This window comes from Streptosporangium sp. H16, from assembly GCF_051918855.1.
Taxonomy (GTDB): domain Bacteria; phylum Actinomycetota; class Actinomycetes; order Streptosporangiales; family Streptosporangiaceae; genus Streptosporangium.
Genome location: NZ_JBPXMD010000023.1, coordinates 57,373 through 115,043, shown reverse-complemented (window position 1 = coordinate 115,043; position 57,671 = coordinate 57,373). Strand labels below are relative to the sequence as shown.

Genomic DNA, 57,671 nt, shown 5'->3' with positions numbered 1-57,671 from the left:
TGCCCAGGTCGACGCGGCCGCGGATCAGCGGGCGACGGCCCGTCTGGTCGTCGATGAGGAAGACGCTGCCGCCGATCTGCGCGTCGCCCAGGTCCAGGGCCAGCCCGCGGTCGGGGCGGGTCAGCCGGGCACCGGTCAGGTCCAGCGAGCCCGCCACCTGAACCCCCAGCAGCCGCATCCCGCCGCGTGCCTCGAAGCCATGCAGCAACCGGATCGTCCCGCCGACCCGCATCCGGTCGGCCTGGACCGCCCGCATCGCGGAGTCGATGACCGTGTCCAGGCAGATCAGGCGCCCGCCGATCTCCGACTCGCACAGCCAGACGGCCGCGCTGCGGGAGGTGCTGGCCGAGGTCCACAGGTCGCCGGTGACGTGCGACCTGGACAGGTCCAGGTCGCGGCGGACCCGCAGCCCGTTGGCCAGGACTCCCGGCACCGCGCAGCCGTCCAGCACCAGCAGGTGCAGGTCGGCCCCCTCCAGCAGAACGGGCCGGTCGAACACGCAGCCGGTGAAGCGCAGGGGGAAGGGCACCTCCATCCCGCTCAGGTCGAGGTCGCCGCCGATTCTCGCGCCCTGGATCGCCAGCCCGCGCGGGTCTATCTCCTCGCGGCCGCGCCGGCACAGCTCACGGACCAGGCGGCCCTCGACGACGAGCTCCTCGCCGTCCCGCGCCCGCAGGACCCGGCCCGCCACGCAGGCCCGCAACAGGGTCACCTCGTCGATCACGGTCATGCCGCGCGGCCTCCCGTCGGTCCAGGAGAAACAGGGGGAAGCCGGCTCCTCGGCGGGAACCGGCCCGGCCACCCTACCCAGGGGCTCGCGGTGTGGCCTCGACGCGGCGACGGGGACGCGGGCCGCCCCGGCCGCCGTCGCGCCCGCTGCGGCGGGCGTCCCGGTCGCCGCGCGCTGCGGCCGCCGCCGTCCAGGCCGCTGTCCGGGCCGCTGCCTAGGCCGGTGACGCGAGCCGTTTCACCTGGTCGCGGGCGTTCGCGTTGAGGTTCGCCTGGAGCAGCCCGTTGTTGACACCGGGGTCGCAGGCGGTCAGGACCCGGACGGCCGCGGGCGGTCCTTCCGGGTAGCCGAACAGGAGCAGGAGGGTGTCGTCCTGTGCGCCTCCGCCTCCGCCTCCGCGGCACACGTTCTCGCTCGGCAGGGTGTCCAGGGAGTTCAGCGTCGCCGCCAGGGCCGCGGCCGTCGGCCCGCCGTGTTCCAGCCGGGGAGACGGCCTGTCGTACGTGGCCCGCCCGCAGATCAGGACCGAGACGGGTTCGCCGGGCACCATCCGCTCGTTCTGTCCCCGGCGCCCGGGAAACCCTCGGCAGGGGTCGTCCGGCGGCGTGGGGCTCCACGTGCCGGTCCGGTAGGCGGCGGTGATGTCCCGCCCGACGTACGAGCGGCTGCCGACGGTGCCGTTCGTCGTCGTCACGCAGGAGTTGACCTCCTCGGCGCTGCCCACCCACAGGGCCTCCCCGCGGGGATAGGCGAACCTGTTGACATCTTCCCCCTCCTGAAGGAGGGGGATTCCCACGGTCGCCCGTGAGGGTTCCTGCTTCAGTGCCGGTTGCCTGCCCGAGAGGACTCTCGTTGAGGTCTTGCACCAGCTCCACAGGCGTTTCACCTCTCCGCCAGCCCGGCGGCGAGCACGTTCTTGGCCGCGTTCACGTCCCGGTCATGGATCGCGCCGCAGGCGCACACCCACTCGCGGACGTGCAACGGCATCGTGTCCTGCAGCGCCCCGCACGCCGAGCACAGCTTCGAACTGGGAAAGAAACGGTCGACGACCAGCAGTTCCCGCCCGTACCACTGCGTTTTGTACTCCAGCATCTGGCGCATCCGGCGCCAGGAGGCATCGGAGATGGCGCGGGCCAGCTTCCGGTTTTTCACCAGGTTGCGCACGGTGAGGTCTTCGATCACGACCGTTTGGTTTTCACGGACGAGCCGAGTGGTGAGCTGGTGCAGGTGATCTCGGCGCCGGTCGGTGATGCGGGCATGCACCCGGGCCACCTTGAGTTTCGCCTTCCGCCGGTTGGCCGAACCCTTCTGCGTGCGGGCCAGGCGCCGCTGCGCCTTGGCCAGCTTGCGCCGGTCGGCCCGCTCATGCCGGGGGTTGACGATCTTCTCTCCGGTGGAGAGCGTCGCCAGCGCCGTGATCCCCGCGTCCACCCCGACCCTGTTTTCGGTCGGCGCCAGCGCCCGGATCGTCTCCTCCACCAGGAGGGACACGAACCAGCGTCCGGCGGCGTCCTTGGACACGGTCACGGTGGACGGCTGCGCCCCCTCGGGCAGGGGGCGCGACCACACGATCGCCAGCGGCGCGTCCATCTTCGCCAGCGTCAACCGGCCCTCGCGCCAGCGGAACGCCGAGCGGGTGTACTCGGCCGAGGCCCGCGACTTCTTGCGGGACTTGAAGGTCGGGTACCTGGCGCGTTTGGTGAAGAAGTTCACGAACGCGGCCTGCAGATGGCGAAGCGCCTGCTGCAGCGGGACCGACGACACCTCGTGCAGGAACGCGAGGGTGTCGGTTTTCTTCCACTCCGTCAGCGCGGCCGACGACTCCACATAGGAGAGGCGACGGCCTTCCAGCGTGTAGGCGCGGGTCCGTTCTTCCAGGGCTTTGTTGTAGACCAGCCTTCCAGGGCTTTGTTGTAGACCAGGCGGGCGCAGCCGAACGTCCGGGCAAGCTCGGAAGCTTGCTCGGGGGTCGGGTGGAAGCGGTACTTGAACGCCCGCTTCACGGTCTGCGCCATGCCTCACACAATACTGCAAGATCAGCTAAGAACCGTGTGTGTTCTCTACGGCGGTCCGCCTGACGGCGAATCGCCTTCTCCTGCCCTGCTCCGCAGAAGTCCGATTCCTCCCCCGCCTGAAGGCGGGGGCCTCCTCGGAGGTATCCGATGAGGTAGTTGGTCATCGCCCCGCCCCCCTGCGTGCACGGGCCGCCGGGATCGGCCGTGGTCACCGGGAGGTAGTCCAGGTCGCGGGCCATGGCCCCGGCCTCGGCGGTCAGGATCCGGGATCCGGCGAGCCGCTCTCCTCCCGGGCGCGCGTTGTGCCCCGGGTAGGCGCAGATCATCGCCGTGACCGGCTCTCCGGGGACGAGCGACTCCTCGACCCCGTCGAGGTCGGCGGCCGCGGGCACCCATCCGCCGGGCCTGTCGCCGTCCCAGCGCTCCGGGCACGAAGCCGGCACGGACGACGGCGCGCGCACCGCCTGCGAGATCAGCGCGGACGCCGCGCACACCGCCGTCACGGCCAGGGCGATGCGGACACTGTGGAGAATCCTCACGATGCTGGAACGTCAATCCCCTGAGAAAGGTTCGGACGGTGGTGGGAAGGAGCCGTACGTCTCGCCGGCTCGGGGATCTTCCGCGAGATTTCCGCGTACGCGTCAGGTGTCGGGCGGCGCTCCGTCTTCCGGTGGGAAGTGGGCGGGAACGTCGGGCGGTTCTTCACGCCTGCCTCCTGGTCACTTCCTGGGGGCGAATCCGTGCCTGACCTCGCCCTTGGTGCAGCGCGGGCAGGGGCGGTACTGGCGAGGGAAGAAGGTGGCTTTCAGCGTGCCAGATCCGCTGCATTTGCGGCATTTCGATAGATAGTTACGGATCCAATCGGAAATAACCCATATGGCGAGAACGGCGATGATGAGCAGCGCGGTTTCCACGGTGAACTCCACCTGGTGAGGGTTCCATGAGGCCTTCCCTCATAACACCCCGTGTTCACGCCGACGCGTTACGTTTCGATGGGCGGTATATCGCCTGCTCATATCAGTTGCGGCGCACCCGGAATTATGATTACCCCTCTTGCGGGGTTTTGGGGTGGGGCGGCGGGCGGTGCAGACCGATCGGCACCGGAGAAACCGGACGGCACGCCTTCATCCCCGCGCCCGTCCCCGGCTCCCCCCGTGGGAGCCGGGACCGGGACGCTCAGCCGGTCGCGAGGTGCTCGGCCTCGTGGTGCAGTACCTCGACCAGGATCAGCTCCAGACGGAGGTCCGGATCCGTGAGGTCGTCGGACGGTGTCATCGAATACCTCCAGCCTCGCCGGTGGGGACGCCCCGCCTACCTCTGGGGTGTATCCGCCATACCAGGCCGGTATGAACGTGAGGGCCCCGCCCGGCGTCCCGCGCGGTCCCGCCCTCCGGCCCCCGGCGCCCTCAGGGGCGGCCGGGGAGCACGTCAATCGATTCCGGGTTCGGCCCAGAAGACCGTTCCCGAGCCGTGCAACCCGACGGGCCCGTGGGCGGCGGGGACGAAGACAGACTCGCCGGGACGCAGGGTGTGCTCGCCGGTCTCGACCTCGCCCTCGGTGCACAGCAGGATGCGCGGCACCCCGCCCTCCAGAGTGAGGCCGGAACCCGGGACGGCCGTCCCGAGGCGGAACTCGGGGACGGGGGTCCGGTAGAGGTTGCCGACCGGCTCGACCCGCAGGGCCGGGACCGAGGGGTCGGTGACCCGCAGCAGCTCCTCCACGTCCATCGGCTTGCCGGTCAGCCCGGCGCGCAGCACGTTGTCGGAGCCGCCCATGATCTCCACGCCGAACCCGCTCAGGTAGCAATGCAGGACCCCGGCGCCCAGGAAGAGCGCCTCGCCCGGCCGCAGCTCGTGGCGCCGCAGGAACAGCGGTGCCAGGCAGGCGGGGTCCTCCGGGTGGATTCCCGCCAGGCGTACGACCAGCTCGTTGTCGGGGCCGCCGGCGGCCGAGGCGGCCCGCGTGACGGCGGCCACGAGGTCCGCCCTGCCGTCCTTCGGCCACTCCACCAGGGCACGGAGCGCGGCGGAGGCGTCTCCGGCGGCCAGCGGCGCGACGACGGGCTCCAGCTCCGCGACGCCCAGCCCGCCGATGAGGGCCGCCGCCTCCCGGGGAGGACGGAATCCGGCCAGCGCGGTGAACGGGGTCAGCGCGCAGATCAGCTCGGGCTTGGGGAACGGGTCGACGTAGGTGCCCCGGGCGAACCCCTCCCGCGCCTGCTCCTGCGAGGGGTGGACCTGGAGCGAGAGCGGCAGGTCCACGGCGATCAGCTTCAGCAGGTACGGCAACCGCGAGCCGAACCGCTCGACGGTCTCCTCGCCCAGCTCGGACACCGGGTCGGCGGCCACCGTCTCGGCGAGGGAGTGCCACGTCCCTGCGCGCAGCACCGACGAGGAGCCGGACGGGTGGGTGCCGAACCACATCTCCGCCTCGGGCAGCTCCGCGGGGGAGGGGCGCCCGGCCAGCGTGGCGATCGCCGTGCGCGAACCCCAGTCGTAGTTCTTCACCGGGTTGCGCAGGAGGTCCGTCATGACGCCTCCGCCGATGCGGGCGCGGCGGTGCCGGGCCGCCCGCGGCCGTTCTCCGGCCGGGAGGACCGTCGCGCGCGCGTGCCGCCGGGCCCGGCCTTGCCTGCCGCCGCGCGGGCGGCGGGGATGAAGGAGTCGTTCATGGTCCCCTGTGTCCGTGTGAGTCCGTGAGCGGGAATCGGAATGCCGCAGAACGCCGATGTTACGCGTCCTCGATGTCGTACGGCCGCCGGGGCGTGCCAAGACACCGTACGGCCGGCAGGGCGTGCGCCAGGATCTGGTGCCCGGGAGCCGGGGACGGTCGCGTACCGGCGGGAGCGTGACACTCCCCGCCGTCTCCGCTGGCCGGAAGTGGCCAGATCGGCCGGTCGCCGGCCTGACGGGTGCCCACCTGGGACAACCCGGTCACGGCGCCCCGGAACGGTCCCGCGGAAGGCCGTGCGCGCCTTCACGACGTACGGCGGCGGGTTCACAGCGGGCCGGTGGTCCTGGAGACTCCGCTGGGGAGCACCCGCCACGCGTGCCGTTCCTCCGGGAGCCGCCCCCGGACGGGGCGGGATCACGGAAGGAGAGGTGAGCATGCGTTCGCTCGGTATCGAGGGTGCGTGGGTGTTCGAACCGAGGATTTTCCTCGACGACCGGGGCGGTTTCCACGAGTGGTTCCGCCTGGAGGCCTTCCGCGAGACCACCGGCCAGACCCTGGTCCTCTCGCAGGCGAACTACTCGGTCTCACGCCGGGGGGCACTGCGCGGCGTGCATTTCGCCGATGTCCCACCCAGTCAGGCCAAATACATCAAATGCGTCAAAGGTGCGGTTTTCGATGTGGTCGTCGACATCCGCGTCGGATCGCCCACCTTCGGGCAGTGGGAATCGGTGATCCTGGACGACGAGGACCACCGGGCCGTCTACGTCTCCGAGGGGCTCGGGCACGCCTTCATGGCGCTGACCGACGACGCGATCGTGGTGTATCTCTGCTCCGAGGGATACGCGCCGGGGCGCGAGCACGGGATCGATCCGCTCGACCCGGAGCTGGGGATCGAGTGGCCCTCGGGGGTGGCGCCGCTGCTGTCGGACAAGGACGCGAAGGCCCCCACCCTCGCCGAGGCCCGGCGGCAGGGCCTGCTCCCCGCGTACGAGGAGTGCAGCCGGCTCTACGCCAGGCTCCGGGCCTGAGGCGGCGTCTGGCTGTCATGGGGATTCGGCGGCCGAGGCTTCCGGCCCCACCGCCGCGGCCTTTCCGCCGCCTCGGGACGTCGCGCCCGCGGGCTTGACGTCGTGCCCCGGCTCTCCGCCGTGTGCCGGCCGGTCAACCCCCGGCCGGTCGGCCCCCGGCCTCGTCAGCCCCCGGCCCCGTCCGATGGCCCTCTATCAGGACGGCGAGACCGTCGAGAAGGCGCCGCAGCCCGAACTCGAACCACTCGTCGAGGTCGATCGCGTCGCCCCGCTCCTGGTGGAGCCTGGACAGCATCGGGAACCGGCCGGACTCCAGGATCTCCTGGAGCATCGGGGCCTTCAGGGCGCGCCACTGCCTCGCGGTGACACCGGTGCGCCGCTCGCTCTCCACCTCGTTGACGAGCAGCAGGGCCCAGCCCTGCACGTGGGCGCTCACCATGATGGCCACCCGGTGCATCGTCATCAGGTCCAGTCCGAGACCGTCGACGGCCCGCATCGACCGTTCGACGTCGGCCAGCACGTTCGGCCCGAGCGGCGGCTGGGGCGTGGCGATGACCCGCAGCACCCACGGATGCCTGGAGTACATCGCCCACTCCCGCCTCGCGGCGAGCTCGAGCCCCGCGCGCCAGTCCCCGGCAACGGGGTCGCAGGGCGCGTTCTCGCCGAAGACGGCCTCGACCATCAGCTCGATCAGGGTGTCCTTGCCCGGCACGTAGCGGTACAGCGACATCGTGCCCGCCCCCAGTTCGGCCGCGACGCGGCGCATCGACAGTGCGTCCAGTCCCTCGGCGTCGGCGACGCGGATCGCGGTGCGGACGATCCGCCCGGTGCTCAGCCCGTCCTGAGGCTCACGGCGCTCCGGCCCGGTCTCCGCCGTCGGCTCGGTCTCCGCCGTCCGGTCGCCCCCTTCGGCGGGCTTCGCCCGCTCGGTCCGTGCGAGCGTGCCGGAGGCGTCGCGGGCAGGCGTGAGGGAGGGCCCGGGAGGGGTGGCGGCCCGCTCGGCCGCCCTGGTCCGGTACGCCCGCGCCTGGCACGCCCGCGAGCAGTAGCGGGGACGCCGCCCCCGGCGCGCCGCGTTCAGGGGTTCCCCGCACTGTACGCACGTCGACATGCGTTGCCCTCGCTCGATTACGTCACTTCCAGCTGTCGGTGACGAAATTCTAGCACGCGTTTTTGTGACGTAATAACTGCGGCCAGGTAAGGTCGGCGTGATGAAATTTCCAGCAGGACGAAAAAATAAGCCCTATTTCGCAGGAAAAAAGCGGTAATCTTGCACGCCGATTGGATCATTGATGATTCCCGACCCTTGTGCGTACGATGTATGCGTCCAGGTGCGTACGCTGTACTCGCGAAAGGTCGGGATTCATGATGAAAGGTGCGGCGGGGAAAAGGGAGTGGCTCGGCCTCGCGGTGCTGGTGCTGCCTGTGCTGCTCGTCTCGGTGACGGTGACGGTGCTGTACTTCGCGCTGCCCTTCCTGAGCGCGGACCTCGCGCCCACCGGATCCCAGCTGTTGTGGATCGTCGACGTCTACGCGTTCCTGCTGGCGGGTCTGCTGGTCGCGATGGGCGCCCTGGGCGACAGGATCGGCCGCCGCAGGCTGCTGCTGATCGGCGCGGCCGTCTTCGGCGTCACGTCCGTCGCCGCCGCGTACGCTCCCAGTGCCGAGCTGCTCATCGCGGCCCGCGCCCTGCAGGGGGCCGCGGCGGCGAGCCTGATGCCGCCGACCCTGGCGCTGATCCGCGACATGTTCCGCGACCCGCGGCAGCGCCGGACGGCCGTCGCGCTGTGGGCCGCGAGCTTCGCCGGGGGAAGCGTGCTCGGACCGATCGTGGGCGGGTGGCTGCTGGAGCGCTTCTGGTGGGGTTCGGTCTTCCTGATCAGCGTTCCGGTCATGGTCCTGCTGCTGGTCCTGGGGCCCTTCCTGCTGCCCGAGCACCGAGCCCCGGCCTCGGGAGGGTTCGACCTGCCCGGTGCCGCGCTGTCGCTGGCGGCGGTGCTGCCGGTCGTGTACGGGATCAAGCAGCTCGCCACCGGCGGCCCGGCTCCGGTGGCGGTGCTCGCGGTCGCCGCGGGGCCGGCGCTCGGCGCCGCGTTCCTGCGCAGGCAGCGCGGCCTGGCCGACCCCATGCTCGACACGCGCCTGTTCGCCGACCGGGACTTCACCCTGCCGCTGGTCACGAGCACGCTCGCCGTCTTCGCGCTGGTGGGCCTGTTCTATTTCGTCGCGCAGTACCTGCAACTGGTGCTCGGGCTGGGGCCGCTGGTGGCCGGACTGCTGACGCTGCCCGCGGCCGGCATGGCGCTCGTCGGCTCGCTCCTGGCCGCGGGGATCTCGCGCCGGGTCCGCCCCGGGCACATCCTGGGCGCGGGCATGGCGCTCGCCGCCGCGGGGTTCCTGGTGGTGAGCACGCTCGACGCGGACTCCGGCCGGTGGCTGCTCGTCACCGGACTGCTCCTGCCGGGAGCGGGGATCGGCGCGGTGCAGGCTCTGGCCTCCGGGATGATCGTCGACGCCGCCCCGCCGGAGCGCGCGGGCTCGGCCTCGGCGGTCCTGGAGGCCGCCACCGAGCTCGGCGGGGCGCTCGGCGTCGCGACACTGGGCAGCGTGGGCCTGGCCGTCTACCGAGACCGGTTCGCCGCCATGGCCCCCGAGGACCTGCGCCCCGACGACTCGGGGGCGGCCGGGGAGGGACTGGGCGGGGCGGCCGGGGTGGCCGCCCGGCTGCCGGAACAGGCCGCGGCGGAGCTGCTCGACGTCGCCCGCACCGCCTTCACCGGCGGGATGCAGGTCGCCGCGCTCCTGTGCGCCGCCCTCATGGCGACGGCGGCGGCGTCGGCCGCGATCCTGCTCCGGACGGTGCCGGCAGATCCCGGCGGATCGACGCCTCGACGCCTTCGACAGCGGTGATCGCGCCGTACGCGAGCAGCCGTACCAGGTCGGCGTCGTCCGGATGGCCGGCACGCCAGGCCGCGACGTCGGCGTCGGTGACGCGGTACGGCGCCAGCGCGGCGAGCAGGGCGAGCCGCGCCCCCGGCCGGTCGGCGCCGGGCAGGTCCGCCAGCGGCCCGTCCAGCCACCCGCCGCCCATCGCGGGATGCTCGCCGTCCCACCCGCCGACGGTCTCCAGTACGGCCGCGCGGGCCCGCTCGCCGAGCAGCGCCCGGCCCGCGCCCGCCGCCTCCCGCAGCGCGGCGAAGGCGGTGCCCACCGGCGTGCCCGCCGCCCAGGCGGGCTCCGGGGTCGTGACCGGCCCCGCCAGCAGGGGAAGGCTCTCACCGGCCGGCCGCCGCCTGCGTACGGTACGGGCCAGCACCCTGCCACCCAGGCTGCGGACCAGCCGGGAGTCCTGCAGCCTGCCGGGCAGCATGCTGTCGGTCAGCAGGGCCGAGGCGATGCGGTTGACGAAGTGGAAGGTCAGGGCGGTGCCGACGTACTCGGCGGTGTGCTCCGCAGGGAACGGCGCCACCGGCGGCCGCGCAGTGCCCGCAGTGCCTGCAGTGCGGGTGGCCGTGGCCCAGCCGAGGAGCGCGGCGTGCCCGGGGTCGGCGGGCGTGCCGCTGCGCGCGATGACCTCGGCCAGTTCGTGGTCGCCGGTGGCGTGCAGGAGGGTGGTGTGCGCGGCCACGCAGTACGGGCACCGGTTGGCCACGGACACGCCGAGCGCGACCACCTCCCTGCCCGTCCTGGAGGCGGGCCCGGCCACGAGCGACTCGCGCAGCAGCGCCCAGGTGGCGGTGAGCAGGTCGGGCGCGGGGGAGAGCGTCATGAGGACGGGCATCCTCGCGAGGCCGAAGTCGGTGGCCGCCTGGCCGTAGACGTCGGCGATCCGGCCGGTCGCGGCCTCGGGCGTGACGGGAGTCACGTATCGGAAGGTGTTCGCCATCTACCGTCGTTTCCATCGTGGTGGGTGGTCGGAATGCCGCCGACCGATCCGGTGAGCCGATGGTCGCCGATCCGCCCGTCGCCGGGCGTCGCGCCGGCGGATGCTCTCGGACCCGGCACCGGGGGCGTAGCGGTCCCGGGGCTACTCCACCGGCAGTAGCCCCGGTCCCCTCTCCGCGGAGGAGGCGGCGAACACGGCGCCCGGTCTACTGTTCGAACATGAGTCGCATGTGCGGATGGCGCCGTCACGTGCGCGGGTTGCGGGGGCGCGCGTACGGATGGCGCGATCGGGTGCGCGGATGGGGTGGCAGGGTGCGCGGGCGGGGCGGTCGCGGGCAGGTGCCGGACGCGGCGCTCGCCGGGGGGATCGCCCTGCTGCTGGTGGCGGGCACGCTCGCCGGGCCCGCGCAGGGCGCCCCGCACGGGCCGGCCGAGTACGCGCTGCTGCTCGCCGGCGCCCTGTCGCTCGCGGTCCGGCGCCGCTTCCCGGCCGTGGTCGCGCTGGTCGCCGCGGTGTGCATGACGGCCTACTTCGTGCGGGCCGGCACCGGCCCCCCGGCGGCCTTCCCGGTGCTGGTGGCCGTCTACACCGCGGTCCTGGCCGGTCGCCGCGCCGCCGCCGTGGCCGCGAGCGCCGTGTTCCTGGGCGGCGACCTGGCGGCCGGCCTGTCGTCCGGGTCCGGAGGGGTCTCGCAGAACTCCACCGGCCTGCTGGTCGGCTGGTTCGTCGCCGCGGGCGTCATGGGCGTGGTCTCCCGCCACCGCGGGGACGACCTGAGACGGGCGGAGGAGCGCGCCGCCGAGGCGGAACGCACCCGCGAGGAGACGGCCCGCCGCCGCGCGGACGAGGAACGGCTGCGGATCGCCAGGGAACTGCACGACTCGCTCACCCACAGCATCTCCGTGATCAAGGTGCAGGCCGGGGTCGCGGTCCACCTCGCCCGCAAGCGGGGTGAGGAGGTGCCCGGACCGCTGCTCGCCATCCAGGAGGCCAGCGGGGAGGCCATGCGGGAACTGCGCGCCACCCTGGAGGTGCTGCGTGACGACGGGCCGCCCGGCAGCGGGCTCGACCGCCTCGCCGAGCTGGTCGAGCGGTCGCGGGCGACGGGCCTGCCCGCGACCGTGGTCGTGGACGGGGAGCGGCGGGCGCTCTCGGCGGACGTCGACCGCACCGCGTACCGGATCGTCCAGGAGGCGCTCACCAACGCCGCCAGGCACGCCGGTCCCGCGGTGGCGTCGGTGCGCATCACCTACGGTACGAAGGAGCTGACCGTGCAGATCGACGACGACGGCAGGGCGGCGCCCGGTGCCGACCCGGTGCCCGGGGTCGGGCTGAGCGGCATGCGCGAGAGGGTCACCGCGCTCGGCGGGCGGCTGCGCGCCGGTCCCCGCTCCGAGGGCGGTTTCCGCGTCCGCGCCGAGCTGCCCGTGGACGGTCCCGCGTGACGCGCGCCCGCGCCGGGCTCTCGCCGGAGGGCGCCCCGTGATCCGCATGCTGCTCGTCGACGACCAGGCGCTCATCCGCGCGGGATTTCGCGCCCTGCTCGACGCCGAGGACGACATCGAGGTGGTGGCCGAGGCGGCCGACGGGCTGCGGGGCGTCGCGCTGGCCGTCCGGCACGTCCCCGACGTCGTGCTCCTCGACATCCAGATGCCCGTCCTCGACGGTATCGAGGCGACCCGGCGGATCGCCGCCGACCCGGGCCTGGCCGGGGTGCACGTCGTGATCCTGACCAACTACGGGCTCGACGAGTACGTCTTCGACGCCCTGCGCGCGGGCGCGGCCGGATTCCTGGTCAAGGACACCGAACCCGAGGACCTGCTGCACGGTGTCCGGGTGGCCGCGCGGGGAGACGCCCTGCTCTCGCCCGCCATCACCCGCAAGCTGATCGACCAGTACGTCTCCCGTCCGCCCGACGTGGACACGGAGGACGTGCTGAAGGTCCTCACCAGGCGCGAGCGGGAGGTCGTGGCGCTGGTCGCCCGGGGCCTCAGCAACGACGAGATCGCCGCGCACATGGTGATCAGCCCGTTCACCGCCAAGACCCACGTCAGCCGCGCCATGATCAAAACCGGTGCCCGCGACCGTGCCCAGCTCGTCGTCCTCGCCTACGAGTCGGGCCTGGTCGCGCCCCGATCGGCGGGCGGCCCTTAGCCGGCAGGCCGGACCGGGCGGCGCGGGTGTTCACCGGGTGAAGTCGGCGGCCCGTTCCGCGACGAACTCCTCCACCGTCGTCGCGGGCCTTCCCGTGACCGCCTCGACGTCCCTGGTCGCCCGGTCGTAACGGTTCAGGCGGTGCAGGCGCGCCATGGTGATGACGTGCTCCTCGGTGTGCGCGGGGAGCCCGGCGGGGGAGAGGACCTCCTCGACCCAGGTGTCGAGCGGGACGTCCACGTAGGTGATCTTCCTTCCCAGCGCCCGGGAGTACTCCTCGGCGACACCGGTCATCTCCTGGGACCGTGGTCCGGTCAGCTCGTAGACGTTCCCGATGTGCGGTCGCGGGTCCTCCAGGATCGTGGCGACGACGGCCGCGACGTCGCCGGCCGCGACCGGTGACGTGCGGCCGGTGCCGAAGGGAAGCCGGATGGTCCCGCTGTCGGCGATGGAGCGCTCGGCCAGCGTCGTGAACATCGGGTTCTCCAGGAAGGAGGTGGGCCGGACGTGCACGACCGGAAGCCCGGACCAGTCGAGCACCTGCTCCGACAGCCAGTGCAGCCGCTGCTGGTGGGACTCCTCGGTGCTCAGCGCGCTCATCTGGGACACGGTCATCTGCGAGATGCCGACCAGGGCCTCCAGGGCGCCCACCGCGCGGGCGACCGTCGCGACGGTCGCGGTGGCCTCCAGGTACGACGGTGACACGCTCATGCCGAAGAACATCCGGGAACAACCGTCGAGGGCCTCGGCCACGTCGCCGGGCCGGGTGAGGTCGCCGATCACCACCTGGGCCCCGAGGGCGCGCAGCGCGTCCGCGCGCTCGTCGTCGCGGTGGGCCATCGCCCGAACGGGCAGGCCGTGTCCGCGCAGCAGCCCGGCCACGGTGCGGCCGACGCCCCCGATGGCCCCGCCGGCGCCGGTGACGAGGATGGGATCGTCGTCGGCCATCGCCGTGCCTCCTCACTGTCTCCTCACTGCCTCGCCACTGTCTCGCCACTGCCTCGCTCCCGAGCCCCGGCCGATCGCCCCTCACGGCTCACCCGGCGCTCCGACGTACCGTATTCGAGACGTTACTCCAGGCCACGGCGCCGCCGGGCCGCGGGGTCACCGGCCTGGACGCCAAGGCCGCCGGCCCGGTTCACCACACCGCGCCGGCGGCCCCGGACGCCGTCAGACGGGCAGTACCCGCAGGGCGGGGTAGCGGACCGAGTTCAGGTACAGCTTGTCGGTGCCGTGTTCCTTCTCCAGCTCCAGGACGAACCGATAGCGGTAGAGCCCCGGCCGGGCCTCGCTCATCACCGCCCCGGCCCAGTAGTAGTAGACGGCGGTGTACTGGTCGCGCATCCGGTCGGGAGCGCCGTAGACCTTGAGCTCGGTCATGATCCGGCGTTCGGCGACGTCGTCCTCGTCGCCCTTCTCGATGTCGAGGAAAACGATGTTGTTGATCTTCGGCATCGGGGGCCAGGTGCCGTCCGCGCCGCGGTGCATGTGGATCGGGCGGATGATCCAGTTGATCACCTGGCCCTGCTTGCAGATGGTCTCCAGATGGTCGCTGCCCTGCCCGATCCCGCCGACGCTGTTGTCCATCATGTAGAGGCAGCCTTCGAGGGACTTCGTCGCGGCGGCCCGCTCCATGTCGACGAGGGTCACCACGTTCAGCTGGACGGAGTTGAGCTGGCCGCGATCGGCGAAGTCCGTGGCCGCGTACGCCTGGGTCATCGGCCTTCCTTTCCCTCGTTGGCGGGACCGGCCAGGGCCGGCCGGGCGGTGGGGGTGAACGGCGTGCTGACGGTGCCGAGCAGGAACGAGAGCCGGTACGGGACCGGTTCGGTGAGGTCCTGCTTGACCTCGGCGGTCCAGAACACGATGTCGGTGCCGGGATACACCTTCTGCATGGGCTCGGCGATCCGCGGGTCGATCTCGATGTCGCTGAGGGACACGTAGGTCTCGCACTCCAGCGGGATCACGTTCCACAGCAGGGTGTCGCCCTTGCGTACCCGGCTGTGGAGCGCGGGGGTGCCGAAACCGGTGGACCCCGCGGCCTTGTTGGTGTCGTAGAAATAGAGGTTGTCGTCCAGGCTCTCCGACGCCAGCGCGGCCACGGGGTCGACCACCGCGGTGATCGTCACGGGCCGGGCGGGCTGGCGTTCTGGCTGCTTGTTCCTCGGGGGCATGCGGCTCCTCCGCTCGAAAACGCTCCGGATCTGGTCAGCGGACGGCCGGGACGGCCGGGAGGGGGAGCGCACCCACTCCGGCACCGGTGAACCCGTTTCGCTTCGGGTCGTTGATGATCTTGAGGCTGGACGTGCAGGTCATGTCCACGGACTGCCAGACCATCTCGTCGTTCTGCTCGACCAGCTCGTGCAGCTGGACGTGCACCGTGTACGGGTAGACCCCGGGCCGGCTCGTGTCCACGGTCGCGGCCCAGTACCAGCCGTCGTAGATCATGTCGGGCGACCCGTACTGGGCCGGGTACATGATCTTCTCCGTGACGGCCTCGCCGGTGATGTCGGTGATCACCGGAGCCGGGTAGTTGTACGCGGCGGAGCTGCTCGTGGTCTTGCCGGTGACGTCCAGCAGCTTGGCCGCGGTGAGGCCGCGCCCGCCGCCCTGCTTGCCGGCGCGCTTGCCGACCCGCCGCTGCAGCCGCTTGAGATCGGTGTCGCTCACGCCGTCCTCGGTGTTGAGCGAGGCCAGCTCGTTCAGCGTGCGCCGGTCGTCGGCGCGTTCCTGCTCGGCCAGGTAGTTGCGGGGCACTGTCGGGGGGATCGACCCCAGCGCCGCGGGCAGCCAGTTCAGCACCTGCTCGGTCGCCTGCGACCCGTCGAGGAAGTGGGTACCGGGCACGATCGTCACCAGCTGCTCGGTGCCCACCCCGGACGAGCCGAACAACTTCATGTTGTCGAACCAGTACGTGTTGCCGTCGAGCGACCGCGTCCGGAGCGCGTTCTCGACGTCGAAGAGCACGATGATCCCGTGTTGCTGGGCCATGAAACCGCCTTTCGCAGAACGTGGCTCACACGCGCAGCAGCGCGGGCGAGTCGATGTGCAGCACGCTGTTGGGGCCTTCGTGGAGCCTGAGGGAGAGCCGGTACCGGTACGGGACGCCGGGCGTCATGTCGTAGGGCACGACGCCCTCCCACACCAGCAGGTCGTAGTTCTCGTATCCGTTGGAACCCGTGGCGTCGGCCCTCGCCCCGGGCACGGCACCGGGCGCCGCGACGCCGGAGGGCGCGGCCTGGCCGGCCGGGGACGGGACGGCCGCGCCGGACAGGAACTCGATGGCCTGGATCTCGACCGGGGTCTGCACGTCCACGTGGATGGGGGTCCACTGGACGACCTGCCCCGGGGCCACCGCCGTGACGAGCTCGGGGGTCCCCTGGTGCCGGCTCCCCGCCGAGCTGTCGTCGACCAGCGAGAGATTGCCGTTGTGCAGCGTCCGGTCGGACAACGCCCCGACGGCGTCGACCATCACGACGATGCTGATTTTCTGTTTCATCGATCCTCCCTTGTCGGATGTCATGTGGGCGTACGGGCCACCACGTGCTCAGCCCCGGTCCCTGACCAGCGGCGTCTTGCCGACGGTGGTCCGTTCGATCTGCGGTGAGGAGGGGGGAACGAACACCAGCCGGAACCCGTATCCGGTCTGCTCGATGGCCGCCGCGTTGGCCTCCCGGTCGTTGAAGAGCGACAGGGAGCTCGGCAGCGCCTGGGTGAACAGCTGCCGCGTCCCGCTCGGGCCGAGCGCGTGCTCGACGGCCGCGGTCATGCCCTCGGCGTCGTCCACCGCCACCAGCAGGGTGAGGGTCCGGTCCTCACGGTGGTTGTGGAACTGGACCTCGTGCGCGACCAGGTCCAGGTCGACGCCGGTCGTCGAGCGCAGCCGCCCGCGCAGGGCCGCGTAGGCCAGCGTCGCCGAGTACTGGCTGTCGTTGAGGTGCAGCACGTCGGCGGTGCGCCCGGCGAACTCGAATCGCTCGGTGCGCAGCCCCGGCCCGTTCAGGGCGGGGCGGCGGATCATCCGGTCGCCGAGCTTGAGTCGGAGCAGCGGCGTCTCGTCGGCGTGCAGCCGGGTGACGACCAGCTCGCCCTCCTCGCCCTCGGCGACGGCTCGGCCGTGCTCGTCCACGATCTCCACCAGGTGCAGCCCCGGCACGGCCGAGAGCGCCGGCGAGGCGTGGTCGAGCTGGAGCCCGACGCACTCGGCCTGGGTGGCGGCGAAGTAGCTGAGGATCGACACGTTGGGGAAGAACGCCTGCAGCTCGTCGCGCTTGCGCTGCGGCAGGGAGCCGCTGCCGTACATGGCGACCCGGAAGCTCGCCCTGGCGTGCGGGGGCAGGCCCGCGCCCAGCTCCGGCAGGAGCGCGATGCCGGCGGTGATGCCCATCAGCGCCTTGTGGCCCGGGTAGGAGAACATGTGCTCCAGCACCGGCGCGCTCACCGGCCCCGCGCCGATGTAGTTGACCTCCGGGACGTGGGACAGGACGCCGCCGACCATGGTGCCGCTGCTCCACATCTGGTAGTCGGCCAGGGTGGTGAACAGCCAGCGCGGCGCGGGGCCGCGCAGGTAGCGGCCGAGCTGGTAGGCGCCCATGAACGCCCCGGCGATGCGGTAGGTGTCGCGCAGCTCCCGCAGGGAGTACACGATCTCCAGGGGCATGCCGTCACCGGTGCCGCCGCTGGCCACCACCTCGAACCCGCCGTGGTCGAGCGGCACGACCATCCCGGCCCGCGCGCCCATGAACATGTCCCGCTGCACGGTCTTGTCCGAGAGGGGGATCCGCTCCCACTCGGACATGTCGGCGGGCGCGTCGCGGATCCCGAAGTAGTGCAGCCGCTCGCGCCACAGCGGGTTGAGCAGCGCGATGCCGACGAGCTGCTGGAGCCGGCGGAACACCAGCGCGTTCTGGAGGTCGAGCGGGGACTCGCAGTACGGGACTCCGGCGAGCCGCCCGCACTCCTCCAGCTTCCCCGCGAACGACGGCAGCCGGGTGACGTCGTCCACCGAGCGGGGCCGCAGCTCCTCCTCGGGGATCAGCCGTGCCGCCAGCTCCGCCGAGGTGGTGATGTCCAGATCCGTCATGGTCATGAGTGACTCCCGTTTCGCTGGTCGTGCCGGGTCGTGGCGCTCGCGCGCAGCACCCGTTGCCCGATGTCCCTGATCTCGGCGATGAGCATCGCCAGGTGGTCGGCGTCGATCAGGTGGTTCATCACCACCACGCGCAGCGCCGCCACCCCGTCGATGTCGACCTTGGAGATGAAGAAGCGCCCGCCGCCCCGGATCCGGTTGCGGATCTCCAGCTGCAGCCGGTGCACGGTCGCCGGTTCCAGGCCGTCCGGCCGGTACCGGAAGCACAGGATGTTGGACTCCGGCTCGTGCGCCACGGCGAAGTCCGGCTCGGCGGCGAGCATCCGGTACGCCTGCCGGGTCATCGCGCACAGCCGGTCGATCCGCTGCGCGAACAGCGCCGGGCCGTAGACCGACCAGACCGTCCAGAGCGGCATGATCATCGGGCGTTTCGTGCACTCGAAGTTCTTGTCCGCGCTGTCGTAGGCGCTGTAGACGTCCGGTTCCTCGTCGAAGACGTAGCTGGCGCGCTGCCGGAACGCGCCGCGCGCCGACGTGCCGTCGCGGTAGAAGAGCAGCGTGCACGGCGCCGGCATGAACAGCATCTTGTGGGCGTCCCAGGTCAGCGAGTCGGCCTGCTCGATGCCGCGCAGCCTGTCCCGGTGCCGGTCCGACAGCAGCAGGCTCGCCCCGTGCGCCCCGTCCACGTGGAGCCAGAGCCCATGCCGGTGTGCCACGGCCGCGAGCTTCTCCAGCGGGTCGAAGGCGCCCATCGACGTGGTCCCGGCCGAGGCCACCAGGCAGAACGGTCGCAGGCCGCGCCGGTATGCCTCGGTCAGTGCCGGGCCGGCCAGATCGGGGCGGATCCGCCCGGCCCGGTCGACCGGGAGCCGGACGATCTGCCGCTCGCCGATGCCGAGCACCCCGGCCGCCCGGGTCACGCTGTAGTGGGCCTCCTCGCTGACCGCGATGGCCGGGGACCCCTGCATGCCGCCGGCGCCGCGCGTCCAGATCTGGGGGAAGGCGCGGTTGCGGGCGGCCAGCAGCGCGGTCAGGTTGGCCAGGGAGCCCCCCGAGGTCGTCACCATGGCGAACCGGTCGCGGCTCCAGCCGATGAACCGGTTGAGCTCCTCGGCCATGAGCCGCTCGGCGACGCTGGGGAGCTGCCCGGCCTCGTAGAAGGAGGAGGGCTGGTTGACCACCGAGCCGACCAGGTCCATGAGGCTGGCCAGCGGCACCACGCCGGAGAACTGCCGTCCCATGTAGCCGGGCGAGTACACCGGGATGCCGGTCCCGGTGTACAGGTCGACGATCTGGTTGACCCGGTCGGCGTCGAAGTCGGCCACGCGCTGCCGCTCCGGGGTCATCAGCCCCCGCGCGGCCTTCAGCAGCACCGCGGGGTCGAGGAGGTCGAGCCCCCGGACCGACCGGTCGCCCAGATACGTCGTCAGGCGGCTGACGATGTCCACGGCGCCGTCGTGGAAACGTCCGGGGTCGAAGGCCGCGGTGAGGGCCGGCGTGGGGGACCGGGAGCCTTCGCCGGTCGCCGGCTCTGGAGTCGTCGGCTCTGGAAAGGAACTCTGGACATCGGAAAGCGAACTCGTCACGGAGGAGGCTCCAAACGATCCGGCGTCGAGAACGCCATATGGTCGCGCCTGGACGGGAGTCCGGACATGGTGAATTGAACTCCCGGGCGATCACATGGAGGTTCTCGTGAATAAATACGTGATCTGCGATGGTGCGTCGGGCGAGAAATAGATCTCCGGCATCCGGGGCGCGAGGTGGAATTCGCGTCGCCGGGCCGTTTCGACGTGTTGGAACGGTCCAAATTCGGGAGGGAAGGTTGATCGGTGATGGTGGGGGATGGCACGATGGGCGTCGCCGCCCCTGCTCACGTCCTGTTCGAGCGGTCCGGATCGGTCCGGCGGCGCTGCCGCCGACGATCAGGATCGGGAGGAGATCCGTCGTCGACGAACAGCGATTAATCCGAGGTGAATTTCACTCGCCGGATACGTTGGCACGCCCGTCATGTAAGCGACCTAACCATTGATGACGTGAGGGGCGCAAGACCTCGGACGCAGGTGGAGTGGCAGATTCCGGCCACAGTTACTCACGCGCGGCGATTGGGATGGGGAGATGCTCGGTGACTCTTAGTTGTTTTGGGGCTTATGGGTTTTTCTTGCGAATGTGGATTAAGTCCGGCGTTTGAGGTCGCCCGGCGGAGGGCGGTCCTTCGCGCCGGGGACGCCCGGGCCCACGCCGAGGCCGAGATCTTCGAGGCCACCCTCGCGCTTGCGGAGCCCTCGATGGAAGCTTGCGGAGCCCTCGATGGAAGACCGTGTGAGGGCGCCGGGCCCCGCAGGGCGAGAAGGCTCCGGGCCGATCCCTCGATCCCGGGACCTCGGGGACTCCTGATGCGCCAGAACCGGGCATGTCGTCCCGAAAGGCCGAGGTGCCGGGGAAACCCGTTCGGGTGCGGCGCGAGGGGCTCCTGTGAGATCCGGGGCGACGGCCGAACGCGGGAGGCCAGATCCGAAGATCTTCGGATCTGGCCCCTGAGCTGGTAAAACCGGGTGGACGATACAGGGATTGAACCTGTGACCTCTTCCGTGTCAGGGAAGCGCTCTCCCGCTGAGCTAATCGTCCTCGCTGAAAACCAGAGGTGGAGACGGGATTTGAACCCGTGTAGACGGCTTTGCAGGCCGTTGCCTCGCCTCTCGGCCACTCCACCGAGTGGGGGGCGCATGCCCCTTTTCCGAGCGGAAGACGGGATTCGAACCCGCGACCCTCACCTTGGCAAGGTGATGCTCTACCACTGAGCCACTTCCGCGTGCCTCCGGGACCGGCCCGGACTCACGGTGAGAACTCTAGCGAATACCCGGCGACTCCCCAAACCGAATACGACCGGTATCTTGAGATGTAAGGAGCCAGCAAGGGTTTCACCGGTTACCAGTGCTCCCCCCTACGCGAGAGAGTTGACAGCATGCGCGACAACGAGGTCGTGAACATCGGGCCGGAGCCGTTGAGCTTCGAGGAGGTCGTCAGGGTCGCCAGGCACGGTGCCCCCGTACGCCTGGGCGACGACGCCGTGGCCGCCATGGCGGCGGCCCGCACCCGCGTGGACGAGCTGGCCGAGAGCCCCACCCCCGCCTACGGCGTCTCCACCGGGTTCGGCGCCCTGGCCACCCGGCACATCGACCCCTCGCTCCGCGCCCAGCTGCAGCGATCCCTCGTACGCTCGCACGCCGCCGGGTCGGGGCCCGAGGTCGAGATCGAGGTCACCCGGGCGATGATGTTGCTGCGCCTGCACACCCTGGCCACCGGCCACACCGGCGTGCGCCCGAAGACGGCCAAGGTACTGGAGAGCCTGCTCAACGCGCGGATCACCCCCGTCGTGCACGAGTACGGAAGCCTCGGCTGCTCCGGCGACCTCGCGCCGCTCTCCCACGTGGCCCTCACGATCATGGGCGAGGGCGTCGTCCGCGACGCCGCGGGGGAGCGGGCCGACGCCGCGGAGGCCCTCAAACGGGCGGGCATCGAGCCCGTGGAACTGGTGGCCAAGGAGGGGCTCGCGCTCATCAACGGCACCGACGGCATGCTCGGCATGCTCATCCTGGCCATGGACGACCTCGCCCGCCTGTTCAAAACCGCCGACGTGAGCGCGGCCATGAGCGTGGAGGCGCTCCTGGGCACCGACCGTGTCTTCGCCGCCGACCTGCAGGCCCTGCGCCCGCACCCCGGGCAGGCGGCCAGCGCCGCCAACCTCAGGGCCCTGCTCGGCGGCTCGCAGATCATGGAGTCCCACCGGGACGGCACCTGCACCCGCGTCCAGGACGCGTACTCCCTCAGATGCGCCCCGCAGGTCGCCGGGGCCGCCCGCGACACCCTGGCGCACGCCGCCCTGGTCGCCGGGCGGGAGCTGGCCTCCGCGATCGACAACCCGGTGGTCCTGGCCGACGGCCGGGTGGAGTCCAACGGCAACTTTCACGGAGCCCCCGTCGGCTACGTGCTCGACTTCCTGGCCATCGCGGTCGCCGACATGGCGAGCATCTCCGAGCGCCGCACCGACCGCATGCTGGACGTGGCCCGCAGCCACGGCCTGCCCGCCTTCCTCGCGGACGACCCCGGCGTCGACTCCGGCCACATGATCGCCCAGTACACCCAGGCGGCGGTGGTCTCCGAGCTCAAGCGCCTGGCCGCGCCCGCGAGCGTCGACTCCATCCCGAGCTCCGCCATGCAGGAGGACCACGTCTCCATGGGCTGGTCGGCCGCGCGCAAGCTGCGCCGCTCGGTGGACGGCCTCACCCGGGTGCTCGCGGTGGAGGTCCTTACCGCCGCGCGGGCCCTGGACCTGCGCGCCCCGCTGCGGCCCGCCCCGGCGACCGGGGCCGTGGTGGACGCGCTGCGCCAGTCCGTCCCCGGTCCCGGCCCCGACCGCTTCCTCGCGCCGGAGATCGAGACGGTGGTCCAGCTCGTCGCGGCCAACGTGGTCGTCGCCGCCGCCGAGACGGTCACCGGCCCCCTGGCGTAGGGCGGTCACGGCGCCGTCACGGGCCGCCGGCGCGGTGATCCCGCCGTCACGGCCCGCGACGAGCCCGGTGGACGCCGCGCCGTCACCGCCGCCGTCACCGGCGTCACCGCCGCCGTCACCGGCCCGCGGGGAGGGCGGCGATCACCTCCACCTCGATGAGCAGCCCCGGCCGGAACAGCCGCGAGACCTCCACGGTCGTGCTGGCCGGGGGTTCGCCGGTGACGAAACGCTCGCGTACGGCCCCGTACTCCCGCAGCAGCGACATGTCGGTGAGGTGGCTCCGGATGTGGGTCACGTCGTCGAACGTGCAGCCCTGGTCGGCGAGGACGCGTGACAGCAGGTCCATCACGTATTCGGACTGGCGTGTCATGTCCCCCTCGCCGACCACCCTCCCCTCCTCGTCCAGCGCCACCTGCCCCGAGACGAACAGCAGGCCCGCGGCCCTGGTGGCGTGGGAGTAGAGCCCGTTGGTGGCGGGAACCGTGGCCGGGTTCAGTCTCGTCACGCCGGTACGGCCCGGCCCTCCCTCCCCTGTGCCTCCGATGCCCCCTGTGCCCCCTGTTTCCCCGATGCCCCTGATGTCCCTGGTTTCCCCCTGACCCGCCTGGCGAGGCCCGCCCGTTCGGTCCGCCCCGGTGGGACCGGTCGCGGCGACGTGCGTGAAGATCGCGGTCAGGTCCGCCCCGCCGAGCCCGGCCGCCACCGCGCCCGCCAGCCTGGCCCCGGCCGCGGCGGCGAGCGTCTGGGTCCCGTGCGCGGCCAGCTCCATGTCCTTGGCCGCCAGGCCGAGGGCGTAGCGCGTCCCGTACGGACCGCTCTCGACGGCTGGGCGGACCCGTTCGACGAGCGGTCCCAGCGGCGTGCCGCCGAGCACGTCCAGCAGGGCCGCGGTGTCCACTCCGGTCGCCTCCGCGTACGCGACGGTCTCGGCGAGCAGCACCTGGGCGGGCACCAGCGCGCTCATCACGGCCAGTTTCATCGCCGCGCCCGCGCCGGGGCCGCCGGCCTCGAGCACCCGGCCGAACACCTCCAGCGCTTTCCGGCAGCGGGCCAGATCCTCGGGCAGGCCCCCGGCCAGCACCACCAAGGTGCCGTCCGCGGCCGGCCCCACGCTGCCCAGGACCGGCGCGTCGACCAGTCCCACCCCCGGGGGAAGCAGGTCGCGCAGCCCGGCCACCGCCTCGGGCCCGATCGTCGACATCTCCGCGACCACCGTCCCGGGCCGCAGCCCCGGTGCCGCGTCCGCGAGCACCCGCCTGGCCGCCGCGGGGTCGGCGAGCATCGTGACGACCAGCTCCGCGCCCGCCACGGCCTCGGCGGGCGACGCCGCCGTGGCGGCCCCCTCGACCGCGCGGGGGGTGCGGTTCCACGTCGTCACCGTGTATCCGGCGGCCACGAGCCGCCGGGCCATCGGGGCGCCCATGCGTCCCAGACCAAGAAAGGAAATCACGCGCTCCACGCTACGAACCGGGAAGGCATTCCACCAGCGACTAGATTGCATGCAAGCCATGCGAGGGAGGAATGTGTTCGACGTCGAAGGACTGCGCCTGCTGGACACCGTGGCCCGTACCGGGTCGTTCACCGCGGCCGCCGCCAGGCTCAACTACACCCAGTCGGCCGTGTCCCGCCGCATCGCCACCCTCGAACACCGCGCGGGCGGCCCGCTGTTCGAGCGGCTGCCGCGCGGGGTGCGGCTCACGCCCGCCGGTGAGGCGCTGAACCACCACGCCCAGGTCGTCCTGAACCGGCTGACCAGGGCGGAGGAGGAGCTGGCCGGGATCCACGGCGGCTACCGGGGGCGGCTGCGGGTGGGGGCGTTCGCCACCGCCAACGTCGCGCTCGTGCCCGGCGCCCTGCGCGCGTTCCGCGAGGACTTCCCCGAGGTCGAGCTCGTCCCGATCGAGGGGCCCAGTGGGAGCCTGCTGCGCCGCATGCGCGAGGGCGGCCTGGACGTCGCGGTGGTCAGCGACTACCCGTCCGAGCTGCCCCGCGAGGAGGAGATCGAGATGATCGAGCTGGCCGACGACGAGCTGCTCGTCGCGCTGCCCCGCGATCACCGGCTGGCGGCGGAGGAGATCGTCGATCTGCGTGAGCTGCGGGAGGCGACCTGGATCGAGGCGCCCCCGCCCGGCCGGGCCACCGCGCTCGCCGCGGCCTGCGCCCGCGCCGGGTTCGCGCCCCGCGCCACGGTCAGGATCGCCGAGTGGACGGGCAAGTTCGGGTTCGTCGCGGCCGGGCTCGGCGTCACGCTCGTCCCCGCCATCGCCGCGTACGCCGTACCGGCCGATCTGGTGCTCCGCTCCCTCGGCGACCTCGCCCCGCGCAGGACCGTCTACGCGGCGCTGCCGCCCACCCCGCTGCCCGCCGCCCGCACCCTGGTGCGGCTGCTCGCCGAGCGGGCGGGACAATAGGGCGGTGCATGACTCTTTTGCGCATGTCACCGGATATCTGGCCACCGGCCTCCGGGACCTCACCACCGATCTCGCCGCGCTGGACGGCGAGGGATGGTGGGCCATCGTGATCGACTACGAGGGCAAGGTGACGTGCGCCAGGTTCGGGGACGTCCGCAGGGCCCCGCTGCCCGCGCCGCGCGGCCCCTGGCGCGGGCCGCACCCGTCGTCGTGGCGCACCTCCCTCGACCGGGCCGCGTACGAGGACGGCGTGCGACGCATCCGCGCCCACATCGAGCGGGGCGAGGTCTACCAGGCCAACCTGTGCCGGGTGCTGAGCGCGCCGCTCCCCGCGGGGCAGGGACCGGACCCGCTGGCCCTGGCTGTACGGCTGGCGGAGGGCAACCCCGCCCCCTACGCCGCCACGGTGAGCCTGCCGGGGCTGAGCGTCGTGTCGGCCTCCCCGGAGCTCTTCCTGTCCAGGGACGGCGACGTGGTCGAGTCCAGGCCGATCAAGGGGACCGGGGTCACCGCGGCGGACCTGCTGGAGAAGGACTACGCGGAGAACGTGATGATCGTCGATCTCGTCCGCAACGACCTGGGCAGGGTCGCCGCGGTCGGTTCGGTGAGCGTGCCCGCCCTGTGCGAGGTGGAGGAGCACCCCGGTCTCGTGCACCTGGTCTCCACGGTCCGGGCGCGGCTGGCGCCCGAGTACGGGTGGCCGGAGCTGCTCTCCGCGACCTTCCCGCCGGGATCGGTGACCGGCGCCCCGAAATCCTCGGCCCTGCGAATCATCGATGAGCTCGAACCAGAGCCGCGCGGGCCCTACTGTGGAACCGTGGGCTGGGTCGACGCCGACCGGAGGCGGGCGTCCCTGGCTGTGGGGATCCGCACGTTCTGGCTGTCGTCCGACGAGATCCGTTTCGGTACGGGCGCGGGCATAACCTGGGGGAGCGATCCGCGACGCGAGTGGGACGAGACCGAACTGAAGGCCTCCCGGCTCATCGCGCTGGCATCAACATCAGGCTCAGAAGGAGTCGCATGAACGTACCCATATGGCTTAACGGGGCACTGGTCTCTCCGGATCAGGCCGTCGTCTCGGTGTTCGATCACGGCCTGATGGTCGGTGACGGGGTGTTCGAGACGATCAAGTGCATGGACGGCGCCACGTTCGCGCTCACCCGTCACCTCGACCGGCTCACGCTCTCGGCGCGGCGGATGGACCTGCCCGACCCCGACGTGGCCGCGATCGCCGACGGGATCCGCGCCTGCCTGGCCGAGGCCCCGCCGTGGCCGCTCGGCCGGGTCCGGGTCACCTACACCAGCGGCCCGGGGCCGCTCGGCTCCGACCGGGGCGATCAGGGCTGCACGACCGTGGTGATCGCCGACGAGCAGAAGGCGTTCCCGGCCACCGCCGACGTCACCGTCGTGCCCTGGCCGCGCAACGAGCGCGGCGCGCTCGCCGGGGTGAAGAGCACCTCCTACGGCGACAACGCCAAGGCGCTGTTCTTCGCCAAGGCGAGGGGCGGCGGCGAGGCGATCTTCGAGAACCTCGCGGGAAACCTCTGCGAGGGCACCGGCAGCAACATCTTCGTCGTACGCGACGGGCGGCTGCTCACCCCCACGCTCGCCTCGGGCTGCCTGGCCGGGGTCACCCGCGCGCTCGCCCTGGAGTGGTGCGGGGGCATCGAGGAGGACGTCCCGCTCTCGGCCCTGTACGAGGCCGAGGAGGCGTTCCTGACCTCCACCACCCGTGACATCCAGCCGATCCGCGCGGTCGACCGGACCGTGCTGCCCGCCGCGCCCGGCCCGATCACCGCCAAGGCCATGCAGGTCTTCGCCGAGCGCTCCGCCGCCGACCTCGATCCCTGAGCCCGGTTCCCCGGGATTCGTTCCCGTTCCCGGTGCCGTGTTCCAGGCTCCGGTGAGGGCGTGCCCCACCGGAGCCTGGAGCCGGCGGTCACGGACCGGCCGGACCGGCGGGCTAGTGGGACACCTGGGTCTGCGCGTTCAGCTCCTTGATCTTGACCTTGGCCGCCGGGTCGGTCAGCGGGTCGTCGATGCGGAGCACGTCCAGGCCCTTGGTGATGTCACTCGAGTAGATGTGGCCGTTGTAGTAGTACGCCGACCAGGAGCCGCCGACCCCCGGCACCGGGCCCCGCTCGAAGAAGCCGATCTCCCGGGGCTTGGTCGCGTCGGTGAAGTCCCAGACCGACACCCCGCCCTGGTACCACGACTGGACCATGATGTCCTTGCCCGGCACCGGCAGCAGCGATCCGTTGTGCGCGACGCAGTTCTCCTCGGGCGACTGCTCCCTCGGGATCTTGAAGTAGCCGCGGAGCGTGAGCCTGCGGTCCTTGCCGAGGTCGTACACGGCGTTGGCGCCCTTGGTCTTCGGGGTGTTGGCGTCGCAGGTCGCGCTCACGCCGCCGCCCAGCTCGTCCCCGAAGACGACCTTGGTGGCGTCGTTGTTGAACGTCGCCGAGTGCCAGATCGCGAAGTTCTCCTTGTCGCTCACGTGCTGGAGGACCTTGGGGTTGACCCGGTCGGAGATGTCCATCAGGATCCCGTCGCCGAAGCAGGCGGCGGCGGCGAGGTCCTTCTCCGGGTAGACCGTGAGGTCGTGGCAGCCGCCGATGGCCCCCTCGACGGCCTTCTCGGAGAGGGCCGGCTGCGAGACCACCTTCGCGGTCTTCGGGGCCTCGACCGGCACCTCGACCACGGAGATCTTGTTGTGCGGGGGCGGGCAGGTCGCCGTGCCGGGCTCGGGGCCGGGGGAGGAGATGTAGAGGTAGACCTTGTCAGGGCTCTTGCCGGGGACGAGCGTGTGGGTGTGCGAGCCGCAGTCGGTCTGGACCGCCGAGACGAACTTGGGGTTGGTCTTGTCCTCGATGTCGAAGATCCGGATGCCCTCCCAGGCGTCCGACTCCGGCTCGCCGCGCTGGGCGTCGCACTCCGGGCCGACCCTGGCGGAGTCGATCGACAGGAACAGCAGGTTCCCGCTCACCGAGATGTCGTTCTGCTCGCCGGGACAGAGGACCTGACTGGCGATCGAGGGCTTCGACGGGTCGGAGATGTCGAAGACGCTGAAGCCGTCGAAGTTGCCGACGAACGCGTAGTCGCCCTGGAAGGCCAGGTCGGTGCCCCACGACTGGGGCCCGTCGAGCGGGGCGCTGGGGGGCACGTTGGCCAGGTGCGTGATGTTGTCGCTGTGCGTGCCGTCCCCCGAGATTCCGGAAGCGGGGGTCTCCGCCGGCTGTTCCGAGGCGCTCGGGCTCCCCTGCGGGGTGGGCGCGGCCGCCGTGGACGGTGGCGAGGCAGCGGGAGTCGGATCCGCCCCGCACCCTGCCACGAGAAGTAGCGCGGACAGGACGAATGCCACGATCGGTCGCACGGTGCCCCCATTACGTCGGTCCACTTGCCCCATTATTGAAGCTATGCGGAGGATGCGTGTGCCGAGTCAGGGTATCGCGGTGATCATGATGGCAGCGGTTCTCGGTGGATGCGCGGAGGCCGGATCGGAGCGGTCCACCCCGCTGGTCGCCGAGTCCGGCGCGCCTGTGATCATCCCGGGCGGCCCGGGGGAGGCCGGTCGCACGGCGAGGCCCGGCGAGCGCCTCGGGGAGTCCGAGGCGCGCGTCACCGCGGCCGACGTCAGGTTCGCCGAGGGCATGATCCCGCACCACCGGCAGGCGCTGGAGATGGCGGCACTGGTGCCGGCCCGGTCGTCCTCGCCGGTCCTGCGGAAGCTCGCCGAGCGAATCACCGCGGCGCAACGGCCCGAGATCGCGGCCATGACCTCGTGGTTGAGGGCGGCCGGACGCCCCCTGGGCGAGCACGGCGGCCACGACGACCACACGCTCCCGCTGGAGGAGATGAACCGGCTCAGGGCGGCCAGGGGGGCGGCCTTCGACACCCTCTTCCTGACCCTCATGATCACCCATCACGAGGCGGCGGTGACGATGGCGGGGCTCCAGCTGCGCGAGGGCACCGACCGGGTCATGCTGGCCACCGCCAAGGACGTCGTCTCCGGGCAGGCCATCGAGATCGCCCGGATGCGGGACCTGCTCAAGCCCGGGACGTAGCCTCGAACCCGAGACGCGGTCTCAACCCGGGACGTGGCTCTTCGAACCCGGGATGAGTTCTCAGGCCCGGGTCGGGCCTCGAGCCCGGGTCGGGGCCCGGCGGCCCCGCAGGGAGGCCGTCGCCGTGCGACCCGGCGGCCGGGGACCCGTCACGAACTCCAGAGCATGTTGCTGAGCTCGGCGTCCAGATCCATGAAGTCGGTCTCGCGACCGGCGGGGACCAGCTCGTACGTCCGGTGCAGGAACTCCGTGAGCGGGGCCAGGGGCACCTCGAACAGGGCCTGCCCGAACGGTGACGTGAGGCTTATGTGCAGCGTGCGCTCGCCGTCGGCGCGCGCCGGCCACACCTGCACGTCCCCGTCGCCGACCCGCCGCACGATGCCGACCGTCAGCAACTCGCGAGCGAAGATCCACTCGACCGGTTCGTCGTTGCCCACGTGGAAGGCCATCCTGATCGCGTACGGATCACCGGCCGTGTAGCTGAGCCCGGCGAGCAGGGGGACGGTGGTACGGTCGGGGACCACAAGCCGAAGGCCTAGCTCGGCAGAGACGGTGGCGCTGTTCATCGTCAGCCAAACCTTTTTCGTCGTCGGTCCCCTCTGCGGGGCTTTCACTGCTCTCACTGCTCCGAAACGGCCTCGTTCCTCGCGAGCTATCACGCGGAACAAAGAAACCTGTAGGAAAGATTCCGCCTCGACGCCCTTCTGTAACACACATCACAGCGCGACATTTGGGCATCTACCTGGCTAAACATCACCAACAGGGCCGTATTTGCAAGGGTTTTGCGTCTCGTTTTGGTCACCGTCGACTCCCTGGCGGGGCGTCTCGGGTGATTCGGGTCGAGCGCGGGTCGTTCGGTGCTTCTACGGATCAGGACGATGCTATGACACCGTAGCCCCCCGCCGGATGCATCCTCAGACCTTTGCCTCCCGACCGTGTCGTCTTTCAAGATCATTTAGTTGGCGGATACCGCTTCGCGAGCACTCCCGGATTGCTGTATGGTTTTCCACGTCGGCACCGTGAGGGGCCGCACAGGGCGGGCGATTAGCTCAGCGGGAGAGCGCTTCGTTCACACCGAAGAGGTCACTGGTTCGATCCCAGTATCGCCCACACTAGCAAGTCGCAGGTCAGAGCCTCCTGGTTGACGTCAACCGGGGGGCTTTTTCCATGATCGGACATCTCGTACGGCGCTCGTACGGCGGGAGTCGCCGGGACGGGCTCGGGGCGGGGCGCCTCCTGTCCGCGCAGAGACCTCCGAGGGCACGGGTGGGGGCCCCTGATGCCCACAGGACGCCGGAACGGTGTCCTGCCCCCCTCCGCTCCGTGAAAGCGCGTTCAGGGCGCTGCGGCGCCCTCAGGGCCGAGCCCGGCCGGTGACGCCCTCGGGCGCGGGGCGGCGGGCCCTCCCCGGAGGCCGCGGAAAGCCCCCGGCCTCCGGGGCTCCGCGGCGGACCAGAGGCGGCGGGGAGAGTGCTCGGGCTCCGGGATTCCGGGTGCGGCCGGGCGCGGCAAGGAGAGTGCTCGGGCTCCCGAACTCCGCGGCGACCGGGCGCGGCGGGGAGAGTGCTCGGGCTCCGGGATTCCGGGTGCGGCCGGGCGCGGCGGGGAGGCGTGCCCGGCGGGACGCCTGACTGTCGGTGGCCGGTGGCATCCTGGGGGCGTGAGAGCCCACACGGTAAGCCCCCTGTTCGTCGGTCGCGCCGACGAGCTCGCCGTCCTGGAAGGCGCGCTCGCCAGGGCTCGCTCCGGATCGGCCTCGACCGTGTTCGTGGGAGGCGAGGCCGGGGTCGGCAAGACCCGCCTCGTCCGCGAGTTCACCGAGCGCTCCGACGGCGCCCTGGCGCTGGTCGGCGGGTGCCTGGAGCTGGGCATCGACGGCCTCCCCTTCGCCCCCTTCACCGCGGTGCTGCGCAAACTCGCCCGCGACCTGGGCCACGACGGCGTCGCCGCGCTGCTGCCCGGCGGGGCGACGCGGGGGCTCGCCCGGCTGCTGCCGGAGTTCGGTGAGCCGGAGAGAGAAGGCGCCGAGGCGCGGGCCCGGCTCTTCGAGCAGATCCTGGGCCTGCTGGAGCGGCTCGCCGAGACCCGGCCGACGATCCTGGTCATCGAGGACGCCCACTGGGCCGACCGCTCCACCCGCGACCTGCTGTCGTTCCTCGTCCGCTACCAGCGTCCCGACGTGCCCCTGCTGACCCTGGTCACCTACCGGGCCGACGAGCTGCACCGCACGCACCCCCTGCGCCCGCTGCTGGCCGAGCTGGGCCGGGTCGACTGGGTCACCCGGCTCGACCTGCGCAGGCTGAGCCGCCGGGAGGTGGGCCAGCAGGCCGCGAGCATCCTCCACGGCGAGCCGGTCACCGACATCGATCTGGTCTACGCGCGCAGCGAGGGAAACCCGCTGTTCGTCGAGGCGCTGCTCAGCGAGGGCGGGGGCGAGACCCTGCCCGACTCGCTGCGCGACCTGCTGCTGGCCAGCGTCGAGCGCCTGCCGGAGGAGACCCAGGAGCTGATGCGGCTGGCCGCCGCCGGCGGGGCGAGGATCGAGCACGCGATGCTCTCGGCCGTCGCCGGGGCCGACGACGGCGACCTCTCCCGCCTGCTGCGCCCGGCGGTGGCGGGCAACGTGCTCGTGGTCGACGGCGAGACGTACGCCTTCAGGCACGCCCTGATCCGCGAGGCCGTCCACGACGACCTGCTGCCCGGTGAGCGCACCCGCCTGCACACCCGTTTCGCCGAGGCCCTGGAGGCCGACCCCGGCATCCTGCCCGCACCCAGGTCGGCCATCGAGCTCGCCCACCACTGGCACGCCGCGCACAACCCCCTCTGGGCGCTGATCAGCGCGTGGCACGCGGCCGCGGCCGCCAGGAAGGCGGCGGCCTACGACGAGCAACTGCGCATGCTGACCCGGGTGCTCGAGCTGTGGGAGGCGGTGCCCGACGCCGCGGAGCGGATCGCCGCCGACCACGTCGACGTGCTCCGGCAGGCCGTCACCGTGGCGCACCTGGCGGGGGAGTTCGAGCGGGGCATCTCCCTCGCCAAGGCGGCCCTGCGGGAGATCGACACCGCCACCGACCCGATCCGCGCGGCCCGGCTGCTGCGGCAGCGCGGGCTCGTCAGGTACGACCTCGGCAGGGCCGGGTACGTCGAGGACCTCCGCACCGCCGCCAAGCTCGTTCCGGCCGAGCCGCCGACCTCCCTGCGCGCCCAGGTCCTGGAGAACCTGGCGCGCGTGCTCAGCGAGCACGGCGACCGGGCGGAGAAGGAGGCGACGGCCGAGGAGGCGATGCGCATCGCCCAGGAGGTGGGCGACGCCGACGCCGAGGCTCACGCGCTCATCACCCTCACCTGGGCCGGTTGCCGTTACTCCCGGACGGAGGACGAGATCGCCGCGTTCGCTCGGGCGCGGGAAAACGCGGGCAGGGCCGGCTCCTACCACGCGCTGATGCGGGCCGTCATCTTCGAGTCCGACGCCCTGGAGGGGGCCGGGTGGCACGAGCGGGCCGCGGAGGTCGCCCGCCGCGGCGTCGCCGACGCCGAGGCGTACGGCCTGGCCCGCACGTCCGGCGCCTTCCTGGCGATCAACCTGGTCGAGCCCCTGGTCTCGCTGGGCCGCTGGGACGAGGCGTCCGAGGTGGTTGAGCGCGTCCTCGAGGTCGCCCCGCCGGCCCCCTACCGCGCGAGCCTGCAGGGCCTGGCCACCGACATCGCGCTGGCCCGCGGAGACCTCGACCGAGCCGAATCGCTCATCCGGGCCTCGCGGGCCGTGTTCTCCAGGGGCACCTACCGGGACCAGACGATCCTGCCCCAGCTGCGCAGGGAGATCGAGCTGCTGGTGGCGCGCGGCAGGCACGACGAGGCGTCCGCGCTCGTCGAGCGGACCCTGGACGAGCAGGACCTGGAGATCACCCCCCGCTACGTCTGGCCGCTCCTCCTCGCCTGCCTGCGGGTGGCCGTGTCCCCGCTGTCCCCGCTGTCCCCGCTGCCCCGGCTGCGCGCCGTGGCCGCGAGGCTCGGCGTGGAAGGGGAGCTCCAGAGGGCGCACAGCCTCACCTTCACGGCCGAGGCCGCCCAGAAGGAAGGGGCGCTCGACCGGGGGGCGTGGGACGCGGCGGCCGCCGCCTGGGCCGCGCTCCGCCAGCCCTACGCCGAGGCCTGCGCCCTGCTCGGCGCGGCACGGGCCGCCGTCGCGGCGGGGGAGCGCGACGAGGCCGCGCTGAGCCTGTCCCGGGCGGCGGAGCTCGCGGCGCGCGTCGGGGCCCGGCCGCTCGCCGCCGAGATCGGCTCCCTGGCCAGGCGGGCTCGGATCCCGCTCTCCGGGGAGCCCGCCCCCGCCGAGCCGGTCTCCGAAGGGGCCGGGTTCGGGCTCACCGCGCGCGAGCACGAGGTGCTGGGCCTGGTGGCGGCCGGCCGCAGCAACCGCGAGATAGCGGGGGAGCTGTTCATCTCGGCGAAGACCGTCAGCGTGCACGTCTCCAACATCCTCGCCAAGCTGGGCGCCGCCTCGCGCGGCGAGGCCGCGGCGACGGCACACCGGCTGCGCCTGTTCGAAGGGTGAAACGTCACCACGTCTCACGTCTCTGTCCGTTAAGCCACATATTTCAGACTAAATAGTCCGAAACAGCTCTTGTTTCGCGTTCTCCGGGTTTCGTGCCGATCCGCGCGTCCCCGGTCCCCGTCATGTCGCGGGCGCCCCCACCGTCCCGCCGCGCGGGACCTCCCCGAGGGGCTCGCGCCCCCCTCGCGTACCGGCCCCGGACGGGGCTCGAAGGCCCCCGTGGCAGGCAGATCGGCCGAATCGCACGCGGGGTCGCACGGCGAAGTAAGCCGCCCTTCTCGACCCGTTGACGCGGCCGTAGCACGTATGTAACATTTGGCCAGCGCAATGCAAAAATATTGCAAAGTCCTGTTAAATTCTCTCTGTTCTCCGCAACTTACGGCAGTGATGTGCTGCGCCGGCACGTCCCTCCCACCCCTCCGGAGAGGCCCCAGGTGATGTCGTTCTCGGCATTGCGCGGCCGGTCGCCGCCATGGCGGCCCCGGTTGCGACACTCTGCGACACTCATTGCCCCGCGCCGACGCCGACCCGTGGCCGAAGGCAGGGCCGTCACGGCCCGCGCCCGGCAGAGCGCCCCGCGCCGCAGCCGGTCAGGGGCCCGTGGTTTCGGACGTCTCCCGTCCGGGGCCCGCCGACAGATCCGACCAGGTCCGATCAGATCCGACGTTCACCCATCGCTCGTCCCGCCGGTCGTCCCCGCATGAGGAACACCGGCGCACACGGCGACCAGCACCCCCCCAGCGACGAACGAGGCACGGCACGCGGATCGGCCCGCACAGACCACCCGGCCGGCCCGCCCGCCGGACTCCGGGGACCCGGAAGAAGCGGGCCGGGGATCCGCACCTCGTGGGCGAGGCACTCCCGGGTGCCGAGCGCGTCGCGTGACGGAGGCCACGGCCTCCCTTTCGACCCTGTCGTTCCAGACGAGAGATAGAGGAACGCGATGAGAAAGCAGTACCTGGCGTTACGGCTGATGGCGGCGATGGCCGCGACCAGCCTGCTCGCTCTGGCCGGGGCGGTCGTCGCACCGGCCTCGGCGGCCGCCGGCCCCAACCTGGCGGCGGGCAAGTCGGCCTCGTCCAGCAGTGTCAACGCCCCCTACGGCGCGGGCAACGTCACCGACGGCAACGCCACCACCTACTGGGAGAGCGGCAACAACGCCTTCCCGCAGTGGGTGCAGGTGGACCTCGGAGCCGCAGCCAGCGTCAACCAGGTCGTCCTGAAGCTGCCGCCCGCGACGGCCTGGGAGACCAGGACGCAGACGTTGTCGGTGCTGGCGGGTACGAGCGCCACGCCCACCACGACCGTCGTGGGCTCGGCCGGCTACACCTTCAACCCGGCGACCGGCAACACGGTGACGATCAACTTCACCGCGACCAGCGCCCGCTACCTGCGGCTGAACCTCACCGCCAACACGGGCTGGCCCGCCGGTCAGCTCTCCGAGTTCGAGGTGTACGGCCCCACCGGCGGCGGTGACACGACGCCGCCGAGCACGCCGTCGAACCTGGCCTACACCGAGCCGGGCTCGGGCCAGATCAGGCTGACCTGGAACGCCTCGACCGACACCGTCGGCGTGACCGGTTACGACATCTACGCCAACAACGCCCTGCGCGGCAGCGTGGCGGGCAACGTCCTGACCTACACCGACACCCAGCCGGCCACCGCGACGGTGTCCTACTACGTCAAGGCCAAGGACGCCGCGGGCAACCAGTCGGGCAACAGCAACACCGTCACCCGCCAGGGCAGCACCCCGACCGGGACGAACCTGGCCGTCGGCAAGGCGATCACCGCCTCCTCCTCGGTCTTCACCTTCGTGGCCACCAACGCCAACGACAACAACACGGCGACCTACTGGGAGGGCAACGGCGGCAGCTACCCCAACACGCTGACCGTCAGCCTCGGGGCGAACGCCACCCTCAGCTCGGTCGTGCTGAAGCTGAACCCCGACAGCGCCTGGGGAACGCGCACGCAGAACATCCAGGTCCTCGGCCGCGCGCAGAGCTCGTCCACCTTCACCAGCCTGGCCGCGGCGGCGAACCACACCTTCGACCCCGCCTCCGGCAACACGGTGACGATCCCGGTCAGCGGCGCCTACGCCGACGTCCAGCTCAGGATCACCTCGAACACCGGCGCCCCCGCCGGGCAGGTCGCCGAGTTCCAGGTCATCGGCACCCCGGCGCCGAACCCGGACCTGACGATCACCGCTCTGACCGCGTCCCCCGCCTCTCCTGTCGAGACCGCCTCCGTCACGCTCTCGGCCACGGTGCGCAACGCCGGCTCGGCGGCCTCCGGCGCGACGAACGTCGACTTCTACCTGGGCACCACCAAGGTCGGCACCGCCGCGGTCGGCGCGCTGGCCGCCGGGGCGTCCGCCACGGTGTCGGCCGTCGCCGGTCCGCGTGACGCGGGCAGCTACGCGCTGAGCGCCAAGGTCGACGAGGCCAACAGCGTCATCGAGCAGAACGAGTCGAACAACGCCTTCGCGAGCTCCTCCCCGCTCGTGGTCACGCCGGTCAGCACCTCCGACCTGGTCGCCACGACCAGCTGGACCCCCGGCAACCCGTCCAACGGCGCCGTCGTCACCTTCTCCGTGGCGATCAGGAACCAGGGCACCCTGGCCTCCGCGAGCGGCGCCCACGGCATCACGCTGAACGTCCTCAACGAGTCGGGCACCGTCGTCCGCACCCTGACCGGCTCCCACAGCGGCGTGATCGCGCCGGGTGCCACCACCGGCCCGGTGAACCTGGGCACCTGGACGGCGGTCAACGGCAAGTTCACCGTCAGGACGGTCCTCGCCGACGACGCCAACGAGCTCCCGGTCAAGCGGGCCAACAACACCAGCACCCAGCCGTTCTTCGTCGGCCGCGGCGCCAACATGCCGTACGACATGTACGAGGCCGAGGACGCCGTCGTCGGCGGCGGGGCGGCCGTGGTCGGTCCCAACCGCGAGATCGGCCACGTGGCGGGTGAGGCGTCCGGCCGCAGGGCCGTGACGCTGAACAGCACGGGCAGCTACGTCGAGTTCACCACCAAGGCCAGCACCAACACACTGGTCACCCGCTTCTCCATCCCCGACGCCCCGGGCGGCGGCGGCATCGACTCGACGCTGAACGTCTACGTCAACGGCACCTTCCTCAAGCCCATCAACCTGACGTCCAGGTACGCCTGGCTGTACGGCCCCGAGGCCGGTCCCAACAACTCGCCCGGCTCCGGCGGCCCGCGTCACATCTACGACGAGGCCAACGTCATGCTCGGGGCCACCGTCCCGGCCGGCAGCAAGATCAGGCTCCAGAAGGACCCCGCCAACAGCACGACGTACGCGATCGACTTCATCAACACCGAGCAGGTCTCGCCGATCGCGAACCCCGACCCCGCCAGGTACACGACCCCCGCCGGCTTCACCCACCAGGACGTGCAGAACGCCCTTGACCGGGTGCGGATGGACAACACCGGCAACCTGGTCGGCGTCTACCTGCCGGCGGGCACCTACCAGACGTCCAGCAAGTTCCAGGTCTACGGCAAGGCCGTCAAGGTGGTCGGCGCCGGCCCCTGGTACACCCAGTTCCGGGCGCCCGACAGCCAGGACAACACCGACGTCGGCTTCCGCGCCGAGGCCAGCGCGAACGGCTCGTCCTTCGCGAACTTCGCCTACTTCGGCAACTACACCTCGCGCATCGACGGCCCGGGCAAGGTGTTCGACTTCGCCAACGTCGCCGACGTGGTGATCGACAACATCTGGAACGAGCACATGGTCTGCCTCTACTGGGGCGCCAACACCGACCGGGTGACGATCAAGAACTCCCGCATCCGCAACATGTTCGCCGACGGCATCAACATGACCAACGGCAGCACGGACAACCTCGTCAGCAACAACGAGGCCCGCGCCACCGGTGACGACAGCTTCGCGCTGTTCTCGGCCATCGACGCCGGCGGCGCCGACATGAAGGGCAACGTCTACGAGAACCTGACGTCCATCCTGACCTGGCGGGCCGCGGGCGTCGCGGTCTACGGCGGGTACGACAACGTCTTCAGGAACATCTACATCGCCGACACGCTGGTCTACTCCGGCATCACGATCAGCTCGCTGGACTTCGGTTACCCGATGAACGGCTTCGGCGCCAGCCCGCCCACCAGGTTCGAGAACATCTCGATCGTCCGGGCCGGCGGTCACTTCTGGGGACAGCAGGTCTTCCCGGCGATCTGGGTCTTCTCCGCCTCCAAGGTCTTCCAGGGCATCCGCGTCAACAACGTGGACATCGTGGACCCGACCTACGGCGGCATCATGTTCCAGACCAACTACTCCGGAGGCCAGCCGCAGAACCCGGTCACCGACACGATCTTCACGAACGTCTCGATCACCGGTGCGAGGAAGAGCGGCGACGCCTTCGACGCCAAGTCCGGCTGGGCCGTCTGGGCCAACGAGATGCCCGAGCCCGGTCAGGGCCCGGCGGTCGGCTCGGCCACGTTCAACAACCTCCAGATGAGCAACAACTTCCAGAACATCAAGAACACGACGTCGACCTTCACGATCACCGTCAACCCGTGATCTCGTGATCTCGTAGAAAGACCGCGGGAGAACCGCGGTGCCGGTGCCGCCGGGAGGTCCGACCCTCCCGGCGGCACTTCTCCCGTTCCGTCCCTCGTCAGGCGCGGGTGCCCGGTCTCCGCCCAGCCTCCGCAGGTCCCGCACGGGCCCCGCCGGACCCCGGTGTCCGGGTCCCGCACGGCCCGGTACGGTCCGCCCGGCGCGGGTGCCCGGGTTCCACACGGCCCCGGACCGCCCCGGACGGCCTCGGGCGACGTCCGTGCTTCCTGCCTGTTCGCCGCCGACCAGCAGGAAGATCCTCGTACAATGTCCCGATGGCTTCCCCCGAGAACGGCCCCGAGGTGAGCGACGCGTCGCGGGTCCTGCAGCGCGTCTTCGGCTACGACTCGTTCCGGGCGGGCCAGCAGGAGATCATCGAGCACGTCGTGTCCGGCGGCGACGCCCTCGTGCTCATGCCGACCGGCGGCGGCAAGTCGCTGTGCTACCAGATCCCGGCCCTCGTGCGGAAGGGCACCGGAGTGGTGATCTCACCGCTCATCGCGCTCATGCAGGACCAGGTCGACGCCCTGACCGCGCTCGGCGTGCGGGCCGGGTTCCTCAACTCCACCCAGGACTTCGAGGAGCGCCGCGCCGTCGAGTCGGCCTTCCTGTCCGGCGAGCTGGACCTGCTCTATCTGGCGCCGGAGCGCCTGCGGGTCGACGCCACGCTGCGCCTGCTCGACAGCGGGGTGATCTCGCTGTTCGCCATCGACGAGGCGCACTGCGTGGCCCAGTGGGGGCACGACTTCCGGCCCGACTACCTCGCCCTGTCCGCGCTGCACGAGCGCTGGCCGGACGTGCCGCGCATCGCGCTGACCGCGACGGCCACCGAGGCCACCCACGCCGAGATCGCCTCCCGCCTGAACCTGGAGGGGGCCCGCCACTTCGTGGCGAGCTTCGACCGCCCCAACATCCAATACCGCATCGCCCCCAAGAACGAGCCCAAGCGGCAGCTGCTGGAGCTGCTGCGCACCGAGCACGCCGGGGACGCGGGCATCGTCTACTGCCTGTCGCGCAACTCGGTCGAGAAGATCGCCGAGTTCCTGGTGCAGAACGGCATCGAGGCGCTGCCCTACCACGCGGGGCTCGACGCCCGGGTCCGCGCGGCCAACCAGGCGCGCTTCCTGCGCGAGGACGGCCTCGTCATGGTCGCCACCATCGCGTTCGGCATGGGGATCGACAAGCCCGACGTGCGCTTCGTCGCCCACCTCGACCTGCCCAAGTCCGTCGAGGGCTACTACCAGGAGACCGGCAGGGCCGGGCGTGACGGCCTGCCCTCCACCGCGTGGCTCGCCTACGGCCTCCAGGATGTCGTGCAGCAGCGCAAGATGATCGACACCTCCGAGGGCGACGACGCCCACCGCCGCCGCCTCGCCGCCCATCTGGACGCCATGCTCGCCCTGTGCGAGGCGGTCGAGTGCCGCCGCGCGCGGCTGCTCGCCTACTTCGGCCAGCAGGGCACCGCCTGCGGCAACTGCGACACCTGCCTGTCGCCGCCGGAGTCGTGGGACGGTACGGTCGCCGCGCAGAAGGTCCTGTCGACCGTGTTCCGGCTCATGCGCGAGCGCCGCCAGAAGTTCGGCGCCGGCCAGATCATCGACATCCTCCTCGGCAGGAAGACGGCCAAGGTCATCCAGCACGACCACGACGGCCTGACGGTGTTCGGCATCGGCACGGAGCTGAGCGAGGCCGAGTGGCGCGGCGTGGTGCGCCAGCTGCTGGCCCAGGGGCTGCTCGCCGTCGAGGGCGACTACGGCACGCTCGTGCTGACCGAGGCGAGCGCGGAGGTCCTGGGCCGCAAACGCCAGGTCCCGCTGCGGCGCGAGCCGGAGAAGGCGCCCAGGGCCGCCAGAGCCGCGAGATCCTCGGGGTCGTCGGCGTCCTCCACCTCGCGCCGGGCCGAGCCCGTCGAGATGCCGGAGGAGGCGATGCCGGTGTTCGAGCTGCTGCGCGCCTGGCGTGGAGCCACCGCGAAGGAGCAGGGCGTGCCCGCGTACGTGATCTTCCACGACGCGACCCTGCGCGAGATCGCGACCAGGGTCCCCTCGTCGCTGGCCGAGCTGGGCACGATCAGCGGGATCGGGGAGAACAAGCTGGCCAAGTACGGTCAGCAGGTCCTCGACACCCTCGCGGGATCCGGCCGGGAATCCGGTGGCGGAGAGGAAGCCCTTCTGGAGTTCCCCTGAGGTAGAATCGGGCGAATTCGGGCCTGATGGCCCGCGCAGTGAGACGCATATAGGAGCCTGGAGGCTGTCGTCCGCCTCCGGGCTTCTCGCGTTGGCGGATCCCCCCGTGGCTGCGGACTCCCGAAAGAGGACGATCGTTGGCTGACAGAAGGAACGATCCGGTGGTGGTCGTCGGGCTCGGCCGTTTCGGCAGCTCCCTGGCCGTCGAGCTGTTCCGCAGGGGCACCGAGGTGCTGGCCATCGACAGCCGCCCCAAGGTGGTGCAGAGCCTGGCGGGAAAGCTCACCCACGTCGTCGTCGCCGATTCCACCGACATCGAGGCGCTGCGGCAGATGGGGGTGCCCGACTTCTACCGGGCGGTGGTCGCCATCGGCACCGACCTGGAGTCCAGCATCCTCACCACGTCCCTGCTCGTCGAGCTGGAGATCGAGGACGTCTGGGCCAAGGCGGTCAGCCGCGAGCACGGCCGGATCCTGGAGCGGGTCGGCGCCCACCACGTGATCCTCCCCGAGCACGACATGGGGGAGCGGCTCGCCCACCTGCTCAACGGGCGGATGCTCGACTACATGGAGGTGGACGGCGACTACGCGGTGGTCAAGACCCGCCCGCCCCGCGAGTACGTCGGCGTGCCCCTGGGCGAGTCCAACCTGCGGCGCAAGTACGGCGTGACCGTGGTCTGCGTGAAGGGCCAGTACGACGAGTTCACCTACGCCGACGCCGGAACCGTGCTGGGGTACGGGGACGTGATCGTCATCGCGGGCAAGATCGAGCAGGTGGAGCGGTTCACCGAGCTGCCCTGAGCCTTCTGGGCTGTCCCTGAGTCTCCTGGGCTGCTCTGAACCTCTTGAGCTGCTCTGAGCTTCCTGAGCCTCCAGCTGCCCTGAGGCTTCCGGGCTCTTCTGTCGTGCTCCCGCCGTGTTCTCCCGTGTTCCCGTCCCGTTCTTCCGTTCTCCGGTCCCGTTCTCCCATTGCGTTCCCGGGGGTTGCCGCGTGCCCGCGATTCGCCGCGCCCGCACCGCTGTGTGATTCCCGCGATCGATCTAGACTGGGCGGACATTACTAGAATGGAGTTCGGTAGCGATGCGATTCGGACTGTTCCTCAGCGGCTCCCAGAAACCGGACGCGTTCGGCGACCTGCGGGAGCGGATCGCCCGCGGGGCCGATGACGGCTTCTCCTCCGTCTGGATGTCCCACACGTTCGACCTCGACGCTCTGACCGCGCTCGCCGTGGCCGGAAGCCAGGTGCCCGGGATCGAGCTCGGCACCGCCGTCGTCCCGACCTACCCGCGCCACCCGGCGGCCCTCGCCCAGCAGGCGCTCACCGTCAACGCCGCCCTCGACGGGCGGCTCGCCCTCGGCATCGGGCTCTCGCACCAGATCGTGATCGAGGGCATGTACGGCATGAGCTTCGAGCGGCCCGCCCGCCACATGCGCGAGTACCTGTCGATCCTGATGCCGCTCGCGCGCGGGGAGAACGCGGCCTTCGAGGGGGAGACCCTCACGGGACGGCTGGGGCTGAACACGCCGGGGCCGAGGGACATGCCCGTGCTCATCGCCGCCCTCGCCCCGAGAATGCTCAGACTGGCCGGGGAGGTGGCCGACGGCACCGTGCTGTGGATGACCGGTGCCAGGACGGTGGCCGAGCACGTGGCGCCCGCCGTCACCGAGGCCGCCCGGGCCGCCGGGCGGCCCGGGCCGAGGATCGTGTGCGCGCTGCCCGTCTGCGTCACCGACGACGCCGAGGCGGCCAGGGCGCTGGCCGCCGAGCGGTTCGAGATCTACGGCCGGTTGCCGTCGTACCGGGCGATGCTCGACAGGGAGGGCGCCGAGGGCCCGGCGGACGTGGCGATCGTCGGCGACGAGGACGAGGTGTCGGCGCGGATCGAGACGCTCGCCAAGGCCGGGGTCACCGACTTCGTCGCCGCCGAGTTCTCCAGGAGCACCCGGACGAGGGAATTCCTCAAGAGCCTTCTCTGAGGGTCCTGCCGCCACCGCGTCCGCGGATCCTTGCCGCGCGACGGCCTCCCCTCCGAGGGAGGGCCCGCCCCGCTCAGACGCCGAAGGCGCTCAGGGCCGCCCAGGCCGTCCCCGCGCCGGTGACGGCCCCGGCGGCGACCTGGGCGGGCGTGTGGTGGGTGAGCCTGACCCGTGCCCAGCACACCATCGCCACGACCAGCGCGCCCGCGACCAGCGTGGGCACGGCGGGCAGCACGTGGGCCAGCACCACCACGGTGCCCGCCGACACGGCCGCGTGGAAGGAGATCTTCCACCAGAGGGTGATCGGGACCGTCACCGCGAGCGCGGCCAGCATCGCGGTCACGGTGGCCACCAGAAGCCGGGGAGCGCCCAGCAGGATCAGCAGCGTCAGCGCGACGACCACCGAGGCGACCGCCACCAGCAGCGGAACCGTACGGCTCGCCCGGTCGACCAGATGATGGGAGTCGAGGCGCCCGGAACGGACCCCGTTCAGGATCACCAGGGCCGGGATCCCGCCGCACAGGGCCGAGGCCACCAGGCCCCAGACCGCGCCAGGCCAGCCGTCGGCCATCAGCCCGACGAGCGGGGGCAGCCCGATGACCAGCACCTGCGGCGCGAACAGCCCGGTCACCCACCGGGCCGCCGCCCCCGCGGTGCTGTCGCCGTCGCCCGCCATCTCCTGACCGGTCATCTCAATCCTTCCAGCGCGGAGACCCCGCTCCCGAGCTTGCCGGTGAGGGGGCCGGCCCGCCCGCGTCGACATGAGGCCTGCGGGACCTGTGGGGCCCGTGAGGCCACCCTGTCAGCTGAGGGGCCCGGGGACGAACATCCACGGGCCCCTACGGCCCCAGGGTCACGCGCGGCGGTCGCGACGGTGTCCTCGGCATCCCCGGCGTCCTCGGCATCCCCGGCGTCCTCGGTGTCCCCGGTGCCCCGGACAGCGACCGGCAGCGCCCCGGACAAGTGCCCCGGAGAGTGACCCGGCGCACCCGCGAGGGCGGCGGACCGCGCTCACGGGTGCGCTCCCGGGTGGGCGGCGGTCGTCAGTCGTTGGCGTGCAGGGTGCTGTTGAGCTCCACGCCCGTACCCCGGCGGGGCACGGCCTCGACCGCGCCCGAGGTGGAGTTGCGGCGGAACAGCAGGCCGGAGGCGCCGGAGAGCTCGGCCGCCTTGACCACCCGCCCCTCGGGCAGGGCCACCTTGGTCCCGGCGGTGACGTACAGGCCCGCCTCCACGACGCAGTCGTCGCCCAGGGAGATGCCGACGCCGCTGTTGGCGCCCAGCAGGCAGCGCCGCCCGATGGAGATGACCTGCTTGCCGCCGCCGGACAGGGTGCCCATGATCGAGGCGCCGCCGCCGACGTCCGAGCCGTCGCCCACGACGACGCCCGCCGAGATACGGCCCTCGACCATGGAGGTGCCGAGCGTCCCGGCGTTGAAGTTGACGAAGCCCTCGTGCATCACGGTCGTGCCGCTCGCCAGGTGCGCGCCGAGGCGGACCCGGTCGGCCTCGGCGATCCGGACCCCGGTGGGCACCACGTAGTCGACCATCCGGGGGAACTTGTCCACGCCGTAGACGGTCACCTGCCCCCGGGCGCGCAGGCGGAGTCGCACCTCCTCGAAGCCCTCGACGGCGCACGGGCCGTGGTTGGTCCACACCACGTTGCTGAGCAGGCCGAACAGCCCGTCCAGGTTCTGGCCGTGCGGCTGGACGAGGCGCGCCGACAGCAGGTGCAGGCGCAGGTAGGCGTCGTGGGCGTCGGCCGGTGCCTCCGACAGCTTGGTGATGCCGGTGCGTACCGCGACCACCTCCACGCCGCGGTCCTCGTCGGGGCCGAGCAGCGCGGCGACCCCGGAACCGAGCTCCTCGACCGCCTCCTGTTCGGTCAGCCGCCTGGTGCCCGGTGAGGAGGGCTCGCCCAGCTGTGGGGACGGGAACCACGTGTCGAGCACGGTTCCGCCGGTGGTGATGGTCGCGATGCCGGCCGCGTGCGCGCCGGAGATCTGGGCTGCTGCGTTCACGCCGACCAAGCCTAGCCAAAGTGGCCGCAATGGCAGTACGCCGAGGGAGCGTCGGAGGTGTGCCCGCGGTGCCCGCTGGCTAGCGTGGCCGCCATGTTGCAGGGGATCGACGTGTCGAACTGGCAGGGCGCCGTGAACTGGGGCGCGTACGCGAGGGGCGGGGTCTCCTTCGCCTTCGCCAAGGCGAGCGAGGGGAGCACCTTCACCGACAAGTGGTTCGGCACCAACTGGAACGGCATGCGCGAGAGCTGGATCGTCTGCGGCGCCTACCACTTCGCCCGCCCCGCGGGAGACCCCGAGGCGCAGGCGGTGCACTTCCTGCGGATCGTGCAGCGGGCCGGTGGGCTGCGCAGGGGGGACCTGCTCGCGCTCGACCTGGAGACCGACGACCACCTCCCGGCGCCCCGGGTGGCGCGGTTCGCCCGCAGTTGGTGCCAGGCGATCGTCGCGCTGTCGGGGGTCAGGCCGGTGATCTACACGTTCCTGTCGTTCGCGCGCAACGGCAACTGCGCCGGGTTGGAGCCCTACCCGCTGTGGATCGCCGCGCCCGACCACCCCCGGGGCCGGCCGGAGGTGCCGAGGCCGTGGAACAAGTGGACGATCCACCAGCACTCGAACAAACCCGTCGATCGCAACGTCTTCCGCGGCACCCGGGCCGAGCTGACCTCCCTGGGCTACCGCCGGAGCCGCAAGGCCTGAGAAATCGCGTTGCCGACACCGGTAGCATCGATTCCAGACCATCCACCGACGTCTCCCAGGGAGCAACCGTGTCCGCCGTGCCAGAACTTCGTATCACCCTCGCCGGAGCCGTGCGTGTGGTGGCGGGAGGCACGACGTACGGGGAGGCGCTGGAGGCGGACGGCCGCTCGGTGGTCGCCGCCCGCGCCAACGGCGAGCTGAAGGACCTCGCGGCCCCGGTGGCCGAGGGCGACGTGATCGAGCCGGTCCCCGCGAGCAGCCCCGACGGGCGCGCCATCGTCCGCCACTCCACCGCGCACGTCATGGCCCAGGCCGTCCAGGAGATCTTCCCCGAGGCCAGGCTGGGCATCGGCCCGCCGGTCGAGAACGGCTTCTACTACGACTTCGACGTCAAGGAGCCGTTCACCCCCGACGACCTCAAGCGCGTCGAGAAGCGCATGCGCGAGATCGTCAAGCAGGGGCAGCTCTTCTCCCGCAGGCCCGTCTCCGACGAGCAGGCCGCCGAGGAGCTCGCCTCGGAGCCGTACAAGCTGGAGCTGATCGGCCTCAAGGGCGGCGCGGCCGACGAGGAGAGCGTCGAGGTGGGCGGCGCTGAGCTGACCATCTACGACAACCTCGACGCCAAGACCGGCGAGCTGCGCTGGAAGGACCTGTGCCGCGGCCCCCACGTGCCGACCACCCGGTCCATCCCGGCGTTCAAGCTGATGCGCTCGGGCGGCGCCTACTGGCGGGGCAGCGAGAAGAACCCGCAGCTCCAGCGGATCTACGGCACCGCGTGGGAGTCGCGCGAGAAGCAGGACGAATACCTCCACCTGCTGGAGGAGGCCGAGAAGCGCGACCACCGCAAGCTGGGCGCCGAGCTCGACCTGTTCTCCTTCCCCGACGAGCTGGGCTCGGGCCTGCCGGTCTTCCATCCCAAGGGCGGCGTGATCCGCCGCGTGATGGAGGACTACTCGCGCAAGCGGCACGAGGAGGCGGGATACTCCTTCGTCAACACCCCGCACATCACCAAGGAGGGGCTCTACAAGCTCTCCGGTCACCTCGACTGGTACGCCGACGGCATGTTCCCCCCCATGGAGCTGGAGGGGGCCAAGTACTACCTCAAGCCGATGAACTGCCCGATGCACAACCTGATCTTCAGGTCGCGCGGGCGCTCCTACCGTGAGCTGCCGCTGCGGTTGTTCGAATTCGGGACGGTCTACCGCTACGAGAAGTCCGGCGTGGTGCACGGCCTGACCCGGGTGCGCGGCCTCACCCAGGACGACGCGCACATCTACTGCACCCGCGAGCAGATGCGCGACGAGCTGAAGTCGCTGCTGCGCTTCGTGCTCGACCTGCTGCGCGACTACGGTCTCGAGGACTTCTACCTGGAGCTGTCGACCAAGGACCCGGTCAAGTTCGTCGGCAGTGACGAGGACTGGGAGGAGGCGACCGAGACCTTGCGCGAGGTCGCCGAGTCGGAGAAGCTGGAGCTGGTGCTCGACCCGGGCGGCGCGGCGTTCTACGGGCCGAAGATCTCCGTCCAGGCCCGCGACGCGATCGGCAGGACCTGGCAGATGTCGACGATCCAGCTCGACTTCAACCTGCCGCAGCTATTCGATCTGGAGTACCAGGCGACCGGCGGCTCCCGGCAGCAGCCCGTCATGATCCACCGGGCGCTGTTCGGCTCGATCGAGCGCTTCTTCGGCGTCCTGGTCGAGCACTACGCGGGCGCGTTCCCCCCCTGGCTCGCGCCGGTCCAGGTGGTCGGCATCCCGATCGCCGAGGCCCACGCGCCCTATCTCCAGGACCTGGCCAAGAAGGCTCGCGAGCGGGGCATCAGGATCGAGGTCGACGCCTCCGACGACCGCATGCAGAAGAAGATCCGCAACGCGCAGCGGTCCAAGGTGCCCTTCATGCTCCTGGCGGGCGACGACGACATCGCCAACGGCGCGGTCTCCTTCCGCTTCCGCAACGGCGAGCAGAAGAACGGGGTGCCGGTCGACGAGGCGATCGCCGAGATCGCCGACGCGATCGAGCGCCGGGTCCAGGTCTAAAGAACCTCCCCGTGGGCGGCCGAGGCCGCCCACGGGTGTACGGGGGGCCGTGAAGCCCCCCGTACGTCGTTTCCGGGCCCCTTTCGCCGGGGCCCTCGGCGTCCTACGCGTCGTTTCCCGGCTCGGCGGGAGCTTCGGGGCCGGTCTCGCCCGGCATGCGGACGTCCTCCACGTCGACGTTGACCTCCACGACCCGCATGCCCAGCATCCGGCTGATGGTCCGGGCCACGTTGGTCTTGACCTCGTTGGCCACGTCCATCACCACGTGCCCGTACTCCGCCACGATCGTCACGTCCACGGCCGCCGTACGGTCCTGCACGTGGGCGTTGACGCCCCGGGGGCCGCGCCTGGCGATGCCCGCGCGCTCGCGCATCGGCTCCACCGCGTGGGCGGCGTCGCCCCCCAGCTCGGCGACGCCCGTGACCTCCAGCGTGGCGAGGGCCGCGACCTTCTCCACCACCTCGTCGGCCACCTTGATCCGGCCCTTCACCACGGCCGAGGACACCGGGGACACCGGGGACGACGGGGACGCCGCCGGCACCGCCCGGGCGAGGGTGGGGCGGGGCGTGTCGTCCGGCGCCTCGGACACGGGTGAGGAGGGCTCGGGGAGCGCCTCGACCACGGCCAGGAAGGGCTCCCCCGGGGAGGAGACCGGCTCGCCGGGGAACGGGACCGGCGGAAGCGACGCCGGCGGCTCCGGTGGCTCCGTGGCGGCGGACAGGGACAGGGACAGGGAGAACGGGCGAGTGGGCCTGCCGCCCGTCTCGGCGGGAGACACGGGAGACACGGAAGATACAGAAGAGGTGGAAGACGTCGGAGACGCTGGGGACGCGGTCTCCTCGGTCGGCTCCTCGACGGAGACGTCGGTCATGGGTGCTCCTCGGCAGTCGATGATCGTGCTTGGGGGATTCTGCCGGAAATTCGCCGTATTCGTCCGTCAATACCGTGTGACATACGCCGCCCGATCCGTACCGGCACCGGATCCGGGCGGTCCGGGCCCCGGGCGGCGGCACGCGAGGGCGCGAACAGGGGTCCCGAGTGGGGCGGTACGGGCGAGGGCGCGGGCGGGGCGGCGGGGCGGCGGGTCGGCGCCGGGGGAGGCGCAAGACCGCGGGGATCGGCGTGGCAATATGCTGGCGACCATGAGCAACGAGCCGGAGGCGCAGCACGGAGCGGGGACACCGGACGCGTTCCAGAGACTCTGGACTCCTCACCGGATGGCCTACATCAAGGGGGCCAGCAAACCCACCGGTTCCGGCCCCGAGGACGGCTGCCCGTTCTGCGAGATCCCCCGCATGAGCGACGAGGACGGTCTGATCATCGCCCGGGGTGAGACGGTCTTCGCGCTGCTCAACCTGTACCCGTACAACTCCGGCCACCTGATGGTCTGCCCCTACCGGCACGTGCCGGACTACACGGACCTGGACGAGGCCGAGACCTTCGAGCTCGCCGACTTCACCCGGCGGGCGCTGGTCGCCCTGCGCAAGGCCAGCGGCGCGCAGGGCTTCAACGTGGGCATGAACCTGGGCGGTGTGGCGGGCGCCGGGATCGCCGCCCACCTGCACCAGCACGTGGTGCCCCGGTGGGGCGGCGACACCAACTTCATGCCCGTCGTCGGCCAGACCAGGGTGCTTCCTCAGCTGCTGCGCGACACCAGGGAGTTGCTCGCCGGCTCCTGGCCCGGGTCGTCGTAGCGCGAGGCGCCGTCGTCCAGGGCCCGGATGCCCGCCGACAGCGTCAGCGGCACGGCGAGCGCCAGCGCCATGGACAGCACCGCGGCGCCCGAGTCGTTGACCAGCATGCCGACCACCCCGCTGACCAGGGTGCCGATCAGCCCGGCCCGCAGCGCGGGGGAGTGCGCGAACGCGGCCGGCAGCACCCCCGCGGTCGCCTGCTCGGGGCGCAGCAGCGCGTAGACGAGGAACGCCACCGCGGCGATCACGACCGGCATCAGGTTGGGGCTGAGCAGGGTGCCCAGCATCGCGCCGAGCTTGCGGCCGATCACCTCCATGGCCTCGCCGGTGAACACCTGGCCGACGAAGCGGCCCAGGTGCGTCTGCGAGCCCGGCGGGCGCAGGTAGTCGAGGTAGGCGATGGACATCACGATGACGCCGCCCGCCACGCAGAACGCGCCCAGCTTGACGATCGAGACCCGCCTGCCCGCGATCAGCAGCGCGGTCACCGCGATGCCCGGCACGAACGCGATCACCCCGCCGAAGTCGCTGCCCACGCCCGGCCAGCCGCCCAGGATCATCGCGAAGCCGCCCAGCACCGCCACGACGGCGGCGGCCGCGATGCTCGCGCGGCTCCCGCGCGCGGGCCGATCCGCCGCGACGCTCGCGCGGCTCCCGCCCGCCGGCCGGTCCGCCGCGACGTCGCCCGCCGGACCCGCGCGGTCGCCGGGTGCCGTCTGCTCCGCCAAGGAGCCGCCCGCCGGTCCGCCGGGCGCCGGCCGATCCACCGGGGTGGCGGCCGGTGCGCCCGCGCGGTCCCCGCGCGTCAGCCGGTGCGCGATCGTGGCGGCCAGCAGCAGCACCGAGGTGGCGAAGAGCGCGAACGGGATGTTGCCCAGGCCGTAGTAGCGGGCCCCGACCACGGCGCTGTAGCCCATCACGCTGTTGAGCTGCAGGGTCGTCCCGGTCAGCAGGTCGCCCGCCAGCACCGTCGCGGTCACCCCGGCCACCACCGCCAGCGGCCCGAGCGGCGCCCGGCGCCAGGGCCCCGCCAGCGCCGCCGCGGCCAGCAGCAGCGCGCATCCGGCGATCCCGCCGACCAGCGCGAGCACCGGCGATCCCGCGTGGTGCCAGGGGGTGAGGTTCACCAGGTACGTCGACACGGGCACCGAGGCCAGCACCACCGCGGCCACCCGGATGCCGGTCAGCCCCCGCCTGCGGCGCAGCAGCAGGAACGCGGTCAGGTAGAAGGCGACCTGCAGCACCGCGACCGCAGTGAAGAAGATCCCGCCCACGTTCCTGATCGTCTCCCCGGCCACGTCGGCCCGCTCCAGCTCGACGCGCGCCGCCTCGGTGCCGCCGGTGCGTCTCTCGCTCGCCTGCCAGGGCACCCCGATCACGCCCGGAGGCGTCGCGATCCCCGTCAGGGAGAGCATCGTCGCGGTGATGTCCGGCAGGATCGTGGTGTCGTCGCGGTGGGTGGAGGCCGCCCCCAGGAAGCGACCGGAGACGTCTCCGTCGCGCATCATGGCCACCCGCAGGTGCGGGTTGCCGCCGTGGTCGGACAGGCCCGCCAGCAGTACGCTGACATCCTTGGGCAGCACGGTCAGCACCGCCCCCGCCTTGGCGTCGGCCAGGCGCAGCGCCGCGGCCCGTGCCTGCGCGGTGAGCCGGTCCTCGTCCCGCGACAGCCGCTCGCCGGTCACGTACGGCCGGATCAGGTCGTCGACGTCGACGGCCATCACCCGGCACCTGGTGAGCACGTCGGAGCGGATCTGCGCGGGGGAGGGGGCGTACACGTCGACCCTGCCCGAGCGGTCGGCCAGCGCCAGCGCGGCCCCGGGGCCGATCGCCAGCGTGCAGTCACCGGCGGCGTGGACGGCCTCGCCGAGGGCGCCCGCGTTGCGCTGGCCGGCGACGTCGTGCAGGTATCCGTAGTCGGGGATGATCGCGCCCGCCTGGTCGGACTCGGGCAGCGGGGGAAGCCCGCAGCCGTAGCCGACCGCGGACCTCACCCCGGCCGACACCGTCAGCCATCCGTCGTAGGGGCAGGTCACCCTGCCCACCGCGCGGACCGACAGGGATCCGACCGCGCTCAGCCCGGCCAGCTGCCACAGGTTCGGGGTGCCGGTGGGGCTGAGATCACTCCACCGCAGGCCGGGAACGCCGATCAGCATCACCCGCCCGTCCGCCTGCGTGGCGGAGTGCGCGGCCCCCGGCCACAGCAGGCCCAGCACCATCGCAAACGCGACAAGCGTCCGCTTCACGAACGACCTCCCCTTCAGCTCCTGCCAAGTGCTGGCACCGTAGGGGAAGATCGTGCCACGGGTCCAGCCGCCCGGGGGACCGGCGGGTCGCCGCCGCGCCCGGGGCCCGGGTCCTCGCGGGGGCGTTCTCGTCCGCCGTCCGCGCGAGGAGCCCCGGGCGGGGCTCAGGTCCCGGCGGGCGAGCTCTCGTTCTGCAGGCGGTCGAGGGCGGTGACGAGGTAGGTGCCGCCGCCCGCCGCGGTGAAGGCCTGGCGGTCGCCGGCCACCGCGGGCACGATCGCGACCAGGTTGCGGGCGTCGGCGGTGGCGCACTCTCCCGGCTTGCCCGAGGCGATCCGGTAGACCGCGTACGAGCGGGCGTCCGGGGAGCTCTTCCAGCTCAGCGAGGTGCCCTGGAGCCGCACGTCGGCGGGCTTGGCCGGGGCCTGGCCGCCCCGGTCCCTCATCAGCGGCAGCAGCGCCGGGCGGCCGTAGTGGTCCTTCACGACGCGGTCGAGCGCGCCCAGCGGGTTGGTGGAGAGTTGCTTGGCGCTGAAGTAGACGTCGCCGGAGACCTGCCCGTACTTGCGGTTGCGCGTGAGATGGGAGGACATCTCACCGGGCCTGGTCCAGGCGGCGGTGTCGGTGGCGCCGACCCGGTACAGGCCCTGGCCGATGTAGAGCTGCACCCCGGTGCCCTTGACCTCGTTCGCCCACCAGGGCATCAGCACGTCGTAGTCGGCGATCTTGAACCCGCGCGGCCAGTACAGCTGGGGGATGACGTAGTCGACCGTGCCCTTCTTGATCCAGTGGCGGGCGTCGGCGTAGATGGAGTCGTACGCGGACATGCCGCCGGTGGCCGAGCCGGTGGGGTCCTCGGACTTGTTACGCCAGATCCCGAACGGGCTGACGCCGAACTTCACGCTGTTCCTGACCTCGTGCACGGTCTTGTCGACCTGCGCGATCAGCTTGTTGACGTTGGCGCGGCGCCAGTCGGCGAGCTTGGTGCCCTTGCCGTACTTGGCGAAGGCGGCGCCGTCGGCGAACTTCGCGCCCGCGACGGGGTAGGGGTAGAAGTAGTCGTCGAAGTGGACCCCGTCGACGTCGTAGCGGGTCACCACGTCCTTGACGACCTTGGTGACGTAGTCGCGGACCGCGGGAAGGCCGGGGTTGTAGTAGGCCAGATCCCCGTATTTCACGATCCACTCGGGGTGCAGCCGGGCGGGGTGCCCGGCGGGCAGCTTGGACAGGTCGCCGTCGGCGGACGCGCGGTAGGGGTTGAACCACGCGTGGAACTCCAGGCCGCGCCGGTGGGCCTCGGCGACGAGGAAGGGCAGCGGGTCCCAGCCGGGGTCCTTGCCCGCAGTACCGGTCAGATACTGCGACCACGGCTCCAGGTCCGACTTGTACAGCGCGTCGGACGCGGGGCGGACCTGGACGAACACCGCGTTGAACCGCCGCTTGACCGCGTTGTCGAGGATCTTGACGTACTCGGCTCGCTGGCGGGCCGGGGACAGGCCGGTCCGCGAGGGCCAGTCGATGTTCTTGACGGTGGCGATCCACACCCCGCGCAGCTGCCGCTTGGGATACCTCGCGTCCACCTCGCACCGGGCCGACGCGGAGGCGGCGGTCGTCGCGCCCGTCGTCGAGTCGACCGTCTCGGCCGGGACCGCCGAGCTCTTCGCGGCCTTCGGCCGGGCGGGCGCGGCGTCGGGGCCGAAGGTGTATGCGGCTCCCGTGGTCAGGGCGGCGAGGGCGGCAGCGGCCAGAAGAGGGCGTCCGTATCGCATGGTTCCCCAGTGTGGCACCAGCGCCGGTGTGCTCTGACCGGAAAAACGAAATCCTTTCGTGATGGCTCTGTTACATGTGTGCATGCTGGGAGACGTGCGCCGGGCGGTGCGCGCTCCGCGGGGGGCGGGACTCCGTCCGGCGCACGTCTCACCGCCCCGTCAGCCGGTGACTTTGTCCATCAGATGAGAAGGAAGCGGCTCGTAGCGCAGGAAGGCCCGCCGGAACGTCCCGGTCCCGTGTGACATGGATCTCAGATCGATCGAGTATCGCGTGATCTCCAGCTCGGGCACCTCGGCCCTGACCAGGGTGCGCCCCACGCCCACCGGCTCCGTGCCGAGCACGCGGCCCCGGCGCGAGGACAGGTCGGACATCACCGCGCCGACGTGGTCGTCGGAGACCAGGATGGACACCTCGTCGACCGGTTCGAGCAGCAGCGTGGGCACCTTGGCCGCGGCCTCCTTCAGCGCGAGCGCCCCGGCGATCTGGAACGCCATGTCGGAGGAGTCGACCGAGTGGGCCTTGCCGTCGTACAGCGTCACCCGCACGTCCACCATGGGATACCCGGCGAGCACCCCGCGCTGCATCTGGGTGCGCACCCCCTTCTCCACCGAGGGGATGAACTGGCGCGGCACCACACCACCGACGATCTTGTCCACGAACTCGAAGCCGCCGCCGGACGGCAGGGGCTCGACCTCCAGGTGGCAGACGGCGAACTGGCCGTGGCCGCCGGTCTGCTTGACGTTGCGGCCCAGGGCCTGGCAGCTGCCGCCGAAGGTCTCCCTGAGCGGCACCCGCAGCTCGGTCTTCTCCACCTCCACGCCGTGCCGCCTGCTCAGCCGGTCGAGCAGCACGTCGGTGTGGGCCTCGCCCATGCACCACAGCACGAGCTGGCGGGTCTCGGGGTTGTTCTCCAGCCGGAGCGTCGGGTCCTCGGCGACCAGCCGCTGCAGCGCCTGGCCCAGCTTGTCGTCGTCGGCCTTGGACCGGGGCTGGATCGCCACGGGCAGCAGCGGCTCCGGCATGGTCCAGGCCGTCATCAGCAGCGGGTTCTCCCGGTCCGACAGGGTGTCGCCGGTCTCCGCGCGCGACAGCTTGGCCACCGCCGCGATGTCCCCGGCCACGCACTTGGCGGTCGTCCGCTGGTGCTTGCCCAGCGGCGAGGAGAGCGCGCCGATGCGCTCGTCCACGTCGTGGTCCTCGTGCCCGCGGTCGGACAGGCCGTGTCCCGAGACGTGCACCGTCATGTCCGGGCGCAACGTGCCGGAGAAGACCCGTACCAGGCTGATCCTGCCCACGTACGGGTCGCTGGTGGTCTTGATGACCTCGGCGACCAGCGGCCCGTCGGGGTCGCAGGTGATGCCGGAGACGGGCCGGCCGTCGATCGACATGATCTCCGGCATGGGGTGCTCGGGCGGGGAGGGGAACCCCTGGGTGACGAGTTCCAGGACCTCCAGCGCCCCCACGCCGGTCCCCGTGGCCAGCACCGGGTAGAAGCCGCCGCGCGCGACGGCCTTCTCCAGGTCCTCGATCAGGGCCTTGGTGTCGATCTCCTCGCCGGAGAGGTAACGGTCCATCAGGGACTCGTCCTCGCTCTCCTGGATGACGCCCTCGATCAGGGCGCCCCGGTAGACCTCGATCTGGTCGGCGTAGGCGGGGCCGGGGGAGTTCTCGCTCCGGGTGCCGGTCGCGTAGTTGTAGAACTTCTGGCTCAGCAGGCCGATCAGGCCGTTCACCTTGCCGTTGGTCACCACCGGCAGGTACAGCGGCGAGACGCCGTCGCCGAAGGCGTCCTGGCAGGCGGCGAGGGCGTCCTCGAAGTTCGCCCGCTGATGGTCGATCTTGGTGATCACGACCGCGCGGGGCATCCCGACCGCCGCGCACTCGTCCCAGAGCATCCTGGTCAGGCCGTCCACGCCCTCGACGGCCGAGACGACGAACAGCGCCGCGTCGGCCCCGCGCAGCCCGGCGCGCAGGTCGCCGACGAAGTCGGCGTAACCGGGGGTGTCCAGCAGATTGATCTTGATGTCGTTGTGGACCACGGGGGCCACGGTCAGGTTCACCGAGCGTTGCTGGCGCACCTCGACCTCGTCGAAGTCGCTGACGGTCGTGCCGTCCTCGACCCTGCCGGGCCGCTGGACGGTCCGTGTCGCGGCCAGCAGCGCCTCCACAAGTGTTGTCTTCCCGGCACCGGAATGGCCGACCAGCACGACGTTTCGTATCATGCCCGGCTGGTCGGCCGCGGGTGCCCTCCCCGCGGCTCCCGCTGTTCCGCCGGTCGCTCTTTCCGCCACATCGCCTCCCGCGTCGTTGCCGAAGGGGCGCGGCCTGGTGGGGCCACACCCCCGGGGTCCGCTGCCGAGCTCGCGCACCGCGCGGACTCGGTCTGTTCACCAAATACCCATGTGGCGAATATCACAAGAGGGATGTGGCGATCCTCTTGCGATAGGCGGACCTGATCGCTAATCATCCGGGCCGTCCCGGCGGCTCCGCGCCGCCCTCGCGAACGCCGTTCTCCCATGGCTCGCCGCCCCCGTCGCCGATGCGCGCTCGCAGGCCCGGTGGCCTACGATCGGAGCGCCATGCTGAAACTTCTGCGCCCCGCCGTCACCAGGCTCTTGACCCCGCTGGGCAGGGCACTGACCCGCCGCGGGATCAGCCCCAACGCGGTCACCGCCGCCGGCACGCTCGGCACCGTCGCCGCGGCCCTGTTCTTCTACCCACGGGGCCAGCTGTTCGTGGGCACGTTGGTGATCACCTTCTTCGTGCTGGCCGACCTCCTCGACGGGGTGATGGCCAGGATGACGGGCCCGGGAAGCACCTGGGGCGCCTTCCTCGACTCCACCCTCGACCGGGTGGGCGACGCGGGCATCTTCTCCGGGCTGGTGTTCTGGTTCGTCCTGAGCGGGCAGCGGGTGCTTGCGGGGGTCGCCCTGTTCTGCCTCGTCGCGGGGGCGGTGGTCTCGTACGTCAAGGCCAGGGCCGAGGCGCTGGGCATGACGTGCGACGTCGGCCTCGCCGAGCGGCCGGAACGCCTGGTCGTCGGCCTGGTCTCCGCCGGTCTCGGCGGCCTCGGCGTGCCGTACATCCTGGCCGCGGGGCTCTGGCTGCTCGCCGCCGCCAGCGCGGTCACGGTCGGCCAGCGCCTGCTGCACGTGCGCCGGCAGGCCGTTTCCCACCCGCCACGGACCCTCCGCTGATCGGAAAGATCGATGACCGACAAGCCCTCCCCCCAGGATCGTCTCGTCGCCGCGGCGTTCGGCGCCGGTTGGACGGTCGTGCCCCGCCTGCCCGAGAGGCTCACCGCCTGGGCCTTCCGCGCCGCCGCCGACCGGCTGTGGAGGCGCCGCGGCAAGTCGGTGCTCAGGCTGGAGGCCAACCTCGCCAGGGTCAAGGGCACCTCGCCCGGCGACCCGGCGATCCGGGCGCTCAGCCGCGACGGCATGCGCTCCTACTTCCGCTACTTCCACGAGGTGTTCCGGCTGCCCTCGATCCCCATCGAGGAGATCGTCTCCCGCATGCGGGTGGTCGGGGCCGAGCCCGTCTACGACAACCTCGCCAGGGGGCGTGGCGTCGTCATGGCCCTGCCGCACATGGGCAACTGGGACCAGGCGGGCGCCTGGTTCGCCGGTACGGGCCACCCGTTCACCACGGTCGCCGAGCGGCTCAAGCCCGAGTCGCTGTTCCACCGCTACACCGCCTTCCGCGAGGGGCTCGGCATGGAGGTGCTGCCGCTCACCGGCGGTGACGGCCACACCTTCGGCACCCTGGCGCAGCGCCTGCGTGCGGGCCTGCCGGTCGCCCTTCCCGCCGAGCGCGACCTGACCGCGAACGGGGTCGAGGTGCAGTTCTTCGGCTCGGCCACCCGGATGCCCGCCGGTCCCGGCCTGCTGGCCGTGCACACCGGGGCCGCCCTCATCCCGGCGATCCCCTACTTCGAGGAGGACGGCTGGGGGCTGCAGTTCCACGAGGAGATCGCGATCCCGGCCGAGGGCACCAGGAAGGAGAAGGTGGCCGTCGTCATGCAGAGCCTTGCCACCGTCTTCGAGAAGGGCATCGCCGAGCACCCCGAGGACTGGCACATGCTCCAGCGCCTCTGGCTCGAGGACCTGGAGCCCCGGGAGACCCGGGAGAGCAGGCCATGAGGATCGGTATCGTCTGCCCCTACACGTGGGACGTGCCGGGCGGCGTCCAGGTGCACATCCAGGACCTGGCCGAGGCGCTCATGGCCGACGGCCACCACGTCTCGGTGATCTCCCCGGCCGCGGAGGGCGCCGAGCTGCCCCCGTACGTGACCTCGGCGGGCCGCGCCGTTCCGGTGCCGTTCAACGGGTCGGTGGCCAGGATGTCGTTCGGGTTCCTGTCGGCGAACCGGGTGCGCCGCTGGGTGCGCGAGGGCCGCTTCGACGTGCTGCACGTGCACGAGCCGGCCATCCCCTCGCTCGGGCTGCTCGCCTGCTGGGTGGCCAGGGGGCCGATCGTGGCCACTTTCCACGCCTCGTACGGCAACTCCCGCTCCTTCTCGGTCGGGGTGCCGGTGATCATGAGCGCGCTGGAGAAGATCGGCGGCAGGATCGCCGTGTCCGACGCCGCCAGGAAGACCCTGGTCGAGTTCATGGGCGGTGACGCCGTGCTCATCCCCAACGGGGTGACGGTGAGCCGCTACACCGAGGGCGAGCCGCTGCCCGGCTGGGACGAGGGCGAGGTGATCGGCTTCCTCGGCAGGATGGACGAGCCGCGCAAGGGCCTGCCGGTGCTGCTGGAGGCGTTCGCCCTGCTGGCCGCCGAGCGGCCCGCGCTGCGCCTGCTCCTGGCCGGGCCCGGTGACGCCGACGAGGTGCTGGAGCGGGTCCCGCCCGCCTTCCACGACCGGATCGGCCTGCTCGGCATGGTCAGCGAGGAGGACAAGGTACGCGCATACCACACGGTCGACGTCTTCTGCGCGCCCAACCTGGGCGGTGAGAGCTTCGGCATCGTGCTGACCGAGGCGATGTCCGCCGGCGCGGCGGTCCTGGCGAGCGACATCCCGGCCTTCCGCAAGGTGCTCGACGACGGCCGGGCGGGGGCCCTGTTCGAGACGGGCGACGCCAGGTCGCTCGCCCGCGAGGCCGCCGCGCTGCTCGACGACCCCGGGCGCCGGGCCGAACTGTCGGAGAAGGCCCGCCTCGCCGTGCGCAAGTACGACTGGTCGACGGTCGCCCGCGACGTCCTGCGGGTCTACGAGACGGTGGCGAGCACGGCCGGGGTCGAGGAGGACTCCCTGGCGGACCCTGTGACGGACCCTGCGGCGGACCCTGCGGCGGACTCCGTGGCGGACTCTGCGGCGAGCACGGTGCCGGACGCG

The 57,671-nt window shown here is 71.7% G+C and carries 43 protein-coding genes, 4 tRNA genes and 1 pseudogene (2 of these 48 only partly in view); 21 read left to right on the top strand and 27 right to left on the bottom strand.

The window, feature by feature from the left end; genetic code table 11:
- The 6 genes and pseudogenes from ACTOQ2_RS31595 to manA all read right to left on the bottom strand — a co-directional run.
- On the bottom strand, positions 1-730 hold the 5' portion of the coding sequence (locus tag ACTOQ2_RS31595) for a hypothetical protein (RefSeq protein ID WP_440104478.1). 1,520 nt of this gene lie to the left of the window's left edge; 730 of the gene's 2,250 nt are visible here — the first part of the coding sequence; it begins with the start codon at positions 728-730; its stop codon lies beyond the left edge, outside the window.
- Positions 731-944: 214 nt separating this feature from the next.
- Positions 945-1,526, bottom strand: a complete 582-nt coding sequence (locus tag ACTOQ2_RS31590) for a hypothetical protein (protein ID WP_440104496.1) — start codon at positions 1,524-1,526, stop codon at positions 945-947.
- Positions 1,527-2,745: pseudogene (locus ACTOQ2_RS31585) on the bottom strand (RNA-guided endonuclease InsQ/TnpB family protein); the annotation flags it as partial.
- Positions 2,730-3,284, bottom strand: a complete 555-nt coding sequence (locus tag ACTOQ2_RS31580; protein ID WP_440104477.1) for a hypothetical protein — start codon at positions 3,282-3,284, stop codon at positions 2,730-2,732. The gene ACTOQ2_RS31580 and the pseudogene ACTOQ2_RS31585, both read right to left, overlap by 16 nt.
- Before the next feature lie 180 nt (positions 3,285-3,464).
- Positions 3,465-3,671: a hypothetical protein gene (locus ACTOQ2_RS31575; RefSeq protein ID WP_440069929.1), complete on the bottom strand. Its 207-nt coding sequence runs from the start codon at positions 3,669-3,671 to the stop codon at positions 3,465-3,467.
- A 502-nt stretch (positions 3,672-4,173) separates the two neighbouring features.
- Positions 4,174-5,277 (bottom strand): mannose-6-phosphate isomerase, class I, encoded by a 1,104-nt coding sequence (gene manA, locus ACTOQ2_RS31570; RefSeq protein ID WP_440104476.1) that lies wholly within the window; start codon positions 5,275-5,277, stop codon positions 4,174-4,176.
- A 576-nt stretch (positions 5,278-5,853) separates the two neighbouring features.
- Between manA and rfbC the strand changes: the two genes are divergently transcribed.
- Positions 5,854-6,447, top strand: coding sequence for a dTDP-4-dehydrorhamnose 3,5-epimerase (gene rfbC / locus ACTOQ2_RS31565; protein ID WP_440104475.1), 594 nt, complete (start codon positions 5,854-5,856; stop codon positions 6,445-6,447).
- A gap of 133 nt (positions 6,448-6,580) precedes the next feature.
- On the opposite strand, the gene ACTOQ2_RS31560 is transcribed toward rfbC, so the two are convergent.
- On the bottom strand, positions 6,581-7,558 hold the full coding sequence (locus ACTOQ2_RS31560) for a TetR/AcrR family transcriptional regulator (protein ID WP_440104474.1): 978 nt from the start codon (positions 7,556-7,558) through the stop codon (positions 6,581-6,583).
- Between the two features lie 254 nt (positions 7,559-7,812).
- Between ACTOQ2_RS31560 and ACTOQ2_RS31555 the strand changes: the two genes are divergently transcribed.
- The gene (locus ACTOQ2_RS31555; RefSeq protein ID WP_440104473.1) at positions 7,813-9,357 is read left to right on the top strand and encodes an MFS transporter; all 1,545 of its coding nucleotides are present in this window, start codon (positions 7,813-7,815) and stop codon (positions 9,355-9,357) included.
- On the opposite strand, the gene ACTOQ2_RS31550 is transcribed toward ACTOQ2_RS31555, so the two are convergent.
- Complete coding sequence (locus ACTOQ2_RS31550) at positions 9,263-10,333, bottom strand: carboxymuconolactone decarboxylase family protein (protein ID WP_440104472.1); 1,071 nt, start codon at positions 10,331-10,333, stop codon at positions 9,263-9,265. The two genes, ACTOQ2_RS31555 and ACTOQ2_RS31550, sit on opposite strands and share 95 nt — an antisense overlap.
- A gap of 218 nt (positions 10,334-10,551) precedes the next feature.
- Here ACTOQ2_RS31550 and ACTOQ2_RS31545 point away from each other — a divergent pair, with 218 nt between their 5' ends.
- On the top strand, positions 10,552-11,778 hold the full coding sequence (locus ACTOQ2_RS31545) for a sensor histidine kinase (protein WP_440104471.1): 1,227 nt from the start codon (positions 10,552-10,554) through the stop codon (positions 11,776-11,778).
- 37 nt (positions 11,779-11,815) lie between these two features.
- Positions 11,816-12,487 (top strand): response regulator, encoded by a 672-nt coding sequence (locus ACTOQ2_RS31540; RefSeq protein ID WP_440104470.1) that lies wholly within the window; start codon positions 11,816-11,818, stop codon positions 12,485-12,487.
- A gap of 30 nt (positions 12,488-12,517) precedes the next feature.
- Here ACTOQ2_RS31540 and ACTOQ2_RS31535 read toward each other — a convergent pair whose 3' ends face one another.
- The 10 genes from ACTOQ2_RS31535 to ACTOQ2_RS31490 form a co-directional block, all read right to left on the bottom strand.
- The gene (locus tag ACTOQ2_RS31535) at positions 12,518-13,435 is read right to left on the bottom strand and encodes an NAD(P)H-binding protein (RefSeq protein WP_440104469.1); all 918 of its coding nucleotides are present in this window, start codon (positions 13,433-13,435) and stop codon (positions 12,518-12,520) included.
- A gap of 222 nt (positions 13,436-13,657) precedes the next feature.
- Positions 13,658-14,206 carry a hypothetical protein gene (locus ACTOQ2_RS31530; RefSeq protein ID WP_440104468.1) on the bottom strand — a complete coding sequence of 183 codons (549 nt, stop codon included), beginning with the start codon at positions 14,204-14,206 and terminating at the stop codon, positions 13,658-13,660.
- Complete coding sequence (locus tag ACTOQ2_RS31525) at positions 14,203-14,661, bottom strand: hypothetical protein (RefSeq protein ID WP_440104466.1); 459 nt, start codon at positions 14,659-14,661, stop codon at positions 14,203-14,205. The genes ACTOQ2_RS31530 and ACTOQ2_RS31525 overlap by 4 nt, the downstream gene beginning before the upstream one ends.
- Positions 14,662-14,695: 34 nt before the next feature.
- On the bottom strand, positions 14,696-15,478 hold the full coding sequence (locus ACTOQ2_RS31520; RefSeq protein ID WP_440104465.1) for a hypothetical protein: 783 nt from the start codon (positions 15,476-15,478) through the stop codon (positions 14,696-14,698).
- 25 nt (positions 15,479-15,503) lie between these two features.
- A complete protein-coding gene (locus ACTOQ2_RS31515; RefSeq protein ID WP_440104464.1) occupies positions 15,504-15,986 on the bottom strand; it encodes a hypothetical protein in 483 nt (160 codons plus the stop codon).
- A gap of 48 nt (positions 15,987-16,034) precedes the next feature.
- Entirely contained in the window at positions 16,035-17,576 is a 1,542-nt protein-coding gene (locus tag ACTOQ2_RS31510) for a hypothetical protein (RefSeq protein WP_440104463.1), read from the bottom strand.
- Entirely contained in the window at positions 17,573-19,024 is a 1,452-nt protein-coding gene (locus ACTOQ2_RS31505; RefSeq protein WP_440104462.1) for a pyridoxal phosphate-dependent decarboxylase family protein, read from the bottom strand. The genes ACTOQ2_RS31510 and ACTOQ2_RS31505 overlap by 4 nt, the downstream gene beginning before the upstream one ends.
- Positions 19,025-20,129: 1,105 nt before the next feature.
- Positions 20,130-20,201: transfer RNA gene (locus tag ACTOQ2_RS31500), tRNA-Val, on the bottom strand.
- A gap of 14 nt (positions 20,202-20,215) precedes the next feature.
- A tRNA-Cys gene (locus ACTOQ2_RS31495) sits at positions 20,216-20,286 on the bottom strand.
- A 27-nt stretch (positions 20,287-20,313) separates the two neighbouring features.
- A tRNA-Gly gene (locus tag ACTOQ2_RS31490) sits at positions 20,314-20,385 on the bottom strand.
- Positions 20,386-20,538: 153 nt separating this feature from the next.
- On the opposite strand from ACTOQ2_RS31490, the gene hutH reads away from it, so the two are divergent.
- Positions 20,539-22,086: a histidine ammonia-lyase gene (hutH, locus tag ACTOQ2_RS31485; RefSeq protein ID WP_440104461.1), complete on the top strand. Its 1,548-nt coding sequence runs from the start codon at positions 20,539-20,541 to the stop codon at positions 22,084-22,086.
- A gap of 115 nt (positions 22,087-22,201) precedes the next feature.
- Here hutH and ACTOQ2_RS31480 read toward each other — a convergent pair whose 3' ends face one another.
- Positions 22,202-23,536, bottom strand: a complete 1,335-nt coding sequence (locus tag ACTOQ2_RS31480; protein ID WP_440104460.1) for an NAD(P)-binding domain-containing protein — start codon at positions 23,534-23,536, stop codon at positions 22,202-22,204.
- Positions 23,537-23,609: 73 nt separating this feature from the next.
- Between ACTOQ2_RS31480 and ACTOQ2_RS31475 the strand changes: the two genes are divergently transcribed.
- The 3 genes from ACTOQ2_RS31475 to ACTOQ2_RS31465 are packed head-to-tail and all read left to right on the top strand — an operon-like array spanning position 23,610 to position 26,348.
- Positions 23,610-24,497, top strand: coding sequence for a LysR family transcriptional regulator (locus ACTOQ2_RS31475; protein ID WP_440104459.1), 888 nt, complete (start codon positions 23,610-23,612; stop codon positions 24,495-24,497).
- 4 nt (positions 24,498-24,501) lie between these two features.
- Positions 24,502-25,521 (top strand): chorismate-binding protein, encoded by a 1,020-nt coding sequence (locus tag ACTOQ2_RS31470; RefSeq protein ID WP_440104458.1) that lies wholly within the window; start codon positions 24,502-24,504, stop codon positions 25,519-25,521.
- Positions 25,518-26,348 carry an aminotransferase class IV gene (locus ACTOQ2_RS31465; RefSeq protein WP_440104457.1) on the top strand — a complete coding sequence of 277 codons (831 nt, stop codon included), beginning with the start codon at positions 25,518-25,520 and terminating at the stop codon, positions 26,346-26,348. Before ACTOQ2_RS31470 ends, ACTOQ2_RS31465 begins: the two co-directional genes overlap by 4 nt.
- 112 nt (positions 26,349-26,460) lie before the next feature.
- Here the strand turns inward: ACTOQ2_RS31465 and ACTOQ2_RS31460 are convergent, their stop codons facing one another.
- The gene (locus ACTOQ2_RS31460) at positions 26,461-27,903 is read right to left on the bottom strand and encodes an LVIVD repeat-containing protein (protein ID WP_440104456.1); all 1,443 of its coding nucleotides are present in this window, start codon (positions 27,901-27,903) and stop codon (positions 26,461-26,463) included.
- A gap of 52 nt (positions 27,904-27,955) precedes the next feature.
- Here ACTOQ2_RS31460 and ACTOQ2_RS31455 point away from each other — a divergent pair, with 52 nt between their 5' ends.
- Positions 27,956-28,561, top strand: a complete 606-nt coding sequence (locus ACTOQ2_RS31455; protein ID WP_440104454.1) for a DUF305 domain-containing protein — start codon at positions 27,956-27,958, stop codon at positions 28,559-28,561.
- 149 nt (positions 28,562-28,710) lie between these two features.
- On the opposite strand, the gene ACTOQ2_RS31450 is transcribed toward ACTOQ2_RS31455, so the two are convergent.
- Entirely contained in the window at positions 28,711-29,127 is a 417-nt protein-coding gene (locus ACTOQ2_RS31450; protein ID WP_184547867.1) for an SsgA family sporulation/cell division regulator, read from the bottom strand.
- A 472-nt stretch (positions 29,128-29,599) separates the two neighbouring features.
- Here ACTOQ2_RS31450 and ACTOQ2_RS31445 point away from each other — a divergent pair.
- The 6 genes from ACTOQ2_RS31445 to ACTOQ2_RS31420 all read left to right on the top strand — a co-directional run bounded on the left by ACTOQ2_RS31445 (position 29,600) and on the right by ACTOQ2_RS31420 (position 41,864).
- Positions 29,600-29,671: transfer RNA gene (locus ACTOQ2_RS31445), tRNA-Val, on the top strand.
- A gap of 550 nt (positions 29,672-30,221) precedes the next feature.
- The gene (locus tag ACTOQ2_RS31440) at positions 30,222-33,116 is read left to right on the top strand and encodes a helix-turn-helix transcriptional regulator (protein WP_440104453.1); all 2,895 of its coding nucleotides are present in this window, start codon (positions 30,222-30,224) and stop codon (positions 33,114-33,116) included.
- A 943-nt stretch (positions 33,117-34,059) separates the two neighbouring features.
- Entirely contained in the window at positions 34,060-37,662 is a 3,603-nt protein-coding gene (locus tag ACTOQ2_RS31435) for a galactose-binding domain-containing protein (RefSeq protein WP_440104451.1), read from the top strand.
- A 314-nt stretch (positions 37,663-37,976) separates the two neighbouring features.
- Positions 37,977-39,887: a DNA helicase RecQ gene (gene recQ / locus ACTOQ2_RS31430; protein ID WP_440104450.1), complete on the top strand. Its 1,911-nt coding sequence runs from the start codon at positions 37,977-37,979 to the stop codon at positions 39,885-39,887.
- 137 nt (positions 39,888-40,024) lie between these two features.
- The gene (locus ACTOQ2_RS31425; protein WP_440069884.1) at positions 40,025-40,687 is read left to right on the top strand and encodes a potassium channel family protein; all 663 of its coding nucleotides are present in this window, start codon (positions 40,025-40,027) and stop codon (positions 40,685-40,687) included.
- Between the two features lie 280 nt (positions 40,688-40,967).
- On the top strand, positions 40,968-41,864 hold the full coding sequence (locus ACTOQ2_RS31420; protein WP_440104448.1) for an LLM class F420-dependent oxidoreductase: 897 nt from the start codon (positions 40,968-40,970) through the stop codon (positions 41,862-41,864).
- A gap of 73 nt (positions 41,865-41,937) precedes the next feature.
- Here the strand turns inward: ACTOQ2_RS31420 and ACTOQ2_RS31415 are convergent, their stop codons facing one another.
- Entirely contained in the window at positions 41,938-42,555 is a 618-nt protein-coding gene (locus ACTOQ2_RS31415; RefSeq protein WP_440104447.1) for a hypothetical protein, read from the bottom strand.
- 352 nt (positions 42,556-42,907) lie between these two features.
- Complete coding sequence (gene dapD / locus ACTOQ2_RS31410; RefSeq protein ID WP_440069879.1) at positions 42,908-43,885, bottom strand: 2,3,4,5-tetrahydropyridine-2,6-dicarboxylate N-succinyltransferase; 978 nt, start codon at positions 43,883-43,885, stop codon at positions 42,908-42,910.
- 93 nt (positions 43,886-43,978) lie between these two features.
- Between dapD and ACTOQ2_RS31405 the strand changes: the two genes are divergently transcribed.
- Both ACTOQ2_RS31405 and thrS read left to right on the top strand, forming a co-directional pair.
- A complete protein-coding gene (locus tag ACTOQ2_RS31405) occupies positions 43,979-44,584 on the top strand; it encodes a glycoside hydrolase family 25 protein (RefSeq protein WP_440086409.1) in 606 nt (201 codons plus the stop codon).
- A gap of 68 nt (positions 44,585-44,652) precedes the next feature.
- Entirely contained in the window at positions 44,653-46,620 is a 1,968-nt protein-coding gene (gene thrS, locus ACTOQ2_RS31400) for a threonine--tRNA ligase (protein WP_440104446.1), read from the top strand.
- Positions 46,621-46,723: 103 nt separating this feature from the next.
- Here thrS and ACTOQ2_RS31395 read toward each other — a convergent pair whose 3' ends face one another.
- On the bottom strand, positions 46,724-47,398 hold the full coding sequence (locus ACTOQ2_RS31395) for an Asp23/Gls24 family envelope stress response protein (protein WP_440104445.1): 675 nt from the start codon (positions 47,396-47,398) through the stop codon (positions 46,724-46,726).
- Positions 47,399-47,762: 364 nt separating this feature from the next.
- Between ACTOQ2_RS31395 and ACTOQ2_RS31390 the strand changes: the two genes are divergently transcribed.
- Positions 47,763-48,314 carry an HIT family protein gene (locus ACTOQ2_RS31390; protein ID WP_440104444.1) on the top strand — a complete coding sequence of 184 codons (552 nt, stop codon included), beginning with the start codon at positions 47,763-47,765 and terminating at the stop codon, positions 48,312-48,314.
- Here the strand turns inward: ACTOQ2_RS31390 and ACTOQ2_RS31385 are convergent.
- The 3 genes from ACTOQ2_RS31385 to ACTOQ2_RS31375 form a co-directional block, all read right to left on the bottom strand.
- Complete coding sequence (locus ACTOQ2_RS31385; protein ID WP_440104443.1) at positions 48,257-50,560, bottom strand: hypothetical protein; 2,304 nt, start codon at positions 50,558-50,560, stop codon at positions 48,257-48,259. The two genes, ACTOQ2_RS31390 and ACTOQ2_RS31385, sit on opposite strands and share 58 nt — an antisense overlap.
- Before the next feature lie 164 nt (positions 50,561-50,724).
- Positions 50,725-52,329: a glycoside hydrolase family 10 protein gene (locus ACTOQ2_RS31380; RefSeq protein WP_440104442.1), complete on the bottom strand. Its 1,605-nt coding sequence runs from the start codon at positions 52,327-52,329 to the stop codon at positions 50,725-50,727.
- A gap of 159 nt (positions 52,330-52,488) precedes the next feature.
- A complete protein-coding gene (locus tag ACTOQ2_RS31375; protein ID WP_440069865.1) occupies positions 52,489-54,621 on the bottom strand; it encodes an elongation factor G-like protein EF-G2 in 2,133 nt (710 codons plus the stop codon).
- Between the two features lie 288 nt (positions 54,622-54,909).
- On the opposite strand from ACTOQ2_RS31375, the gene pgsA reads away from it, so the two are divergent.
- The 3 genes in view from pgsA to ACTOQ2_RS31360 are tightly spaced (at most 12 nt apart) and all read left to right on the top strand, a layout consistent with a single transcriptional unit that may run on beyond the window.
- The gene (gene pgsA, locus ACTOQ2_RS31370; protein ID WP_440069863.1) at positions 54,910-55,527 is read left to right on the top strand and encodes a phosphatidylinositol phosphate synthase; all 618 of its coding nucleotides are present in this window, start codon (positions 54,910-54,912) and stop codon (positions 55,525-55,527) included.
- A gap of 12 nt (positions 55,528-55,539) precedes the next feature.
- Entirely contained in the window at positions 55,540-56,472 is a 933-nt protein-coding gene (locus ACTOQ2_RS31365) for a phosphatidylinositol mannoside acyltransferase (protein WP_440104441.1), read from the top strand.
- Positions 56,469-57,671 carry the 5' portion of a glycosyltransferase family 4 protein gene (locus ACTOQ2_RS31360; RefSeq protein ID WP_440104440.1) on the top strand. Its footprint extends 66 nt past the window's final position, so the window shows 1,203 of its 1,269 coding nt (coding positions 1-1,203); it begins with the start codon at positions 56,469-56,471; its stop codon lies beyond the right edge, outside the window. The genes ACTOQ2_RS31365 and ACTOQ2_RS31360 overlap by 4 nt, the downstream gene beginning before the upstream one ends.

Coding starts and splice junctions, on each gene's coding strand:
- ACTOQ2_RS31435 (WP_440104451.1), top strand. CDS start 34,060: ATGAGAAAGCAGTACCTGGCGTTACGGCTGATGGCGGCGATGGCCGCG.
- ACTOQ2_RS31525 (WP_440104466.1), bottom strand. CDS start 14,661: ATGCCCCCGAGGAACAAGCAGCCAGAACGCCAGCCCGCCCGGCCCGTG.
- ACTOQ2_RS31380 (WP_440104442.1), bottom strand. CDS start 52,329: ATGCGATACGGACGCCCTCTTCTGGCCGCTGCCGCCCTCGCCGCCCTG.
- ACTOQ2_RS31515 (WP_440104464.1), bottom strand. CDS start 15,986: ATGAAACAGAAAATCAGCATCGTCGTGATGGTCGACGCCGTCGGGGCG.
- ACTOQ2_RS31550 (WP_440104472.1), bottom strand. CDS start 10,333: ATGGCGAACACCTTCCGATACGTGACTCCCGTCACGCCCGAGGCCGCG.
- ACTOQ2_RS31510 (WP_440104463.1), bottom strand. CDS start 17,576: ATGACCATGACGGATCTGGACATCACCACCTCGGCGGAGCTGGCGGCA.
- recQ (WP_440104450.1), top strand. CDS start 37,977: ATGGCTTCCCCCGAGAACGGCCCCGAGGTGAGCGACGCGTCGCGGGTC.
- ACTOQ2_RS31455 (WP_440104454.1), top strand. CDS start 27,956: ATGATGGCAGCGGTTCTCGGTGGATGCGCGGAGGCCGGATCGGAGCGG.
- ACTOQ2_RS31415 (WP_440104447.1), bottom strand. CDS start 42,555: ATGACCGGTCAGGAGATGGCGGGCGACGGCGACAGCACCGCGGGGGCG.
- ACTOQ2_RS31530 (WP_440104468.1), bottom strand. CDS start 14,206: ATGACCCAGGCGTACGCGGCCACGGACTTCGCCGATCGCGGCCAGCTC.
- ACTOQ2_RS31405 (WP_440086409.1), top strand. CDS start 43,979: ATGTTGCAGGGGATCGACGTGTCGAACTGGCAGGGCGCCGTGAACTGG.
- ACTOQ2_RS31420 (WP_440104448.1), top strand. CDS start 40,968: ATGCGATTCGGACTGTTCCTCAGCGGCTCCCAGAAACCGGACGCGTTC.
- ACTOQ2_RS31390 (WP_440104444.1), top strand. CDS start 47,763: ATGAGCAACGAGCCGGAGGCGCAGCACGGAGCGGGGACACCGGACGCG.
- ACTOQ2_RS31450 (WP_184547867.1), bottom strand. CDS start 29,127: ATGAACAGCGCCACCGTCTCTGCCGAGCTAGGCCTTCGGCTTGTGGTC.
- ACTOQ2_RS31535 (WP_440104469.1), bottom strand. CDS start 13,435: ATGGCCGACGACGATCCCATCCTCGTCACCGGCGCCGGCGGGGCCATC.
- ACTOQ2_RS31465 (WP_440104457.1), top strand. CDS start 25,518: ATGAACGTACCCATATGGCTTAACGGGGCACTGGTCTCTCCGGATCAG.
- pgsA (WP_440069863.1), top strand. CDS start 54,910: ATGCTGAAACTTCTGCGCCCCGCCGTCACCAGGCTCTTGACCCCGCTG.
- ACTOQ2_RS31545 (WP_440104471.1), top strand. CDS start 10,552: ATGAGTCGCATGTGCGGATGGCGCCGTCACGTGCGCGGGTTGCGGGGG.
- rfbC (WP_440104475.1), top strand. CDS start 5,854: ATGCGTTCGCTCGGTATCGAGGGTGCGTGGGTGTTCGAACCGAGGATT.
- ACTOQ2_RS31560 (WP_440104474.1), bottom strand. CDS start 7,558: ATGTCGACGTGCGTACAGTGCGGGGAACCCCTGAACGCGGCGCGCCGG.
- ACTOQ2_RS31520 (WP_440104465.1), bottom strand. CDS start 15,478: ATGGCCCAGCAACACGGGATCATCGTGCTCTTCGACGTCGAGAACGCG.
- hutH (WP_440104461.1), top strand. CDS start 20,539: ATGCGCGACAACGAGGTCGTGAACATCGGGCCGGAGCCGTTGAGCTTC.
- manA (WP_440104476.1), bottom strand. CDS start 5,277: ATGACGGACCTCCTGCGCAACCCGGTGAAGAACTACGACTGGGGTTCG.
- ACTOQ2_RS31460 (WP_440104456.1), bottom strand. CDS start 27,903: ATGGGGCAAGTGGACCGACGTAATGGGGGCACCGTGCGACCGATCGTG.
- ACTOQ2_RS31555 (WP_440104473.1), top strand. CDS start 7,813: ATGATGAAAGGTGCGGCGGGGAAAAGGGAGTGGCTCGGCCTCGCGGTG.
- ACTOQ2_RS31365 (WP_440104441.1), top strand. CDS start 55,540: ATGACCGACAAGCCCTCCCCCCAGGATCGTCTCGTCGCCGCGGCGTTC.